47 protein-coding genes, 2 tRNA genes and 3 pseudogenes are annotated in these 54,170 nt (G+C 51.9%); 36 read left to right on the forward strand and 16 right to left on the reverse strand.

What is annotated here, in order from left to right:
- Positions 1-2 precede the first annotated feature (2 nt).
- Positions 3-79 (forward strand) — tRNA-Pro (locus tag AC07U6_RS18520).
- A gap of 76 nt (positions 80-155) precedes the next feature.
- Positions 156-232: transfer RNA gene (locus tag AC07U6_RS18525), tRNA-Pro, on the forward strand.
- Positions 233-1,008: 776 nt separating this feature from the next.
- Here the strand turns inward: AC07U6_RS18525 and hemY are convergent.
- From hemY to hemC, 4 genes are read right to left on the reverse strand one after another with little or no spacing between them, the layout of a single operon-like run.
- Positions 1,009-2,199 carry a protoheme IX biogenesis protein HemY gene (gene hemY / locus AC07U6_RS18530; protein WP_494764226.1) on the reverse strand — a complete coding sequence of 397 codons (1,191 nt, stop codon included), beginning with the start codon at positions 2,197-2,199 and terminating at the stop codon, positions 1,009-1,011.
- 2 nt (positions 2,200-2,201) lie between these two features.
- Entirely contained in the window at positions 2,202-3,341 is a 1,140-nt protein-coding gene (gene hemX, locus AC07U6_RS18535; protein WP_494764225.1) for a uroporphyrinogen-III C-methyltransferase, read from the reverse strand.
- A gap of 56 nt (positions 3,342-3,397) precedes the next feature.
- Complete coding sequence (gene hemD / locus AC07U6_RS18540; RefSeq protein ID WP_494764224.1) at positions 3,398-4,147, reverse strand: uroporphyrinogen-III synthase; 750 nt, start codon at positions 4,145-4,147, stop codon at positions 3,398-3,400.
- Positions 4,144-5,085, reverse strand: a complete 942-nt coding sequence (hemC, locus tag AC07U6_RS18545) for a hydroxymethylbilane synthase (RefSeq protein ID WP_494764223.1) — start codon at positions 5,083-5,085, stop codon at positions 4,144-4,146. The genes hemD and hemC overlap by 4 nt, the downstream gene beginning before the upstream one ends.
- 298 nt (positions 5,086-5,383) lie before the next feature.
- Between hemC and AC07U6_RS18550 the strand changes: the two genes are divergently transcribed.
- The 12 genes and pseudogenes from AC07U6_RS18550 to AC07U6_RS18605 form a co-directional block, all read left to right on the forward strand.
- Complete coding sequence (locus tag AC07U6_RS18550; RefSeq protein WP_494764222.1) at positions 5,384-7,939, forward strand: class I adenylate cyclase; 2,556 nt, start codon at positions 5,384-5,386, stop codon at positions 7,937-7,939.
- A 451-nt stretch (positions 7,940-8,390) separates the two neighbouring features.
- Positions 8,391-8,871: pseudogene (locus AC07U6_RS18555) on the forward strand (Hcp family type VI secretion system effector).
- Between the two features lie 877 nt (positions 8,872-9,748).
- A complete protein-coding gene (locus AC07U6_RS18560; protein ID WP_494764221.1) occupies positions 9,749-10,171 on the forward strand; it encodes a hypothetical protein in 423 nt (140 codons plus the stop codon).
- 477 nt (positions 10,172-10,648) lie between these two features.
- Positions 10,649-10,849 (forward strand): LPS translocon maturation chaperone LptM, encoded by a 201-nt coding sequence (lptM, locus tag AC07U6_RS18565; protein ID WP_494764220.1) that lies wholly within the window; start codon positions 10,649-10,651, stop codon positions 10,847-10,849.
- Positions 10,850-10,876: 27 nt separating this feature from the next.
- Positions 10,877-11,701, forward strand: coding sequence for a diaminopimelate epimerase (gene dapF, locus AC07U6_RS18570; protein WP_494764219.1), 825 nt, complete (start codon positions 10,877-10,879; stop codon positions 11,699-11,701).
- Positions 11,698-12,408: a DUF484 domain-containing protein gene (locus tag AC07U6_RS18575; RefSeq protein WP_494764218.1), complete on the forward strand. Its 711-nt coding sequence runs from the start codon at positions 11,698-11,700 to the stop codon at positions 12,406-12,408. Before dapF ends, AC07U6_RS18575 begins: the two co-directional genes overlap by 4 nt.
- On the forward strand, positions 12,405-13,313 hold the full coding sequence (xerC, locus tag AC07U6_RS18580) for a tyrosine recombinase XerC (protein ID WP_494764217.1): 909 nt from the start codon (positions 12,405-12,407) through the stop codon (positions 13,311-13,313). The genes AC07U6_RS18575 and xerC overlap by 4 nt, the downstream gene beginning before the upstream one ends.
- Complete coding sequence (yigB, locus tag AC07U6_RS18585) at positions 13,313-14,029, forward strand: 5-amino-6-(5-phospho-D-ribitylamino)uracil phosphatase YigB (protein ID WP_494764216.1); 717 nt, start codon at positions 13,313-13,315, stop codon at positions 14,027-14,029. Before xerC ends, yigB begins: the two co-directional genes overlap by 1 nt.
- Before the next feature lie 56 nt (positions 14,030-14,085).
- A complete protein-coding gene (gene uvrD, locus AC07U6_RS18590; protein ID WP_494764581.1) occupies positions 14,086-16,248 on the forward strand; it encodes a DNA helicase II in 2,163 nt (720 codons plus the stop codon).
- 78 nt (positions 16,249-16,326) lie between these two features.
- Complete coding sequence (gene ysgD, locus AC07U6_RS18595) at positions 16,327-16,383, forward strand: YsgD/CorL family protein (RefSeq protein ID WP_370348498.1); 57 nt, start codon at positions 16,327-16,329, stop codon at positions 16,381-16,383.
- Positions 16,384-16,530: 147 nt separating this feature from the next.
- The gene (corA, locus tag AC07U6_RS18600) at positions 16,531-17,484 is read left to right on the forward strand and encodes a magnesium/cobalt transporter CorA (protein ID WP_494764215.1); all 954 of its coding nucleotides are present in this window, start codon (positions 16,531-16,533) and stop codon (positions 17,482-17,484) included.
- Positions 17,485-17,670: 186 nt separating this feature from the next.
- Positions 17,671-18,246: pseudogene (locus AC07U6_RS18605) on the forward strand (AbrB family transcriptional regulator); the annotation flags it as partial.
- On the opposite strand, the gene rarD reads toward AC07U6_RS18605, so the two are convergent.
- Both rarD and AC07U6_RS18615 read right to left on the reverse strand, forming a co-directional pair.
- The gene (gene rarD, locus AC07U6_RS18610) at positions 18,226-19,125 is read right to left on the reverse strand and encodes an EamA family transporter RarD (protein WP_494764214.1); all 900 of its coding nucleotides are present in this window, start codon (positions 19,123-19,125) and stop codon (positions 18,226-18,228) included. The pseudogene AC07U6_RS18605 and the gene rarD overlap by 21 nt on opposite strands.
- A gap of 3 nt (positions 19,126-19,128) precedes the next feature.
- Positions 19,129-19,599: a thioesterase family protein gene (locus AC07U6_RS18615; protein ID WP_494764213.1), complete on the reverse strand. Its 471-nt coding sequence runs from the start codon at positions 19,597-19,599 to the stop codon at positions 19,129-19,131.
- Positions 19,600-19,769: 170 nt separating this feature from the next.
- Here AC07U6_RS18615 and pldA point away from each other — a divergent pair.
- Positions 19,770-20,660: pseudogene (pldA, locus tag AC07U6_RS18620) on the forward strand (phospholipase A).
- 321 nt (positions 20,661-20,981) lie between these two features.
- A complete protein-coding gene (gene recQ, locus AC07U6_RS18625; protein WP_494764212.1) occupies positions 20,982-22,814 on the forward strand; it encodes an ATP-dependent DNA helicase RecQ in 1,833 nt (610 codons plus the stop codon).
- 42 nt (positions 22,815-22,856) lie between these two features.
- Here the strand turns inward: recQ and rhtB are convergent, their stop codons facing one another.
- On the reverse strand, positions 22,857-23,480 hold the full coding sequence (rhtB, locus tag AC07U6_RS18630; protein ID WP_494764211.1) for a homoserine/homoserine lactone efflux protein: 624 nt from the start codon (positions 23,478-23,480) through the stop codon (positions 22,857-22,859).
- A gap of 114 nt (positions 23,481-23,594) precedes the next feature.
- Between rhtB and pldB the strand changes: the two genes are divergently transcribed.
- Positions 23,595-24,587, forward strand: coding sequence for a lysophospholipase L2 (gene pldB, locus AC07U6_RS18635; RefSeq protein ID WP_494764210.1), 993 nt, complete (start codon positions 23,595-23,597; stop codon positions 24,585-24,587).
- A 69-nt stretch (positions 24,588-24,656) separates the two neighbouring features.
- A complete protein-coding gene (gene yigL / locus AC07U6_RS18640; protein ID WP_494764580.1) occupies positions 24,657-25,457 on the forward strand; it encodes a sugar/pyridoxal phosphate phosphatase YigL in 801 nt (266 codons plus the stop codon).
- A gap of 551 nt (positions 25,458-26,008) precedes the next feature.
- Here yigL and AC07U6_RS18645 read toward each other — a convergent pair.
- Positions 26,009-26,404, reverse strand: a complete 396-nt coding sequence (locus AC07U6_RS18645; RefSeq protein WP_494764209.1) for a winged helix-turn-helix domain-containing protein — start codon at positions 26,402-26,404, stop codon at positions 26,009-26,011.
- A 405-nt stretch (positions 26,405-26,809) separates the two neighbouring features.
- Here AC07U6_RS18645 and AC07U6_RS18650 point away from each other — a divergent pair, with 405 nt between their 5' ends.
- Positions 26,810-27,541: a winged helix-turn-helix domain-containing protein gene (locus AC07U6_RS18650; protein ID WP_494764208.1), complete on the forward strand. Its 732-nt coding sequence runs from the start codon at positions 26,810-26,812 to the stop codon at positions 27,539-27,541.
- A gap of 12 nt (positions 27,542-27,553) precedes the next feature.
- Positions 27,554-28,000, forward strand: a complete 447-nt coding sequence (locus tag AC07U6_RS18655) for a hypothetical protein (RefSeq protein ID WP_494764207.1) — start codon at positions 27,554-27,556, stop codon at positions 27,998-28,000.
- A gap of 52 nt (positions 28,001-28,052) precedes the next feature.
- Here the strand turns inward: AC07U6_RS18655 and glpT are convergent, their stop codons facing one another.
- The 4 genes from glpT to metR all read right to left on the reverse strand — a co-directional run bounded on the left by glpT (position 28,053) and on the right by metR (position 31,675).
- Positions 28,053-29,399, reverse strand: a complete 1,347-nt coding sequence (gene glpT, locus AC07U6_RS18660) for a glycerol-3-phosphate transporter (RefSeq protein WP_494764206.1) — start codon at positions 29,397-29,399, stop codon at positions 28,053-28,055.
- Positions 29,400-29,840: 441 nt separating this feature from the next.
- Complete coding sequence (locus AC07U6_RS18665) at positions 29,841-30,029, reverse strand: hypothetical protein (RefSeq protein ID WP_494764205.1); 189 nt, start codon at positions 30,027-30,029, stop codon at positions 29,841-29,843.
- A 136-nt stretch (positions 30,030-30,165) separates the two neighbouring features.
- Positions 30,166-30,636 carry a YehS family protein gene (locus AC07U6_RS18670; RefSeq protein ID WP_105595166.1) on the reverse strand — a complete coding sequence of 157 codons (471 nt, stop codon included), beginning with the start codon at positions 30,634-30,636 and terminating at the stop codon, positions 30,166-30,168.
- Positions 30,637-30,733: 97 nt separating this feature from the next.
- Positions 30,734-31,675 carry an HTH-type transcriptional regulator MetR gene (gene metR, locus AC07U6_RS18675; RefSeq protein WP_494764204.1) on the reverse strand — a complete coding sequence of 314 codons (942 nt, stop codon included), beginning with the start codon at positions 31,673-31,675 and terminating at the stop codon, positions 30,734-30,736.
- Between the two features lie 122 nt (positions 31,676-31,797).
- Here metR and metE point away from each other — a divergent pair, with 122 nt between their 5' ends.
- Positions 31,798-34,080: a 5-methyltetrahydropteroyltriglutamate--homocysteine S-methyltransferase gene (gene metE / locus AC07U6_RS18680; RefSeq protein WP_494764203.1), complete on the forward strand. Its 2,283-nt coding sequence runs from the start codon at positions 31,798-31,800 to the stop codon at positions 34,078-34,080.
- A 44-nt stretch (positions 34,081-34,124) separates the two neighbouring features.
- Here the strand turns inward: metE and AC07U6_RS18685 are convergent, their stop codons facing one another.
- On the reverse strand, positions 34,125-34,961 hold the full coding sequence (locus AC07U6_RS18685) for a dienelactone hydrolase family protein (RefSeq protein ID WP_494764202.1): 837 nt from the start codon (positions 34,959-34,961) through the stop codon (positions 34,125-34,127).
- Positions 34,962-35,249: 288 nt separating this feature from the next.
- On the opposite strand from AC07U6_RS18685, the gene udp reads away from it, so the two are divergent.
- From udp to tatD, 9 genes are all read left to right on the forward strand, one after another.
- Complete coding sequence (gene udp, locus AC07U6_RS18690) at positions 35,250-36,011, forward strand: uridine phosphorylase (RefSeq protein ID WP_494764201.1); 762 nt, start codon at positions 35,250-35,252, stop codon at positions 36,009-36,011.
- A 190-nt stretch (positions 36,012-36,201) separates the two neighbouring features.
- Entirely contained in the window at positions 36,202-37,749 is a 1,548-nt protein-coding gene (gene rmuC, locus AC07U6_RS18695; RefSeq protein WP_494764200.1) for a DNA recombination protein RmuC, read from the forward strand.
- A 74-nt stretch (positions 37,750-37,823) separates the two neighbouring features.
- On the forward strand, positions 37,824-38,579 hold the full coding sequence (gene ubiE, locus AC07U6_RS18700) for a bifunctional demethylmenaquinone methyltransferase/2-methoxy-6-polyprenyl-1,4-benzoquinol methylase UbiE (protein ID WP_105595172.1): 756 nt from the start codon (positions 37,824-37,826) through the stop codon (positions 38,577-38,579).
- Positions 38,580-38,591: 12 nt separating this feature from the next.
- Positions 38,592-39,197 (forward strand): ubiquinone biosynthesis protein UbiJ, encoded by a 606-nt coding sequence (gene ubiJ, locus AC07U6_RS18705; RefSeq protein WP_494764199.1) that lies wholly within the window; start codon positions 38,592-38,594, stop codon positions 39,195-39,197.
- Positions 39,194-40,831, forward strand: coding sequence for a ubiquinone biosynthesis regulatory protein kinase UbiB (ubiB, locus tag AC07U6_RS18710; protein WP_494764198.1), 1,638 nt, complete (start codon positions 39,194-39,196; stop codon positions 40,829-40,831). Before ubiJ ends, ubiB begins: the two co-directional genes overlap by 4 nt.
- Positions 40,832-40,952: 121 nt before the next feature.
- A complete protein-coding gene (tatA, locus tag AC07U6_RS18715; RefSeq protein WP_105595175.1) occupies positions 40,953-41,204 on the forward strand; it encodes a twin-arginine translocase TatA/TatE family subunit in 252 nt (83 codons plus the stop codon).
- 3 nt (positions 41,205-41,207) lie between these two features.
- A complete protein-coding gene (tatB, locus tag AC07U6_RS18720) occupies positions 41,208-41,792 on the forward strand; it encodes a Sec-independent protein translocase protein TatB (protein WP_494764197.1) in 585 nt (194 codons plus the stop codon).
- A gap of 2 nt (positions 41,793-41,794) precedes the next feature.
- Positions 41,795-42,556, forward strand: a complete 762-nt coding sequence (tatC, locus tag AC07U6_RS18725; protein WP_105595177.1) for a Sec-independent protein translocase subunit TatC — start codon at positions 41,795-41,797, stop codon at positions 42,554-42,556.
- An 80-nt stretch (positions 42,557-42,636) separates the two neighbouring features.
- The gene (gene tatD / locus AC07U6_RS18730) at positions 42,637-43,416 is read left to right on the forward strand and encodes a 3'-5' ssDNA/RNA exonuclease TatD (RefSeq protein ID WP_494764196.1); all 780 of its coding nucleotides are present in this window, start codon (positions 42,637-42,639) and stop codon (positions 43,414-43,416) included.
- Positions 43,417-43,483: 67 nt separating this feature from the next.
- Here the strand turns inward: tatD and rfaH are convergent, their stop codons facing one another.
- On the reverse strand, positions 43,484-43,972 hold the full coding sequence (gene rfaH, locus AC07U6_RS18735; protein ID WP_494764195.1) for a transcription/translation regulatory transformer protein RfaH: 489 nt from the start codon (positions 43,970-43,972) through the stop codon (positions 43,484-43,486).
- A 170-nt stretch (positions 43,973-44,142) separates the two neighbouring features.
- Here rfaH and ubiD point away from each other — a divergent pair, with 170 nt between their 5' ends.
- On the forward strand, positions 44,143-45,627 hold the full coding sequence (ubiD, locus tag AC07U6_RS18740; protein WP_494764194.1) for a 4-hydroxy-3-polyprenylbenzoate decarboxylase: 1,485 nt from the start codon (positions 44,143-44,145) through the stop codon (positions 45,625-45,627).
- Between the two features lie 45 nt (positions 45,628-45,672).
- Positions 45,673-46,374 carry an NAD(P)H-flavin reductase gene (gene fre / locus AC07U6_RS18745; protein WP_494764193.1) on the forward strand — a complete coding sequence of 234 codons (702 nt, stop codon included), beginning with the start codon at positions 45,673-45,675 and terminating at the stop codon, positions 46,372-46,374.
- A gap of 97 nt (positions 46,375-46,471) precedes the next feature.
- Here the strand turns inward: fre and fadA are convergent, their stop codons facing one another.
- Positions 46,472-47,635, reverse strand: a complete 1,164-nt coding sequence (gene fadA / locus AC07U6_RS18750) for an acetyl-CoA C-acyltransferase FadA (RefSeq protein WP_494764192.1) — start codon at positions 47,633-47,635, stop codon at positions 46,472-46,474.
- A 10-nt stretch (positions 47,636-47,645) separates the two neighbouring features.
- Entirely contained in the window at positions 47,646-49,832 is a 2,187-nt protein-coding gene (gene fadB / locus AC07U6_RS18755; protein WP_494764191.1) for a fatty acid oxidation complex subunit alpha FadB, read from the reverse strand.
- A gap of 186 nt (positions 49,833-50,018) precedes the next feature.
- Here fadB and pepQ point away from each other — a divergent pair, with 186 nt between their 5' ends.
- From pepQ to hemG, 4 genes are read left to right on the forward strand one after another with little or no spacing between them, the layout of a single operon-like run.
- Positions 50,019-51,350 carry a Xaa-Pro dipeptidase gene (pepQ, locus tag AC07U6_RS18760; protein ID WP_494764190.1) on the forward strand — a complete coding sequence of 444 codons (1,332 nt, stop codon included), beginning with the start codon at positions 50,019-50,021 and terminating at the stop codon, positions 51,348-51,350.
- A complete protein-coding gene (locus AC07U6_RS18765) occupies positions 51,350-51,961 on the forward strand; it encodes an IMPACT family protein (protein WP_494764189.1) in 612 nt (203 codons plus the stop codon). Before pepQ ends, AC07U6_RS18765 begins: the two co-directional genes overlap by 1 nt.
- Before the next feature lie 27 nt (positions 51,962-51,988).
- Positions 51,989-53,440 (forward strand): Trk system potassium transporter TrkH, encoded by a 1,452-nt coding sequence (gene trkH / locus AC07U6_RS18770; protein ID WP_200547571.1) that lies wholly within the window; start codon positions 51,989-51,991, stop codon positions 53,438-53,440.
- Between the two features lie 14 nt (positions 53,441-53,454).
- Positions 53,455-53,991 (forward strand): menaquinone-dependent protoporphyrinogen IX dehydrogenase, encoded by a 537-nt coding sequence (hemG, locus tag AC07U6_RS18775; protein ID WP_494764188.1) that lies wholly within the window; start codon positions 53,455-53,457, stop codon positions 53,989-53,991.
- The last annotated feature ends 179 nt before the right edge of the window (positions 53,992-54,170 follow it).

The raw sequence follows: 54,170 nt of genomic DNA on the forward strand, positions 1-54,170 counted from the left end.
TTCGGCGAGTAGCGCAGCTTGGTAGCGCAACTGGTTTGGGACCAGTGGGTCGGAGGTTCGAATCCTCTCTCGCCGACCAATTTTAAAATCCTGCAGTAGTGGGGTTTTTGCTTAAAGCCTGAGGGTTTTAAGTGATGCAGTAAGATAGTACAGTTCGGCGAGTAGCGCAGCTTGGTAGCGCAACTGGTTTGGGACCAGTGGGTCGGAGGTTCGAATCCTCTCTCGCCGACCACTTAAGAAACCTGCTTGAAAAAGCAGGTTTTTTTTCGCCGTGAGTTAGCCATTTTTATCCGACGGTTTCCCCCCTTCTTAATATTACCTGCCATTTTCGTTCACACCACTATTTATCGAATACCCGGGCGATAAACATCCGTATATCACCTACACCTGATTGAGCCAGCAGTTTGCACACTCTCTTCCTCACAAATACTCCCCTATCCAATGATGTTGGCCGTTCTCCATAATTTTGCTTTTTGTCTCCATTTTGAGACATGTAATGCATTGTTTTTAAAATAGTTTACTCAAATATGTATTGATCGTCTCCATTTAGAGACGCCTGGCAAGGTCGCTGTCTACTTTTGACGACGTCCGGTCAGGCGTTTGTGATGGTCGAAATGAATTTAAAGATGATTAAAATCAAATGCATAGAATATTAGGAATTATGGAAGTGCCATTCTGGCACAGGCTGTGCAAAACTATATATGTAGATGCTCATTCCACCTCTTATGTTTGCTTAGGCTTCATAAACCTGGGAATGACGCAGAGCCACTTTACGGTACCCGTTGTCCAGCCAGCCAATATCGCTAACGCCTTATTGGAATCCAGGGCACAACGTTGAGTCGGGTACCAATCGGTTGTCTTAACCGACCTGATCGTTACACCTGTCTTCGGGCAGGTGTTTTTTTTGCCTGAAGCGAAAAAAAACCGCTATCTCAGAAAGATAGCGGTTTGATCAACTCTCTAACACCAGCGCCAGAATGATGAGTCAGTGGTGCTTTCAACGGTCGCTCAGGGATTATTTTTCAGCGTTAGCAGCAAACCATCACGCCGCATTTCCGCAGCTTCTGCCGGCTTGTGCTGGCGGTCCAGCGTGTCTGCTAACCAGGCATAGTCAAACGCGTCAGGCCGCTGCTGTAACGCGGCGCGGAAGGCTTCACTGGCCTGCTCCCACTCGCCGTGCTGCCTCAGCAATTGTCCCAGCGTGCTGTAGAGCAGCGGCGTGGCACCATGCTGCTTGATCTGCTGGCGAAGCGCCTTTTCAAGCTGTTCCGGATTGCCGGATTTCAGGCGCGGCATCAGCAGAACCAGGCGTTCATCATACTGGCGTTTGAGGCCATCCAGCACGATTTGCTGCGCGGTTTCATGGTCATCACAGACGATAAGATGATCCGCCATTGCCACTTGTAGTGCGGTTTCATGGCGCGTTTTGCGGCTCTGATTCTGCCACCAGCGCTTCAGACCATCGCTGCCCTGATCGGCCATTGCCTGATTCATCAGACCCAGCCAGGCCTGCTGCTGCAGAGCAAGGCGGTGATTGTCATCGCCCAGCTTCACTTTCTCCATCGCGGGCAGAATATCCAACAGGGCGCTCCAGGCTCCGGTACGAATATAAGCCTGTTCTGCCAGACGCAGAACTTCCGGATGACGCGGGGCGATTTCCAGCAGACGATCGATTCCGTGACGCGCGGCATGATCTTCATTGCGCGCCAGCTGAATACGTACGCGGGTAATCTCCACCGGTAGCGGATCGCCATCGTTTAGCTCGGTAGCGCGTTCCAGGTGCTGATTGGCGCGGGCTTCATCACCGCGCTGCTGTGCCGCTTCGGCAGCCAGCAGATAGTTGATCATCGGCTGTTCTGCATGATCGGCATTGCGCGAAAGAAGCTTCTCAACCTGCTGATGGTCGCCTTCCGCCAGTTTCACCAGCGCCGCCTGGGTCTGTCGGCGCGCGCTACGGCGTTTCCTGCCGGTAAACCAACCATGAGTGCGAGCTCCGGTACGGAAAATGCGACGCAGTAGCCACTCAATGCCGAGGATCACCAGCAGTGACAGGATCAAAATAATCACAAGGCCGGTCACGCTGGTTTCAATATTCCAGTTATCGGTCTGAATCAGCACGTAGCCCTGATGACCCGCGATCATTGGACCGAGAACAACACCAGCAATCAACAGCAGAAACAGTAGAAGAACTTTTAACATCGTTATTCTCCCTGCGGCTGTGGAGTGGCCGGAGTCGCAGCGGGCTGCGTGAGCAGATTACGCACACGTGTCTGCATCAGCTTATCGAGCAGCGGCTGGCTCTCCAGTGAGTCAGGAACATCCATCGAGATACTTTGCTGGCTGAGTTCATCCAACTGATCGAGGAAGGTTTTGGTATTCGCATCGTTAGTGTCATACCAGGCACGAACCCAGCCGGACACAGTATCAATCGACTGCTTATAGATTTCATCCTGGTGGCGCGGAACGGCCTGTGCGGCGATCAGCAGGCGTGAACGGATATTCTCACGCAGATAAACATCCTGGTTTGGTGCCAGCAGCGGTTCGGCAGTGGTATCGCGGCGGCGGATGGTAATAAAGTCATCCATAAAGTTATGCCAGCTTTTCACCAGATTTTGCCGCCATTCACGTAGAGATGATGACAGTTCGCTGCTGTTCGCATCCATCGGAGCATCGTCGTTATCATTATCGGCAAGGCGCAGGTTATCAATGCCGTTAGACAGCTGGTTTAGCTTGAGAATGATGCCGTCGTAATCAACCTGACTGAGTGCAGAAAGGGTGCTGATGTCATGAGTTAGCGCACGGCGTGCGTCAAGCAGGCTTGGATCGTTCATATCGGCCAGACTGGCATCGGCACTTTTCAGCAGCGCTGCAGCCGTTGTTACATCCCGATCGCTCCACAGCTTGCGGCCGGCCAGTTTGACCAGATAATCCGCCTGCGACAGCATCCAGGTGTGAACATCATTACCGGAGATAGTGGCTACTTTTTGTTTCAGTTCGTCCAACTGCTGGCTAAGGGCTGCCTGCTGTTGCTGAGCCGTATCCAGTGCCCTGGTTTGCGTTGAAAGCTGCTCGACCAGCGACTGTTTATCGCGGGTAGATTGCTGTTGTAAATCAGCAATCTGGACTGCCAGCGCCTGGCGCGCTTCTTCCTGTTGAGCTGTCTGATGTTTGCCATTCACCCACAGGCCGGCACCCAGCGCTAATGCAATGGCAATGGCCACCGCGCCTAAAACGGTGCCGTGATTTTTTGATTTATCCGAAGGCGGCTGTCCGGAGGTTGAGTCTTTAACCGCAGGGGTAACGTCTTCAACCATGGCGGAGGAATCTTTTTGTTCCGTCATAATGGCTCATCCCATATTTAAGTTTGATATACCTTAATCTTCCCGCTCGCGAAATCTTAAGAGTATAAGTCCAGTGCGCGCAGCAGCGCGTCATTATCGGCACCCCCGGCGACACTGACGTTCGCCCAGCCCAGGTCCCTGGCCAGAGTGGCTAAACGTTCACTGACGACCACCAGCCGACAGTGCAATAACCATGCCTCCCGGTCTATAGCGGGAAACAGGGCGTAAAGCTGTTGCAGCATTTCTCCGCTGGTCACCACCAGCGTATCTATCCCGCGATCGCGCCATCTGCGGCCTTCTTCAGCACCGTGATAATGCTTTGCACAGCGTTGATAGCATTCAATAAACTCTACCTGAGCACCACGGTTATGCAAAGTTTCCCCCAGCAATTCACGGCCACCGTTACCGCGCAGAATCAACGCTTTCCTGCCGGCGACCTGCTGAAGCTCGGGTAATTGGATCAAAACTTCACTGATTTCCTGCTCGTGCGGCCAGGTGATTGGGAGCCCGCTTACTGCATGCATCGCCAACGCTGTACTACGGCCTATAGCATAATAGTTCAGACTGGCGGGCCAGGTCTTGCCAACCTGCGTTATCGCCGGATTAGCGTAATTAACGGCATGCTGTGAAAGGATAAAAACCAGATCGCCTGCCCGAAGTGCATCAAGCCGGGCGGGAAGGAGGTTGAGCTGCCTCCCCGGAGTGAATTCGATCAAAGGGAATGCCCAGGCTGCCTGCCCGTAGCTGCGCAGCCGGCTAACCAGTTGGTCAGCGGCCGGTAACGGGCGGGTGACCAGGATATTCATGCTGGCGGGTGTCCCTGGTAGACCTCGGTCAGAATTTCACGGGCACCCTTATCCAGCAGCTCTTCTGCTAATGAGATCCCCATTTGCTCGGCGTTACCACGCGGGCCTCGACGTTCGCCGCAAATCATCCGGCTACCGTCCGGTGAACCGACCAGGCCACGCAGCCATAATTGATCCTCTTCCAGCACCGCATAGCTGCCAATCGGCACCTGGCAGCCGCCTTCCAGCCGGGTATTCATCGCGCGCTCGGCACGGACCCGGCAGGCGGTATCTGCATCATTCAGTGCAGCCAGCAGGTTAATGGTTTCTGCGTCGTCAAGGCGGCACTCAATGCCCACTGCACCCTGGCCGACGGCGGGCAGCGATTCTTCAGCGGGCATAACCTGGCGGATTCGATCGCCCAGCCCAAGGCGTTTCAGACCGGCCACAGCAAGGATGATGGCATCATATTCACCCGCATCCAGCTTGCCCAGGCGGGTGCCGACATTGCCGCGCAGCGAGCGGATCACCAGATCCGGACGGCGCGCGCTAATCTGGCACTGACGGCGCAGGCTTGAGGTGCCAACAATCGCTCCGTGTGGCAGTGCATTAACGGAAGCATAATGATGAGAGACAAAAGCATCATGCGGGTCTTCACGCTCGCAGATAGTCACCAGACCCAGTCCTTCCGGGAATTCAACCGGCACATCTTTCATCGAATGCACGGCGATATCGGCGCGATCGGTGAGCATTGCCTGCTCAAGTTCTTTGACGAACAGCCCTTTACCGCCCACTTTAGCCAGTGGGGTATCAAGGATCACATCGCCACGCGTCACCATAGGCACCAGCTCAACGCGCAGCCCCGGATGGCAGGCGATCAGGCGCTGCTGTACATATTCTGCCTGCCATAAGGCAAGAGGGCTTTGTCTGGTTGCTATTCTTAAAATTTTGTCTGACATGCTTAATACCGTTTTGATCGTTCATTGATTATCCTATCATTTAACCGCGGAGGCTGTCAGTGAATCGCATTTAAACGGTCGTCTGGAGAAGCATCGCGATGGTTTGGCGGAAAAATGTGCTAAACTGTTAACTAGCGCAACTTTCTTTACGGTCAATCTGTCTGATGTTAGATTGATCACGTTTCCAGCAATAATCTGCACGACTATTTTTAAAGCAAATGGCAGATTTTGGAAAAAAGAGTTCTTGTATACCCTTCTCTCTAAGGGTGTAAGCACTGGGATAATCAGGCGAGACGTCTTGTACCTCTACATTGAGACACTGAAACAGAGACTGGATGCCATTAACCAGCTGCGCGTCGATCGCGCACTGGCTGCGATGGGACCTGCGTTCCAACAGGTTTACAGTCTGCTGCCGACCTTACTACATTATCATCATCCGCTGATGCCGGGTTACCTTGAGGGTAACGTTCCACATGGCATCAGCTTCTATACGCCTGATGAAAATCAGCTTGTCTATCTTAATGATTTACAAGTGAAGTCAGGCAGCTCCGTGACTGCCCCCCCATGCGGTGAAATGCCGATTACCGGGGTGTATTCCATGGGGAGCACCTCTTCCGTCGGGCAAAATGCTACCTCCGATCTTGATATCTGGGTCTGCCACCAGTCTTGGCTGGACAATCAAGAGCGTCTGGCCCTGCAGAAAAAATGCACGCAGTTACAGAACTGGTGCGCGGCGATGGGCGTTGAGGTCAGCTTCTTCCTGATTGATGAGAACCGCTTCCGCCACAATGAAAGTGGCAGCCTCGGCGGTGAGGACTGCGGTTCTACCCAACATATCCTGCTGCTGGATGAGTTTTACCGCACGGCGGTACGGATGGCGGGGAAACGTATTCTGTGGAATATGGTGCCGCGTGAGGAAGAAGAGCACTACGACGACTATGTGATGTCGCTGTATCAGCAGGGCGTGCTGACGCCGAATGAATGGCTGGATCTCGGTGGTCTGGGTACGCTGTCGGCGGAAGAGTACTTTGGTGCCAGTCTGTGGCAGCTGTATAAAAGCATTGATTCGCCTTATAAGGCCGTACTGAAAACGCTGCTGCTGGAAGCGTATTCGTGGGAATACCCGGATACACGCCTGCTGGCGATGGACATTAAACAGCGCCTGCACGATGGCGAGATCGTTTCCTACGGTCTGGACCCGTACTGCATGATGCTGGAGCGAGTGACGCGCTATTTGATCAGCATTGACGATCATGCTCGTCTCGATCTGGTACGTCGATGTTTCTATCTCAAAGTGTGTGAGAAGCTGTCTCAGGAGACGGAGCACTCCGGCTGGCGTCGGGAAATTCTCAGCCAGCTGGTGACGGAATGGGGTTGGGATACGCAGCGTCTTGAGGTACTGGACAGCCGGGCCGACTGGAAGATTGGCCGGGTGCGCGAGGCCCACAATGAATTGCTGGATGCGATGATGCAGAGCTATCGCAACCTTATCCGCTTCGCGCGCCGTAATAATCTCAGCGTCAGCGCCAGTCCGCAGGATATTGGCGTATTAACGCGTAAGCTTTACGCCGCTTTCGAAGCGTTACCGGGTAAGGTCACGCTGATAAATCCACAGATCTCCCCCGATCTGTCCGAGCAGCATCTGACCTTTATCCATGTACCAAACGGTCGCGCCAACCGCGCGGGCTGGTATCTGTACAATCAGTCGCCGGACATGAGTTCAATCATCAGCCATCAGCCGCTGGAATATAACCGCTATCTGAACAAACTGGTGGCCTGGGCGTGGTTTAACGGTCTGCTGACCAGCAAAACGCGGCTGCATATGAAGGGCAATGAGGTTTGTGATCTCGCCCGCCTGCAGGAGCTGGTTGCTGATGTGTCGCACCATTTTCCGTTACGTCTGCCAGCACCCACGCCAAAAGCGCTCTACAGCCCCTGCGAGATCCGCCACCTGGCGATCATCGTTAACCTGGAATACGACCCGACTTCGGCCTTCCGTAATCAGGTGGTTCACTTTGATTTCCGCAAGCTGGATGTGTTCAGCTTTGGCGCTGAGCAACAGTGTCTGGTCGGCAGCGTCGATCTGCTGTACCGCAACTCGTGGAATGAAGTGCGTACGCTGCACTTCAACGGCGAGCAGGCAATGATCGAAGCGCTGAAGACCATTTTGGGCAAGATGCATCAGGACGCTTCGCCGCCGGATGCGGTAGAGGTCTTTTGCTACAGTCAGCACCTGCGTGGCCTGATCCGTACCCGCGTTCAGCAGCTGGTCTCAGAGTGTATTGAGCTGCGCCTTTCCAGCACCCGCCAGGAGCCCGGCCGCTTCAAAGCGCTGCGCGTGGCGGGGCAGACATGGGGACTGTTCTTTGAGCGCCTCAGCGTTTCGGTACAGAAGCTGGAAAATGCCGTTGAATTTTACGGTGCGATCTCCAACAACAAGCTTCACGGCCTGTCGTTGAAGGTTGAAACTAATCAGACCCGGTTACCGGCTGTCGTTAATGGTTATGCCAGTGAAGGCATTATCCAGTTCTTCTTCGAAGATACGCACGACGATCACGGGTTTAATATCTATATCCTGGACGAAACCAACCGGGTTGAGGTTTATCACCACTGTGAAGGCAGCAAGGAAGAGCTGGTGCGCGACGTCAGCCGTTTCTACTCGTCGTCGCACGATCGTTTCACCTACGGCTCCAGCTTTATTAACTTTAACCTGCCGCAGTTCTATCAAATTGTGCAGGTTGAAGAGCGCTTCCAGGTGATTCCCTTCCGCAGCCAGACACTGACTCAGCTTTGCGCTGCCGTGCCGAACAGTGAAATCAGTGGCGATTATCCCCAGCGCTATCAGATGCATTAAGAGCCTGTCAATCCTCACGTACTGCGTGTACGTTGCGGTTTTTCCGCGCTGCCTGTGTCCAAACTGGCTGCAACAATGTACGCCTGGTCTGTTGGGCCAGGCTCCAGGTTTTTAGTATTCTAGTCGTGTACGTGTACGTGTACGTGTACGTGTACGTGTACGTGTACGTGTACGTGTATTTATAACAGGTTCCATCGAGCACGTCAGATTTGGAGTATTCAGGTGCGAAAGGGTACGCCGCAATATTTCTTTGTCTGTAATGTCTGCCGTTTTTTGGATAAAACATTATACATATTATATTTCGCAATTATTAAGATCTATTAAATTAATATTGTTGAAAAGGTTCCAGAAGATAAAATTTCATAAGTGATAAAAAGATGAACTTGATACTGGATTATAAAATACACACTATGTATTATAGGGTTTTATGCACTAAATGTAAGAGAGTTACATGGCTAATATTATATATGCAACGATTAATGGTGATAAGCAAGGGCTTATTTCTGCCGGATGTTCAACTCTTGACTCCATAGGAAATAAATATCAGAAGGGGCATGAAGATTAAATCCTTATCCTTGAACTACTAAATCTTATGACACGTGAAAGCAATGTTCAACTCCACCCTATCCAAATCAAGAAGCCGATAGACAAAGCATCACCACTCTTAGCCCTGGCAATGAATCAAAATGAACGTCTAACGTGTGAATTTGTTTTTTTACAGAATGAATCCATCTGGCGGTCTGGAGATTTTCTTTAAGATAAAACTAACGGGTTCTACGTTAAGTGAAATTAGAATGTTTAGCCCTAACTCAATGACACATAATGAAGTTCAATCTGATGAAAGCGTTTCATTTAAATATGAGTCTATCACTTGGGAACATGTAATGGTAGGAACAAGTACCTATAGTCTCTGGGAAGATAGGGTGTATTGATAGATATATTTACCGACTTATACAATATTTTCAATAGTTCTTTATATGAAAAACAATTTTTTAGTATTAACTCTCTTGCATTATTTTTTCGGCTTCCGTTTTAGTGGGAATAAAATTCACATTATTCTCTATCATTTTTTATATAAAAAATAACATCAATAACACCCGCGATTACTATCGTAAAAATACTACATAAAAACCAATAATCAGGAATGAAAAAATAGTAAAGGATAAACAAAAAAATAACAAAGACACATGCAAATAAATATGACAATGTATCTTTAAAAAAATAGCGAAACCAATCTTTCACTTTTTGGCCTTATCCCTGGAAAAAGCAGAAATGATATAATACAAAAAAACAGACAGAACGAGTGATAGAATAAGTAAAAACTCAACCAATAAATCAAACGAAGGGGTTAACCCTATAAATGTAAGGTAGTTCAGCTTAGATATAATAGAATCCGAAGAGAAGCATCTAAAAACAACTACAGACACAACTATAAACAAAGCCAAAAAAAAATAATTTTAATTTTTTTCCCTTCAACACACTCATCTCCATGATATTATTAATGCTGGACCTTTTTATCATAAAAAAGGAGTTCCATCAATGTATATATCATCAATAATAAAACACAGAACGACAAATGAGAGAGATGCTGCAATCGCCCTTGATCGAGCAATAAACGGGGTAGACAAAGACAGCGAAAGCGTGCTGGATGATGTAAATGCGGGGATTGAGAGGGCATCATGGTATAGCTCTTGCCTTTTTGATAAATAAGAGGGTATATGCTCGGAGTTAAAAGTCGAAGATATCCGATTTATTAAATCAATATTCGAAATATATAAAAGAAGGGATGTTATTGCAGATATCATTCAAATGTATATCGAAGATGAGCTAAAAAGGGAAAGCAACGCAGGAATCCGTTCTATCGACATGAAGCTAACAAAAGTACTGATGGGATATAGTGGAGGTAAATTAACAAAAACAACGATGTCCTATAGTTTATCCGTTTTAGTGGTTAACTCATTTGGTTTTAAAAATGAAATTTTAACACACATTAATAAATATTCTCTTGCAATAGTTACTGCTGCATCCTTCTACGGAAAAGTTCAAACAGCAGCACTCGCAGCCAGGGAATTACGCCAGTTATCTCCCGGACTATATCAGATTTTGTATTCAAATAATATGGAAATGCTTTATTTCCTGATTGGTGAGAAAATAGATAAGGCCATTATACGCTCCATTGGATTACGTGGCGAAGATAGATTTATAGCTATAATTAAGAGTCTGGTAAACTGATATTGATTTATCGTAATCAGTTATCGCTCTTGCAGTATCGCATTCAGGTTACCCTGTTAAGGCCAAACCTCCTGATCAATTCTCTACGTTTAGCAAGTAGAGAATTATTTGAAAGCCGGTGGCTGTAGGCTATTTAGACATATTAAGCAAGCTCATAACTGAGTTGTTAGTATGAATGATATTGAGCGATAACGGACCTTCCAATATTCAATCCTGATGCAATAAATGCAGCTATTGCTGGATAAGCTCGAACAGCACAGACTACAGCCTCTCCGGGGAGAAAAAAGCGGTTAGTACCCACGCTTAGAACCATTCTGCCGAAAATCATTAAAGCAGGTAACAGCAGTGGCGTGCTGGCGTTTGATATCGTCACAAAAAGTTAAGGTTGCAGGCCACTGCTGTCGCTTTTCCTGTTGCTTTTAGCACTTCACCTGCGATGATAGACAGCAACGGGTATCTTTTACGAGCAGAATGAGAATGAAAAAAGCTATTTTCCAGCTGGCAATGTTACTTGCCGTTGTCAGCCTGGCGGGATGCGGACTCAAAGGGCCGCTCTATTTCCCGGCAGACGAAACGAGCAAACCGCAGGCCACTCAGACCTCTTCGCCGACGCAGTCCGGCAGCAGCGTGTCATCTCCTGCCACGACCTCCGGGCAGGATGTTAAACCGGTCCAGTAAACTATGACACACTCGGCGGAGCAGAAAATGCAGTTCTCGAAAATGCACGGTCTCGGCAATGACTTTATGGTGGTCGATGCCGTTACGCAAAACGTTTACTTCTCACCTGAGCTGATCCGTCGGCTGGCGGATCGCAATCTGGGGATCGGCTTCGATCAGTTGCTGATCGTTGAACCGCCTTACGATCCCGATCTTGATTTCCATTACCGCATTTTCAACGCTGACGGTAGCGAAGTCGCTCAGTGCGGTAACGGTGCGCGCTGTTTCGCCCGCTTCGTTCGCTTAAAAGGTCTGACCAATAAAAGCGATATTCGTGTTAGTACACAAACGGGTCGTATGGTGCTGAGCGTGAATCAGGATGAACTGGTTTGCGTGAATATGGGCGAGCCTAACTTCGAGCCGCAGCAGGTACCTTTCCGCGCGAACAAAGCCGAAAACATTTATCTGATGCGGGCCGCAGAACAGACCGTGATGTGTGGCGTGGTGTCGATGGGTAACCCGCACTGCGTACTGCAGGTAGATAGCGTGAAAACCGCCGCAGTTGAAACGCTGGGGCCGGTGCTGGAAAGCCATGAGCGCTTCCCGGAACGCGTTAACGTCGGCTTTATGGAAGTGGCCAACCGTGAGCACATTCGTCTGCGGGTTTATGAGCGCGGTGCGGGCGAAACCCAGGCCTGCGGAAGTGGAGCCTGTGCAGCGGTCGCGGTGGGTATTCAGCAGGGTCTACTGTCAGAAAAAGTGCGGGTTGACCTGCCGGGCGGCACGTTAAACATCGCCTGGAAAGGGCCGGGGCATCCGCTGTTTATGACCGGGCCTGCCACTCACGTTTATGACGGGTTTATTCATCTATGAAAACTGTCGGGGAGCCACAACAGGACAGCAGTGAAGTACTGCTGGACGATCGCGCAGTCGGCGATTACCTGCTCCAAAATCCAGACTTCTTTATTCGCAATGCCCGCCAGGTTGAGCAGATGACAGTACCGCATCCGATCCGCGGTACGGTCTCGCTGGTTGAGTGGCAGCTGGCGCGTCAGCGAAATCATATTCACCAGCTGGAAGAAGAAATCACCCTGCTGATGGAACAGGCCAGCGCCAACCAGCAGCTGTTCGAACGCCTGTTCACTCTACAGGGACGACTTGCTTCGGCTTCAAGCCTGCAGGACATGCTGAATCGCCTGCATCTGTGGGCGCGCGAGCTGGGTCTGGCGGGGGCCAATATTCGTCTGTTTAGTGAAGAATGGCGCATTGGCGCACCGTCTGATTTCACCCAGCTGGCACTTCCACGGCAGTCTTTTGAGTCGGTGCGCATTCAGCGCCTGGGCAAAGAAAATCACTATCTCGGCAATCTGAACGGCCCTGAACTGCTGCTGTTGCTCCCGCAGGCAAAAGCCGTGGGATCGGTCGCGATGTCGCTGCTTGGCGAGCGCGGCGATCTCGGTGTGCTTATCTTCAGCAGCCGCGATAAGCAGCATTATCAGTCCGGCATGGGAACGGCTCTGCTCCAGCATCTGTCGCTGATGCTTCCCGATCTGCTGTCGCGCTGGATTGAGCGCGCGTGAGCAGTGAATCGCCCCTGCTCCCTGCCGTAGAGGGCTTTCTGCGTTACCTGAAAGTTGAACGCCAGCTCAGCCCCTTGACCCTGATTAACTATCGTCGCCAACTGACGGTGGTGGTTGAGCTGCTGGGGGAGCTAAAGGTCACTGAATGGCCGCGGCTGGACGCTGCGCTGGTTCGTACGCTGGCCGCCCGCAGCAGCCGCAGCGGACTGAAGCCTGCCAGCCTGGCTCTGCGGCTCTCCGCACTGCGCAGTTTCCTCGACTGGCTGATTAGCCAGGGAACGATTCAGGCCAATCCGGCGAAAGGCGTTGCCACGCCGCGTGCGCCACGGCACCTGCCAAAGAACATTGATGTCGATGAAGTTAACCAACTGCTGGAAATCGATCTGAACGATCCGCTGGCGGTGCGCGATCGCGCAATGCTGGAAGTGATGTACGGTGCCGGTTTGCGTCTTTCTGAACTGACCGGCATTGACGTAAACCATCTTGAGCTGGCGTCCGGCGAAGTCTGGGTAACCGGTAAGGGCAGTAAAGAACGCCGCCTGCCGATGGGAAAAACGGCGGTATTGTGGCTGGAAAACTGGCTGGCGCTGCGCGAACTCTTCTCGCCGCAGGACAACGCGCTGTTTCTGTCTAAGCTGGGCAAACGTATCTCCGCGCGTAACGTGCAGAAGCGCTTTGCCGAATGGGGCATCAAACAGGGGCTTTCCAGCCATGTTCACCCCCATAAACTGCGCCACTCGTTTGCCACGCACATGCTGGAATCCAGCGGCGATCTGCGCGCGGTGCAGGAACTGCTTGGTCATGCCAACCTGGCGACCACTCAGATTTATACCCATCTTGATTTCCAACACCTGGCGTCCGTGTACGACGCTGCACATCCCCGTGCGAAACGAGGAAAGACCTGATGCATTTTTACCGACCACCGCGTCCGATTGCGGCGATGACCTTCGATCTTGATGATACCCTGTACGACAATTATCCGGTGATTGCGCGAACCACAAAAGAATCCCACGCCGCATTACAGGCCCATCATCCGGCGCTAAAAGATTATAGCGTGGAGCAGTACCAGCAGGTGCGTCAGCGTCTGCTGCTTGCCGAGCCGGAAATTTATCATGATGTCAGCGAGTGGCGGCGTCGCGCCGTTGAGCAGTCGATGCTGGATGTAGGGCTGGCACCCGCGCAGGCAGCCGACGGTTCGCGTGAAGTGATGACGGTGTTCGCAGAATGGCGCAGCAAAATAACTATCTCTGATGAAAACCATGCCACGCTGGCGGCACTGGCAGAGCGTATTCCTCTGGTGGCGATCACCAACGGTAACGCTGAACCGCATCTGTTTGGCCTTGATAAATACTTCCAGTTTATCCTGCGTGCGGGCCCTGATGGCCGTGCCAAACCGTATCAGGATATGTACCACACTGCCGCAGAACGGTTGAATCTGGCACCGGAAAGCATTTTACACGTGGGTGACGATCTCACCACCGACGTTGCCGGCGCAGTGCGCTGCGGGATGCAGGCGTGTTGGATCAATCTGTGCGGTGGTAATCTGATGCATATCGATGATGCGCGTCTGCTCCCAACGCTGGAGATTTCTCAGTTGGCATCGCTGACTGCGTTGTTATAATAAACTGGTTAAATAACCAGTAGGGCGGCGTGCCGCCCTCTACCCCGATGGTGCTTATGGACGTTTCCGATCTGCTCGACAGCCTGAATGACAAACAACGCGAAGCCGTCGCCGCGCCGCGCAGCAACCTGCTGGTGCTGGCGGGTGCCGGCAGTGGTAAAACCCGCGTCCTGGTTCACCGTATTGCCTGGCTGATGGCGGTTGAAAACTGTTCCCCTTACTCCATCATGGCGGTGACCTTTACCAATAAAGCGGCCGCTGAGATGCGCCACCGCATCGAACAGCTTATTGGAACCAGCCAGGGGGGAATGTGGATTGGTACCTTCCATGGGCTCGCTCATCGCCTGCTGCGCGCTCACCATCTGGATGCCAACCTGCCGCAGGATTTTCAAATCCTCGACAGTGAAGACCAGCTTCGGCTATTGAAGCGTCTGATCAAGGCGATGAATCTTGATGAGAAGCAGTGGCCCGCTCGCCAGGGCATGTGGTACATCAACGGCAAAAAAGATGAAGGGCTGCGTCCGAAAAACATTGAGAGCTACGGCAACCCGATTGAACAGACCTGGTTACGCATCTATCAGGCCTATCAGGAAGCCTGCGATCGTGCCGGCCTGGTGGACTTTGCCGAACTGCTGCTGCGCGCGCACGAACTGTGGTTAAACAAGCCGCATATTCTTAATCACTACCGCGAACGTTTTACCAATATCCTGGTGGACGAATTCCAGGATACCAATAACATTCAGTATGCGTGGATTCGCATGCTGGCCGGCGACAGCGGCAAGGTGATTATCGTCGGCGATGACGATCAGTCCATCTACGGCTGGCGCGGCGCGCAGGTCGAGAACATCCAGCGCTTCCTGAACGATTTTCCGGGTGCGGAAACCATTCGCCTCGAGCAGAACTACCGCTCTACCAACAATATTCTGAAAGCGGCCAATGCCCTGATCGCCAATAACAATGGCCGTCTGGGCAAAGAGCTGTGGACCGACGGCAGCGACGGTGAACCGATTGCCCTCTATTGTGCCTTTAACGAGCTGGATGAAGCCCGCTTTGTGGTTAATCGCATCAAAGTGTGGATGGAAAACGGCGGGGCGCTGAATGACTGCGCGATCCTCTATCGCAGCAACGCCCAGTCGCGCGTACTGGAAGAGGCGCTGCTGCAAACCAGCATGCCTTACCGCATTTATGGCGGCATGCGCTTCTTCGAACGTCAGGAAATCAAGGATGCGCTGGCCTACCTGCGTCTGATTGCGAACCGTAATGACGATGCCGCCTTTGAGCGCGTCATCAATACGCCAACCCGCGGTATTGGCGATCGCACCCTCGACGTAGTGCGCCAGACTGCACGTGAGCGTCAGCTGACCATGTGGCAGAGCTCACGCACGCTGCTGCAGGAGAAAGCGCTGGCCGGGCGTGCTGCCTCGGCGCTGCAACGATTTATTGAGCTGGTGGACTCGCTGGCGCAGGAAACCACCGAGCTGCCGCTGCATGTGCAGACCGACCGGGTGATCAAAGATTCCGGTCTGTGGCTGATGTACGAGCAGGAAAAAGGCGAAAAGGGCCAGGCACGCGTTGAGAACCTTGAAGAGCTGGTTAACGCCACCCGTCAGTACAGCTATCAGGATGAAGATGAAGACCTGATGCCGCTGCAGGCTTTCCTGTCCCATGCTGCGCTTGAGGCGGGCGAAGGGCAGGCGGACAAGTGGCAGGACGCTGTTCAACTGATGACTATGCACGCAGCCAAAGGGCTGGAGTTTATGCAGGTGTTTATCGTCGGCATGGAAGAGGGGATGTTCCCCAGTCAGATGTCGCTGGATGAAGGCGGCCGCCTGGAGGAAGAGCGCCGTCTGGCCTACGTTGGCGTCACTCGCGCGATGCAAAAGCTGACCCTGACCTACGCGGAAACCCGCCGGTTGTATGGCAAAGAAGTCTATCACCGCCCTTCACGCTTTGTCGGCGAACTGCCGGAAGAGTGCGTTGAAGAGGTACGCCTGCGTGCCAGCGTCAGCCGCCCGGTCAGCCATCAGCGTATGGGTACGCCGGTAGCGAAAAACGACAGCGGCTTTACCCTGGGGCAGCGCGTTCTTCACGCCAAGTTCGGTGAGGGTACGATTGTGAATCTGGAAGGCAGCGGTGAACACAGCCGCCTGCAGGTGGCGTTCCAGGGGCAAGGCATCAAATGGCTGGTTGCCGCGTACGCGAAGCTGGAAGCGCTGTGATGAAAAGGTGGACCCGCTTGACGCCTTTTTCGTCTCAGCGTAACATGCGCCCACCATTACCCTAAGAGGACATTCGCCTTGGACACACCCAGTAGATACTGGCTCACTGACCTGCACACCAGGTACAACTCCTAAGGCTATCCTCTTTTGCCGATAGCCTTCGTGGTTGTTGGCGACCGTATTTCCCGTCGCTCTGAGTCAGTACTGTTCGCTGACTGAAACGCATGTTTCCCGTGTTCAAGCGCTCTGTCCCACTAGTCACTGCGAATTGGGAGTATTGCTATGCTGAGCGCATTTAAACTGGACCAGAGCCGTCTGACCCGTCTTGATCTGGATGATGCCAGTGAAGAGCTGACCGGCTCCGTCTGGGTCGATCTGATCGAGCCAGAAGAAGCTGAGCGAGACCGCGTCCAGACCGAGCTGGGCCAGAGCCTGGCCACCCGTCCTGAACTGGAAGACATTGAAGCATCGGCACGCTTCTTCGAAGACGAAGACGGCCTGCACATCCACTCCTTCTTTTTCTTTGAAGATGCTGAAGATCACGCCGGTAACTCAACGGTGGCGTTTACCATTCGCGAAGGGCGTTTATACACCCTGCGCGAGCGCGAGCTGCCCGCCTTCCGTCTTTACCGCATGCGTGCGCGCAATCAGGTTCTGACCGACGGTAATGCCTACGAGCTATTGCTGGACCTGTTTGAAACCAAAATTGAACAGCTGGCCGACGAGATTGAAAATATCTACAGCGATCTGGAAAAGCTCAGCCGGGTGATCATGGAAGGGCAGCAGGGCGATGAGTTTGACTCCGCGCTGTCTACGCTGGCAGAGCTGGAAGATATTGGCTGGAAGGTGCGTTTGTGCCTGATGGATACCCAGCGCGCCCTTAATTTCCTGGTGCGTAAAGCGCGTTTGCCGGCTAATCAGCTGGAACAGGCGCGCGAAATCCTGCGGGATATCGAATCCCTGCTGCCGCACAACGAATCGCTGTTCCAGAAGGTTAACTTCCTGATGCAGGCGGCGATGGGCTTTATCAACATCGAACAGAACCGCATTATCAAAATCTTCTCGGTAGTCTCGGTAGTCTTCCTGCCGCCGACGCTGGTGGCCTCCAGTTACGGGATGAACTTTGAATTTATGCCGGAACTGCGGTGGAGCTTTGGTTATCCGGGAGCCATTACCCTGATGATCCTCGCCGGGCTGGCGCCGTACGCCTACTTTAAGCGAAAAAACTGGCTCTGATTGCCGCAGGCTCAGCCTGATTTATCGGGCTGGGTCGATCTTAACTCTCTCTCAAAATGTTTCACGATCTGGTACTCCGCCCGTGCGGCGGGTAATCTGTAAATTCTTATTTCAGCTGAGATCGCTTCACTCTATGGAACGGTTATCCCTGCGAGATCAGTGGGTGCTGCTGCTCATTACATCGCTGCCGCCGCGATCGTGGCGCGTATCAGTCTTGGGGATAGCGTGCAGGCCAACGGGCTGGAGTGGTTCCCGCATCTGGGATTGGGATTTGCCGCGACGCTGGTCGTTATCGTGCTGGGGGCCGTGCTCGGTCAGAAATTCCGCATCCCCTCGGGTGCATTGCTGCTACCCACACTGATTGGGGCCACTCTGCATTCCAGCGGTACGGTGACGCTACAGGTACCTGAATGGCTGTTGGCGCCGGCCTATGCGCTGATTGGCTGGACGGTGGGCCTGCGTTTCACTCGCCCGGTATTCCTGCTGGCGCTGCGCACTTTACCGCAAATGGTGGCATCGATTATCGGACTGATATTGCTGTGTGGCGCGATGGCATGGATGCTGACTCGGTTACTTCATGTCGATATGCTGACCGCATATCTGGCGACCAGCCCTGGCGGGCTGGACACCGTAGCGATTATTGCCGCCGGTAGCCGGGTCGATCTGGCCTTTGTGATGGCAAGGCAGACGCTACGCCTTTTCTCAATTCTGCTGACCGGCCCGGCAATGGCAAGATTTCTCTCACGCTATGCGCGACGATGAGCGGCGCAGCGTCCAGAGTGCGTCTGCGATAAACAAGGCAAGTGCCGCCCAGATAAAGCCAAAGGTGACAGCTTTATCTGCCGTCATCTGTTCACCGTAGAACAGTACGGCCAGCAGGAACATCAGCGTGGGGCCAAGATACTGGAAGAACCCCACGGTTGAGAGACGTAAACGTGTGCACGCGGCGGTAAACAGCATCAGAGGGATAGTCGTGATAATCCCGGCTGCGACCAGCAGAACATTCAGGCTCGCTGCATTGTTGCCGAGGTGGCTGGTGGGGCTGTCTGCAATGCCGAACAGATAGATGGCAGCAGGCACAAGCAGCCAGCTGGTTTCAACCAGCATCCCGGTTTGTGCATCCACCGCAATTTTCTTACGCAGCAGACCATACAGCGAGAACGTCGTCGCCAGCCCAAGTGCGATAACGGGCACAGAGCCAAACTTCCACAGTTGTACCAGCACGCCGCAGGCGGCCAGCGCCACTGCCAGCCATTGTAAGCGGCGGAAGCGTTCACCAAGAAACAGCATGCCGACCAGCACGTTCAGCAGCGGGTTGATGAAATAACCGAGGCTGGCTTCGAGCATATGGTGATTGTTAACCGCCCAGATATACAACAGCCAGTTGCTACAGATCACCACGGCAGACACGGCCAGCAGCAGCACCTTTCTCGGCTGGGCGGCGATGGCGCGAATATTACGCCAGCTGCGGCTGACGCTGATTAATACCAGCATAAAGAAGAAGGACCAGATAACCCGGTGGGTCATAATTTCCCCGGCGGGCACCTGCTGAATCAGTTTGAAATAGACCGGAGCCACGCCCCAGATAAAGTACGCTCCCAGCGCAAACAGCACGCCCTGACGTGTTTGTTGTGGATTCATCTCTTAACCAATCATATAGGTAGCGGTAGCGCTGGCAATGTGAACACCGGCATCATTATGGAGTTCAACGCGGGCTACGGAGACTTTATTGCCGCCGCGCAGCAGGCTGCTGCTGGCGACAAAGCGCTCGCCGCGCCCTGGGCGCAGGTAATCTACGCGCAGATCGATAGTGCCCATGCGCGACAGGCGCTGGCGAAGCTCCTCTTCGGTGATGCTTTGCTGGCGGGTGAGCGCGCTGCTGACGCAGACCAGACCCGCCGCAACGTCCAGCACCGAAGCAATCACCCCACCGTGCAGAATTTTCTGCGCATAGTTGCCAACCAGCATGGTTTGATTCGCCAGGCTTAGCTGAGCAAAGTCCGGTTCAAGGCGGTCCAGCTCCAGCCCGAGTGAGCGGTTGAAGGGCATATCATAAACAAAAATTTCGCCAATCAGCCGACGTGCTGCCGCCTGATCCAAAAGTAACGCTGACATTATTGTGATCCTGTAAAGCCGGGGAAAAGTAAATCAAAGGTTAAAGAGGTGAGTATTTTATGCTTCGTTGGCAGTGCTTTCCACTTTCAGAAAACAGCACTAAAGCGGGCAGCACTTTATGTGTAGAATGGCGTGCTTTTATCTTCATATCTCCCTACCGGGAGTAAATTATGGCTCTGCTGAAAGGACTGCTGGCAACAGTACTCCTGGTTCCGACAATTGCGCTGGCACAGGAAGCGACGCTAAAAGAAGTTCACGACCGACCTGAAGTTCCCGGTAGCATCATTGCTAACCTGCTGGAAAAACACGATAACCCGTTTGTTCTCTATCCCTACGAGAGCAACTATCTGCTTTATACCTACACCAGTAATATCAATCGGGAAGCAATTGAGTCCTACAACTGGGGTAATGAAGCCAGGCACGATGAGGTGAAGTTTCAGCTGAGTCTGGCCTTCCCGCTGTGGCGGGGCATCCTGGGCGATAATTCCGTGCTGGCGGCCTCCTACACGCAGAAATCCTGGTGGCAACTCTCCAACCGTGGAGCGGGGGCATCATCACCTTTCCGTGAAACCAACTATGAGCCGCAGATTTTCCTTGGCTGGGCAACCGACTACAGCCTTGGCGGCTGGACACTGCGGGATGTAGAAACCGGCCTGAACCATCAGTCGAACGGGCGTTCCGACCCAACTTCACGCAGCTGGAACCGGGTTTATGCCCGACTGATGGCGCAAAACGGCAACTGGCTGGTGGAAGTGAAACCCTGGTACCGCCTACCGGAAAGCGAAAGCAACGACGATAACCCGGATATCACCAAATACATGGGATATTAGCGTTTGACGCTGGGCTATCAGATGGGGGACAGCATCTTCAGCGTGAAAAGTAACTACAACTGGAACAGCGGCTACGGCTACGGCGGCGCGGAGCTGGGCTGGAGTTACCCGATGACTGAGCACGTGCGCTTTTATACCCAGGTCTTTAGCGGCTACGGTGAATCGCTGATCGATTATAACCATCGGCAGACTCGCGTTGGCGTGGGCGTGACGCTTAACGACCTTTTCTGATTTTATCTTCGCCGGGTACGCTTGCCCGGCGAATTAAACCCTCTGGCAGGCAACGCTCGCCCGCTAAACCGGGCGGCTAAACACGGCAGTATTCCATTTACAGCCCGTTTCACAGATCGAGCCATCGATTAAAATTCACACAGCAAAACAGCGCGAATCGCTTCGCAAATCAGCAAAATGCTCGCGATAATCCAGATCTTGCTCCGGACATGAGTTATCATTCTTCGCTGTGGTTGAGTCTCGTTCAACCGTCGGTTCCGGCATCACCATCGGGCAGTCAGTGCCCGGTAGCGCTTCACACCACTTCAGATTGGGGACAATGTGTCTACGGCAGCAGTAATCAATAATGAGACGCTGGCAGAGCAGGTACTTCGCGATACCTTCGGCTATCAGCAGTTTCGTCCGGGACAGCAAACGATTATCCAGGCATCGCTCGACGGACGTGATTGTCTGGTGGTTATGCCGACCGGTGGCGGTAAATCGCTGTGTTATCAGATCCCTGCGCTGGTTCGCGATGGGTTAACGCTGGTTGTGTCGCCGCTGATTTCACTGATGAAAGACCAGGTTGATCAGCTGTTGGCAAACGGCGTGTCTGCGGCCTGCCTGAATTCCACGCAAAGCCGTGAGCAGCAGCAGGACGTGATGGTGGGTTGCCGTACTGGCAAAGTACGCATGCTGTATATCGCCCCTGAGCGCCTGATGATGGATAACTTCCTCGACCAGCTGATGCACTGGAATCCGGCGATGCTGGCGGTGGACGAAGCACACTGTATTTCACAGTGGGGCCATGACTTCCGCCCAGAATACGGTGCGCTCGGGCAGTTAAGACAAAGGCTCCCCAATGTACCTGTGATGGCGCTGACCGCCACCGCGGATGAAACCACGCGTAACGATATCGTTCGCCTGTTGCAGTTAGACGATCCTCTGATTCAGATCAGCAGCTTCGATCGCCCGAATATTCGCTATACGCTGGTGGAAAAATTTAAACCTACCGAGCAGCTTCTGCGCTATGTGCAGGATCAGCGAGGTGCGTGCGGTATTATTTACTGCAACAGCCGCGCTAAAGTGGAAGATACCGCCGCGCGTCTGCAAAGCCGCGGATTAAGCGTGGGGGCTTATCATGCCGGAATGGACAACGCGCATCGCGCGCATGTGCAGGAAGCCTTCCAGCGTGACGATTTGCAGATCGTCGTGGCCACCGTGGCGTTTGGCATGGGGATCAATAAACCCAACGTGCGTTTTGTGGTGCATTTCGATATCCCGCGCAATATTGAATCCTACTATCAGGAAACCGGCCGCGCCGGTCGAGATGGCCTGCCGGCGGAAGCGCTGCTGCTTTACGATCCGGCGGATATGGCCTGGCTGCGCCGCTGCCTGGAAGAAAAAGCGCCGGGGCAGCTACAGGATATTGAGCGCCATAAACTCAATGCCATGGGCGCATTTGCTGAAGCGCAAACCTGCCGCCGTCTGGTGCTGCTGAATTACTTCGGCGAAGGGCGGCAGCAGGACTGTGGAAACTGCGATGTCTGCCTCGATCCGCCGCGCCGCTATGACGGGCTGGTGGAGGCGCAGAAGGCGCTTTCCTGTATTTATCGCGTAGGACAGCGTTTCGGCATGGGCTATATTGTCGAAATCCTGCGCGGGGCGAATAACCAACGCATCCGCGATATGCAGCACGACAAGCTGCCGGTCTACGGCATTGGCCGTGAGCACAGTAACGAACACTGGACCAGCGTGCTGCGTCAGCTGATTCATCTTGGTCTGGTTACCCAGAATATCGCGATGTATTCGGCGCTACAGCTGACAGAAGCAGCCAGGCCGATATTGCGTGGAGAGGCGCCGCTGATGCTGGCAGTACCAAGGCTGGTGACGGCAAAACCGCGCAGCAGCAGCCAGAAATCATGGGGCGGCAATTACGATCGCAAGCTGTTTGGCAAACTGCGTAAGCTGCGTAAAGCGATTGCCGATGAGGACAACATTCCGCCTTATGTGGTGTTCAGCGATGCGTCACTGATTGAAATGTCTGAGCAGATGCCGCTGACGGCTTCAGAAATGCTGAGCATCAACGGGGTTGGCCATAAGAAGCTGGAACGATTTGGCAGGCCGTTCCTGTTGATGATTAAGGATCATGTGGACGGCGTAGACGACGAGTAACAGTAATAGCAAACGGGCCGAAACTGGCCCGTTCGCATTCGTTCAGGCGATACGTCGCGCCGATGCCAGCAGAGCACCCACCGCCATAAACAAGCCACCGAAAATTCGATTTAGCAGCTTCATTTGCTGCGGACCTTTGATCCACAAGGCAATACGTGTGGCCAGCGTGGCATAGCCAATCATCACAATAATATCGACTACCACCGTCGTTACGCCCAGTATCAGGTACTGCATCGCCTGCGGCTGATGCGGGATGATAAACTGGGGGAACAGTGCAGCAAGAAACACGATGCTTTTCGGGTTGGTCAGGTTGACCAAAACCGCCCGCTGGAACAGTTTGCGTCGCGGCATCGCCTTCGCCACGGCGTTGAGATCGATTGCTCCGGCAGAGCGCCACTGCTGAATACCCAGCCACACCAGATAACCCGCACCTGCCCATTTTAGAATCTCAAATGCCAGCAGCGACTGTGAGAACAGCGCACCCAGCCCGATACCCACCAGTACAATATGCAGCGACAGCCCGACCTGTAGCCCGGTGATGGAAGCGGCGGCGCCGCGATAGCCGTGGCTGATGCCGGTACTCATGGTATTAATTGCGCCAGAGCCTGGCGAAAGACTCAAAATGCAGGTTGTGAGAAGGTAAGTCAGCCACCATTCGATGGTCATGGGTAAAGCTCCCGAAAAACGCTCAATTGTGACACAATACGTGATTGTTGAACGTTGTGCTATGGGTAACAATGGCCTCGCCTAATGGTAAAACACCTTCCTGGGAAAAGTCTGATGGAGCATCGTAAACCAAGCTGGTTGACGCGTGAGCAGTCCTTTGCGGCCTTTGCTACCGGTCCGCTGCTGAGATTTTGGCAGCAGCGTGAAGAGGATGAATTCGCCGGTGTCGGCAACGTGCCCATTCGTTATGCCCGCTTCATCTCTCCGCAACATGATAGCGTTATTTTGCTCTGTCCCGGCCGTATTGAAAGCTATGTGAAATATCCGGAGCTGGCTTACGATCTGTTTCACTGCGGCTATGATGTGATCGTGGTCGATCATCGAGGGCAGGGGCGATCGGGGCGTCTGTTACAGGATTCGCATCGTGGGCACGTGGCTTCCTTTGAGGATTATGTTGACGATTTAGAAACGCTCTATTTAAAAGAGATCGTTGCACGTCATTATCGTCACCGTTATGCGCTGGCCCACTCCATGGGAGGCGCAATCCTTGCACTCATGCTGGCGCGTCAACCTGCGGCATTTGATGCGGCGGCATTAATTGCACCGATGTTCGGCATCACATTGCCTATGCCGCAGTGGATGGCCCACCGCATTCTGGACTGGACGGAAAAACGTCCGTCGGTCAGCGAAGGTTATGCAATTGGCACCGGAAAATGGCGTCCGCGTCCGTTTGCTTTAAATCATCTGACCCACAGTCGCGAGCGCTATCGCCGTAATCTGCGCTTTTATGCCGACGATCCCGGGCTTCGCGTTGGCGGGCCAACCTACCATTGGGTGAGGGAGGGCGTGCTGGCGGGACAGATGATCCTGCAGCAGGCTTCACGTATTTCAACGCCGTTGCTGTTGCTTCAGGCGTCCGAGGATCGGGTAGTTGATAACAAAGCGCAGGATCTGTTTTGCCAGGCGATGACCGCTGCCGGGCAGCCCTGTGAAGGCGGGGCTCCACAAATTATCGCGGGTGCCCGCCATGAAATATTGTTTGAGAAAGACAGTATGCGGGCAGAGGCATTGGAGACAATTATAGCATTTTTCTCTCGCCATCCCTGATTGCCCGCTACGCGAGGTTTGCGTTACCTGATGGGCACTGCCCGCCAAATGATATTAACCAGAGGTTTTATGTATCGTATTGTTGCTTCAGATCTGGATGGCACACTGTTATCTTCCGATCATACGCTTTCTCCTTATGCCCGCGAAACTCTGCAGCTGCTGGTCCGCAAGGGGATACATTTTATTTTTGCTACCGGCCGGCACTACATTGACGTTGCGCAGATGCGTGACAGCCTGGGCATCGATGCCTTTATGATCACTTCTAATGGCGCACGTGTGCATAATACCGCCGGTGAACTGGTATTCAGCCATAATCTCGATGAAGACATCGCTCGTGAACTGTTTGCCATGAAGCACAGCAACCCTGACATCTATACCAATATTTATCGCGATGAAGAGTGGTTTTTGAACCGTCATCGTCCCGATGAAATGGACTTTTTCAAGGAATCCGATTTCAACTATCAGATTTACCATCCCGGCGAGCTACCAACAGACGGCATCAGTAAAGTCTTTTTCACCTGTACTGATCCTGAGTTATTAGTACCCTTAGAGGTGGCGCTGATTGCGCGATGGGGCGACAGAGTTAATGTTAGCTTCTCGCTGCCAACCTGCCTTGAGGTGATGGCCGGCGGTGTCTCTAAGGGCCATGCGCTGGATGCGGTATCTCAGTCTCTCGGTTTATCTCTAAAAGAGTGCATCGCGTTTGGCGATGGGATGAATGATAAAGAGATGCTGAGTATGGCGGGTAAAGGTTACATCATGGATAACGCTCATCAGCGCCTGAAAAATTTGTTGCCGGAGGTGGAAGTCATTGGTTCTAATGCTGAACAGGCAGTATCGAAGACACTGCGTACCTTATTTGGTGTGTAATCACTCTGAGTTTTAATCTTTATCTATTCGAGCTTCATTGCGTTCTCATAACCAGGAAAATATTTTTATTCCTGGTTTTTTTATATCTGAATTTTATATTTTTTTTAAAATTAAACTGATCTAATGAATGAACGATCTGCTCTCAAAGTTAATTTAATTTAGTTGAAATATATCATTTTATTTTTAATTGGTATGATGGTTTTTTTGTTATTTCATTATAAGTTGAACGTGAAATACATACGCTAAAAACAATCATTTGTAGTGTGTCGAATTTTGAAGGGATATAATTCTGTTCCCATCTTTTTTTTAGGTTATAGTTTTACATTTATTATTTTTTCTTTTATTACCTGGAGTTTTTATGTGAATTTTATAGGTGGTGTTTTTTAGTCTTTTCAACGACTACCCTTGCTGTAATAATTACCGTGCTAAAACCATTATGGATGATTTAATGTGGGGTCACTAAGTTGCGATCTCAACGCCTGGTTTTTGAAATTATTATTGTGACCCGGTTAATTATATGTTTTTTATCTGGTTTTTTATTAATTATTAGTTTAGAACTGCATGTCTGAAGTTATTATATATTTACTTTCCAGACTATGAGAGTCTGGTGTTTCATTTGAATTCAAAAAAAATTTGTTCAAGCATAGTCCGTATCTATGGATTGTCATGATCAGGTCACTGGGGAATCCTTGTTTAGTCAGAAGAGCTCTGGTTTGGAAAACCAGTTGATTATAATTCTTCTCTTTTGACATTGATGTGTTTCGTCCCCAAACATTTTGAATGATTTTTTCTTTTTCGATAATTTCATTCATCAGGCACAGGATAAGAATTCTTTGGTTTTTGCTAACCTTGGCAATAATATTACTGTCTTTAATCATTAAGTACTTGTCCTTTAGCAGGAGTTTTTCGTTTTCATATTTTACTGACTTGGGTTCTAAGCTGTTCATTTTATAGATTTCTCTTTTTGTAAGTCGAAATAGCACCTAAAGTTTTTTTCTTCAGGATTTTCCTTTGTTAATACATCATGCTGTTAGGAGTTATTTTATTATTTGGAAAAACCTATTAACAACATATATTGTCTTTTACTTGTTTTATAGGTTTTCATGTTGTTGTTAATTTGTTTATTAGTTTTATATTCTGATTTTTGTTGGTTATGTATGGAGGTGTTTGAAAAAAAATTAAGGGAGTGTTTATGGTGAAAATTGTGTTTTTTCTTAAAGTTTAAGATGATGAAGAGGTTGTTAGCCTGCAGCTTTTAGGGTGATAATTATTCTGGATAATTAGGTAACGTTGTGAATTACTTAATAAATGGAACTTTAAAATACAATTCCTATGACGGAACTTTGTATTTAATGGACGGTAATATTGATATGCTAACGCTTAGCAGGATTGCTAATGAATTACTTTATCTTATGGTGAAGGATAATAATATTCCATTAAGTAGAGAAAGTATTTTAAATGAGCTTTGGACTAAAAAGGGTTTGTCGTCTTCTGGTAATAATCTAAATAACTATATGTCAATGCTGAGGAGGACGCTGTCAAATCTTGGATTCTCTGATGTGATCATTACTATACCCAGACATGGCTTTATGTTTAGTGCAGATGTCGAGATTATTTTAGATGAGAATGATAAAGCTGAGGTTTTTTCAGGAGGGAATAAGGCATTCACGATTCACAGATTATATTGTAGTAATTTATATAAAAAAATAAGATTTATTAATTTCTTTATAAGAAAAAGAAGCGTCGGTTTTTTAACCGTCCTGTTACTTGCTTTTTTTATTTTTTCTCTTTTGTTTTTTCAAAGTTTTAAAATGGATAATGATCATTATGAAATAAATAATTGTAACGTGTACTTGTTGAAAAACTCCAGGGATAAAAGAAAGATGGAAAATGATTATTCAATGGTAAAAAACTATGTTGTTAAATACAAAATAAACTGTGAGCGTAAAACAGATATTTTTTATTGGTCGGAGAGAGGAGGTAGCGGAGAGGGGGTAAATGAAAATTCCACAGGTAAAGAAATTTTAGCGTACTGCGATGATAGTCGTAGAGGAGAATGCGTTAATTACGGCCTACTCAAATGAGAGAATAGATTAATGTCTTTGATCAGGCAGCGTTATCCAGGCTGGGCGGTGGCGGTGATACTCTCGCTGTGTATTCTCTGGTTTGGCAACAAGGATAAGAGGCAAGACTTTAGCTGTAGGGCACAGCTGGGTATGGAACCTATTATTAATCAGTGTGGTAGCCGCAACCTGCTTGACCTTTTTATGGCAATAAATGGTAATGGAGAAGGATATTTTTTGCTTTCAGGGAAGTTGAGATGCGAGGGGAAAGATCAAACCGTCAATGACATTCTTGATTTCGATTATGAAAAAGAAGGACGATATTATGATTTACATTTGTGGAAAAAAGACACGGTGATAAATAAATTTCTACCGCAGCTCAAGGATGAAAAAATCATGATAAAAATAAGAAGGTTAGATCGCCAAAGATATCTTCTTTCCTCTAATAAGCATGCATTACTGGTGTGTACGTCGGAGTGACGGGGAAATGAGTAGCGGTTTTATAAAAAATATCCCGCTACTCATATTTTAATTATTTAGCATTCATTTGTTGCTTATGCTTCTTTTCGCTCATCATGGTCATGGCAAGAAGGATTACGGCCAGAATACATCCGCCGATCATAACAATAAAGCCACCGTCCCAACCAAAGTAGTCAACGGTGTAGCCAACTATCGCGCTGGCGGCAACAGAACCACCGAGATAACCAAATAAACCAGTAAAGCCAGCGGCAGTACCCGCAGCCTTTTTCGGTGCCAGTTCCAAAGCGTGCAGGCCGATCAGCATGACCGGGCCATAAATCAGGAAGCCAATTACCATCATACAGGCCATATCGACGCCAGGATTACCCGCCGGGTTCATCCAGTAAACAATGGTCGCAATGGTCACAAGAGTCATAAAGAAGACGCCGGTAGCTCCACGGTTGCCTTTGAACACCTTATCTGACATCCAGCCGCACAGCAGAGTGCCCGGAATACCTGCATATTCATAGAAGAAGTAAGCCCACGAAGATTTATCCAGCGTGAAGTGCTTAACCTCTTTCAGATAGGTTGGTGACCAGTCGAGCACACCGTAACGCAGCAGATAAACAAACACGTTCGCCAGTGCGATGTACCACAGCAGTTTGTTCGGCAGAATATACTGGGTGAAAATCTGTTTCGCAGTCAGCTCTGCTTCATGTTTTTCATTATAGTCAGGTGGATAGTCGTTTTTATACTCTTCAATCGGAGGCAGGCCGCAGGACTGTGGCGTATCGCGCATCAGCGTAAAGGCGATAATCGCGATCAGAATGGCACCAAAAGCAGGCATATACAGTGCGGCTTTCCAGTCGTTAAACCAGGCCATACCTAACAAGAACAGCAGCGGAGGGATACCACCGCCAACGTTATGTGCGCAGTTCCATACGGAAACGATGCCACCGCGCTCTTTCTGCGACCACCAGTGAACCATGGTACGGCCACACGGTGGCCATCCCATACCCTGGAACCAGCCGCACAGGAACAGCAGAACGAACATCACCATGATGCTGGATGTTGCCCAGGGTACGAAACCCATAAACAGCATTACCGCTGCGGCAAGAATCAGTCCGGCAGGCAGGAATACACGAGGGTTTGAGCGGTCTGAAACGGAGCCCATTATGAACTTTGAAAAACCGTAGGCGATAGAGATGCCTGACAGTGCAAACCCTAAATCTCCACGTGAGAAGCCCTGCTCAACGAGATAAGGCATCGCAAGTGCGAAGTTTTTGCGCACCAGATAATAGGCGGCGTAGCCGAAGAAGATCCCCAGAAAGATCTGCCAGCGCAGCTTGCGGTAAAGCGGATCGACGCGGCTGGCATCAACGCGTGGCTGATGTGCTGCAGGTTTAAAAATACTTAACATTACGGCCCCCATGGCTCAGGTAACGATATCCCCGCCTGGCTGAGATGAAATACAAACAGTTTCCCTGGTAACGGTAAATGTTCCATTTCGAAAGCAGCATGGCGACATTCGAAGGTTACAGCTGTGAATAAGTGCGCGAATGTTACATTTTTATGACGAAATGGCTATATCTGCACCATTAAATGAGGTGATATTTTCGTATGCGAACTATAATTTGTGATTGAGGTCACACTAATGGAGCCGTTTAACGCTCTGAAGTCTGCATTTTGGATGTTTACGTTCTAATTGGAAAAATTTTTTATCTAAGGAATGTTATATCCATGGAAAAAAGCGGGATTTAAGGAGGCGATAAGATGAGCAGTGATACTGGTGTAGATAGGGAGAACATCTGCTGTTATTTAAATCTTTAATAAACGAGGTGTAACTCCCTGAATTTATTGTTTAAGTATGACTGATGGTAAATTCATCATTTATAATGGTCATACCGCTATCACCAAAATTGATAACTAAACCATCATCACCAATATTAATTACGTTGATGGGTTTGTCATTGTTAATAATGGTGGTGATATTCATATTTGCCCGGCCACCGCTAACCTGATCTAACTCTATTTCTGACAATACCTGCATGATATAAACTCCCTTTTTGATTAAATAACTCAACGGATGTTAGAGTTTCAAGTAAAGGGACAGGTATCGTAATTTAATGATTTTCATAAACTAACGCCTGGCTAAGGTGTTAATTATTTGAATTAGATATGAATGTTTATTTTTTCGCCGGGCGAATCTTCATTGCCAGGCCTTTGAGGAAATTGCGAAGAATTTGATCGCCACACTCACGATAATTTTTATGCCCCGGCTTGCGGAAAATAGCACCAATTTCTGATTGTCCCACCGCAAAATCGGCACTTTTCAGTAGCTCAATAATATCAGTGGTTTTTAAATCGAAGGCGACGCGAAGCTTTTTCATGATGATGTTGTTCGTCATCTTACGCTCAATCGAGGGCACTGGCGCATCTTCGCTTTTTCCGCGGCGTTCGAAAATCAGACCGTTAAGGAAGTAGCCCATAACGACATCCGGACAGAGGCGATAGCCAGGCTCATCTTCTTTTTTCAGGAAGCTGTGCACTTCGGCTTCAGCCACTTCGCTCTCTGCCAGTGCCAGAATGCTCACTACTTTTGCATCGCTTAAATCCAGCATGTAACGCACGCTGCGCAGGACATCATTATTCGTCATAAACACTCTCTTCATTGAAACTATTACAGTGAGCGCATTATAGAGCCAATTGAGCGGTTAGACAGGAAAAACCGCCTGCCTTTACCGGTGAGTGGGGTCAGGGATGAGTCAGCGATGCCGGCAACGGCGTGCCCGGGAGAGAGGCATCCCGCACCCGTGGCAGATGATCGCAGGCGTGCTGTCGGGCTGAGCGAATAAAAGCTTCAACAACCGGTTGACGCTGTTCCCCATCGCGCACTGCCGCGTAAAGCCTGCTCCAAAGACCTTCGCCCAGCGCCCTGGTAGTCACCAGTCCCTGTTGCTCAAAGCTTTCCACCACCCAGTGTGGCAGAGCCGCAATGCCCATCTGCGCGGAGACCATCTGAATTAACAGTAATGTGTTATCCACGCTTTTCAGAGCCGGGCTGACGCCAGCGGGCTGTAGAAAATGACGCCAGATATCAAGACGCTGACGCTGTACCGGGTAAATCAACAGCACTTCACTGGCTAAGTCTTCCGGAGAAATACGGTTCACTTTGGCCAGAGGATGGTCAGGTGCCATAACCAGCCTGACCTCGAAATCGAACATTGGCGTATAGAACAAGCCGCTGCGCGGCAGAATATCTGAAGTGAGTACGATATCCAGTTCGCCCTGCTGAAGTGCAGGCTGTGGGTCAAACGTCACGCCCGATTTAAAATCCATCACCACCTGCGGCCAGCTTTTGCGGAAATTGTTCAGTGCCGGCGTCAGCCACTGAATACAGCTGTGGCACTCAATAGCGATACGCAACGTAGCCTGGTGTGGTTCATGGCAGGCCTGTAATGCTTGTTGAATCTGTGGCAACACCTGCTCGGCCAGCTGCAGTAAAACCTCTCCCTGTGGCGTAAAGCGAAGCGGCTGACTTTTCCGCACGAACAGACGGAAGCCCAGCCGCTGTTCCAGATCGCTGAATTGATGGGATAACGCTGACTGCGTTTGATGTAGCTGGGCGGCAGCGGCGGCCAGCGAACCTGAATTTCGCAGAGCCTGCAGCGTTCGCAGGTGTTTAAGTTCGATCATGAGAGTCCTTCACATCGACAGTGAACATATTGCGCTTGTGGATAATACAGTACCTGCGGATTATAGCGGTGTAAACATCTGGACGTCCAAATGATAACACCTAAATTAACAGGAAGCGCATCATGACTATTCAGAACCATACTCTTGGATTTCCCCGCGTCGGCCTGCGCCGCGAACTAAAAAAAGCACAGGAAAGTTACTGGGCGGGCAATAGTACGCAAGAAGAGCTGCTGGCAACCGGCCGCGAATTACGCGCCCGTCACTGGCAACAGCAGAAAGATGCCGGTGTGGACCTGTTGCCGGTCGGTGACTTCGCCTGGTACGATCACGTACTGACGACCAGCCTGATGCTGGGCAACGTGCCTGCTCGCCACCAGAACAAAGAGGGCTCTGTCGATCTTGATACGCTGTTCCGCCTCGGCCGGGGCCGCGCGCCCACTGGTGAACCCGCCGCTGCAGCTGAAATGACTAAATGGTTTAACACCAATTATCACTATATGGTGCCGGAGTTTGTACAGGGTCAGCAGTTCAAGCTCACCTGGACCCAACTGCTGGATGAGGTTGATGAGGCACGGAGTCTTGGGCATAAGGTCAAACCCGTACTGCTTGGCCCGGTAACCTACCTGTGGCTGGGGAAAGTGAAAGGTCAACCGTTCGACCGCCTGACGTTGCTGAAAGACATTCTTCCTGTATATCAGCAGGTCCTTGCCGAGCTGGCAAAACGTGATATTGAGTGGGTACAGATTGATGAGCCTGCACTGGCTCTTGAGCTGCCGACTGAATGGCTGGCGGCGTTCAAACCGGCTTATGATGCACTGCAGGGACACGCTAAGCTGCTGCTAACCACCTATTTCGACAGTATTGGCCAGAACCTGGAGACCATTACCGCACTGCCTGTTCAGGGGCTGCACGTGGATCTGGTTCATGGCAAAGATAACATCAACCTGTTGAATGACAACGTATCGGCGAACTGGCTGCTGTCGGTCGGGGTGATTAACGGACGTAACGTCTGGCGAGCCGATCTCAGCAGCTGGTTTGAGCAACTGCAGCCGCTGGTCGCTCAACGTAAACAGCTGTGGATCGGCACTTCCTGCTCGCTGCTGCACAGCCCAATCGATTTGAGCGTGGAAACGCGTCTGGATGAAGAGGTGAAAAGCTGGTTCGCTTTCGCACTGCAGAAATGTACCGAACTGTCACTACTGAGCCATGCGCTGAACAACAATGATGCCGCCTCACTGAAGGACTGGAGCGCCCCTGTCCGTGCTCGAAAAACATCCACCCGAGTGCACAATGCTGCGGTGGCTCAACGCCTGGCGGCTATTACTGCGAAAGATAGCCAGCGTCAGAATCGCTATCAGGTTCGTGCCGAGGCTCAGCGCCAGCGTTTCCAGCTGCCGGCATGGCCAACCACCACCATTGGCTCATTCCCACAGACCACTGAAATTCGCGGTCTGCGTCTGGACTTTAAGCAGGGGCGTCTGGACGGTTCCCACTATCGCACCGGCATTGCCGAACACATTAAGCAGGCTATCGTCGAACAGGAGCGGCTGGGCCTTGATGTGCTGGTTCATGGGGAGGCAGAACGTAACGACATGGTGGAATACTTTGGTGAAAACCTGGACGGTTTTGTCTTCACGCAGAACGGCTGGGTGCAGAGTTACGGCTCACGCTGCGTAAAACCGCCGGTTATCATCGGTGACGTCAGCCGCCCGCAGGCGATCACCGTTGAGTGGGCGAAATACGCCCAGTCGCTGACCGAAAAGCCAGTTAAAGGCATGCTAACCGGCCCGGTGACGATCCTCTGCTGGTCATTCCCGCGTGAAGATGTTTCTCGTGAAACCATTGCTAAGCAAATTGCGCTGGCACTGCGTGATGAAGTGGTCGATCTGGAAAAAGCGGGTATCGGGATTATTCAGATTGATGAGCCGGCCCTGCGTGAAGGCCTGCCGTTGCATAAGACGGACTGGGCAGCCTATCTGGAATGGGCGGTGGATGCGTTCCGCCTGAATGCCGCCGTGGCGCAGGATGAAACACAGATCCACACCCATATGTGTTACTGCGAGTTCAATGACATTATGGATTCGATTGCGGCGCTGGATGCTGATGTGATTACCATCGAGACCTCACGTTCCGATATGGAACTGCTGGAGTCTTTTGAAGAGTTTGACTATCCCAATGAGATCGGCCCGGGCGTTTACGACATCCACTCACCAAACGTACCGAGCGTGGAATGGATGGAAGCCCTGCTGCTGAAAGCCGCACAGCGTATTCCAACCGAACGTCTGTGGGTAAACCCGGACTGTGGCCTGAAAACCCGCGGCTGGACTGAAACCCGCCAGGCATTGGCCAACATGGTGACAGCGGCGCAGAACCTGCGTGCGGCAAAAACGTCATTATCTGTGTGAATTAAGCGGTGTTGTAATCAACAGGGGCGCTGAGCGCCCCTTTTTTATACTTTTGCCACTACGCCATGCTGTTTGAACCACGTCAGCATGCGCTGCCAGCCGTCGGTGGCGGACTCTGCGTGATAGCTGGGGCGATAGTCAGCATTAAATGCGTGACCGGCATCCGGGTAGACGATAATTTCTGCGTGCGCATTCGCCGCCCGGAGCGCCTGGCGCATGGTATCGACCGTATCTAACGGGATACCGTCATCTTTCGCGCCATAAAGTCCTAATACCGGAGCGTTAAGATCGATCGCAACGTCCACCGGCTGTTTCTGCTGCTTCATGGTCTTTTCACCGACCAGTTTGCCATACCATGCAACGGCCGCTTTCAGTTGGGGATTATGCGCGGCGTAAAGCCAGGTGATGCGGCCGCCCCAGCAAAAACCAGTAATCGCCATATTACGCATATCGCCCTCATGGCGCGAGGCCCAGTTCGCCACGTGGTCAAGATCGGCAAGAACCTGACTGTCCGGCACTTTACTAACCAGCTCCTTCAATAGTGTCGGGATGTCGTTATAGTCAGCGGCATCCCCCTGACGGAAGTAGAGTTCGGGTGCGACGGCCAGATAGCCTTCACGGGCCAGACGGCGGCAAATATCGCGAATATGTTCATGAACGCCGAAGATCTCCTGCACCACCAGTACGACGGGTAAAGGTCCTGCCACATTGCGAGGCCTGGCGTGGAAAGCGGGCATATTCTCACCCTGAGTGGGGATCGAGGTTTCACCAGAAAGAATCTCTGTGTCATCGGTAATAATGGTGGTGGCTGCGACAGGCTGGACTACAGGTGCGAAGCTATTATTGCTCAATTTTTGAGTCGTGTTATCTTCGGTTTTCATTGTCCTCTCCATGCATGAACTAAGGCGATGGGCTAACTATAGCCAGGAAATGCTGGCACCCTCGCTGGGTACGGTCTATCTCTTTATCACCAGATAAACCCGATCTACGGGGTGGGTTGTAGCAAAAAAAGGCAACAGAGCATTTAGGTGTGATTTTTATCACACTTTTTATTTTGATTGATGTAAGTTTCATTTAGATAAGCGATTTTTATCACATAAATGTGCGCCGCGTTTGCTTACAGTAGCACTCAGTTAACTATCCCCCGATTTTCGTGACAGGAGTTTGAAATGGCACAATCTGATGTTTTCCACCTTGGCTTAACGAAGGCCGATCTTCAGGGTGCCACGATGGCGATCGTGCCCGGTGACCCTGAGCGCGTGAAGAAAATTGCGGCTCTGATGGATAACCCGGTCCATCTGGCTTCACACCGTGAATTTACCAGCTGGCGTGCAGAGCTCTCCGGCAAGCCGGTTATCGTCTGCTCAACGGGCATTGGTGGACCATCCACCTCCATTGCCGTGGAAGAACTGGCGCAGTTAGGCGTTCGCACCTTCCTTCGTGTGGGAACCACCGGTGCGATTCAGCCGAATATCAACGTGGGGGATGTGCTGGTGACGACCGGGTCCGTACGCCTTGATGGTGCCAGCCTGCATTTTGCTCCGCTGGAATATCCGGCCGTCGCTGACTTTGCCTGCACCACTGCACTGGTTGCCGCAGCGGAAGCCGCCGGAGCCACCACTCATATCGGCGTAACCGCCTCTTCAGACACCTTCTACCCGGGCCAGGAGCGTTACGATACTTATTCCGGTCGTGTTGTCAGCCGCTTCCAGGGCTCAATGAAAGAGTGGCAGCAGATGGGCGTGCTGAACTATGAAATGGAATCGGCTACGCTGCTGACCATGTGTGCCAGCCAGGGACTGCGGGCCGGTATGGTTGCAGGTGTGATCGTCAACCGCACCCAGCAGGAAATCCCTGACGCGGAAACCATGAAGCGTACCGAAAGCGATGCGGTGAAAATCGTTGTTGAGGCTGCTCGCCGCCTGCTGTAATCGTAAAATAGTTGGGCTGCGGCATCCGCCGCAGCCATGAAATTCCTGCAACAAAACCCCCGCTTTTTCGAGCCGTTATCCAGTTCGCATTTAAATCGCCACACATCCTTCTTCCTCGCGCTTTTTATCTGGACATTCATACAGTGTGCCTCTATTTTTCCCCTGTTGTCGTTGATGAGAGGGGTGCAGAGTGGATGCAACAATCAGTTACGCCGCCGTCATTGGTCTGGCGGGAATGCTGGCAGGGTGGATATTTGCCTGGTTTCTCGGTCAGCAGCGATTTGCTAAGCAGGAAACCGAGCGGCGACTGCTCGAGCAGGCCGCTGAGCAGAGCGATACCGAGCGGCAGCGCCTGCAGCAGCAGCTGGAGCAGCAGGCTGTGATGCAAAGACAAAATGAGCAGGAGCTGCGCCAGCTGCACGGTAGCCTTGCCGCCGCACACGAGAAACTGCATCAGTTCGATCACTGGCGGGGAGAAGCGGAACAGCTATCACGTGAATTGCGCACGCAGCTGGAGATTAACAGCGCGCAGGAAGCCGAACTACGTGAAGTGACCATCCGGCTGGAAGAAACGCGGATGGCGGCAGAAGAAAAACAGCGGCTCCTGGTGAACAGCGAGCAGCGGCTGAATTCGCAGTTTGAAAACCTTGCCAATCGCATCTTTGAGAATAGCGGACGCCGCGTGGATGAGCAGAATCGTCAGAGCCTGCATGGCCTGATAACCCCGCTGCGTGAACAGCTGGAAGGATTTCGTCGTCAGGTGCAGGAAGGTTTTGGCCAGGAAGCGCGTGAGCGCCATACGCTTTCCCATGAGATACGTAACCTACAGCAGCTCAATGCCCGTATGGCGCAGGAGGCGCTCAACCTGACGAAGGCGCTCAAGGGAGACAATAAAACTCAGGGTAACTGGGGAGAGGTCGTGCTGAGCCGCGTGTTGGAGGCATCAGGATTGCGTGAAGGGTATGAGTATGAAACGCAGGTCAACATCAAGCTGGAACAGAATGGTCGCATGCAGCCGGATGTCATTGTGCGTCTGCCTCAGGGTAAAGACGTAGTGATTGACGCCAAAATGACGCTGGTGGCCTACGAGCGTTACTTTAACAGTGAAGATGAGCTACAGCGTGAAGCGGCTATCAGCGAGCATATTGCCGCGATCCGCGGTCATCTTCGCTTACTTAGCAGAAAAGATTATCAACAATTGCCAGGTTTACGCTCGCTGGATTATGTGTTGATGTTTATTCCGATTGAACCGGCCTTTTTACTGGCAATCGACCGCCAGCCAGAGTTGATTAGTGAAGCTCTGAACCAGAACATTATGCTGGTCAGTCCGACCACGCTGCTGGTTGCGCTGCGGACGATTAACAATCTGTGGCGCTATGAACATCAAAGCCGACACGCCCAGCGTATCGCCGATCGTGCCGGGCGGCTGTATGACAAAATGCGGCTCTTTGTTGATGATATGACCAGTATCGGGCAGAACCTTGAGAAGGCTCAGGACAGTTACCGTCAGGCGATGAAAAAACTGTCAGAAGGGCGGGGCAATCTGATTGCGCAAACGGAAGGATTCCGTCAGATGGGAGTGGAGGTGAAGCGTCCCATTAACCCTCTCCTGGCCGGGCAGGCGGTATCAGGGGGCGATGATGAAACTGCGGAGCAAGACGACAATCAGCAACCGCGGGGTGAAGCTGGCGATCCAGATGTTTACGCTACGCGCGGGCAGCGTCAAATCAATGAATAAGCGAGCGGCATGTGCCTGGCCTGCCTGACTCTGGTACACTTGGCAAATACTTGATTGTAGAGCAGGCAAAACAAATGGCAGATGAATCAAAGGACACTACCCACTTCGGTTACCGTACCGTTGCGAAAAGCGACAAAGCCGACATGGTTGCTGATGTTTTCCACTCCGTTGCGGCCAAATACGATCTGATGAATGATCTGATGTCATTCGGTATTCACCGCATCTGGAAGCGTTTTACCATTGACAGCAGCGGCGTGCGCCGCGGGCAGCGCGTGCTGGATTTAGCCGGCGGTACAGGCGATCTGACGGCGAAGTTTTCTCGTCTGGTTGGCGAAACTGGCGAGGTCGTGCTGGCTGATATCAACAGCTCAATGCTGAAAGTCGGTCGCGAAAAGCTGCGCAATAAAGGCATTATCGGTAACGTTAATTATGTTCAGGCCAACGCAGAAGCCCTGCCGTTCCCGGACAACTATTTTGACTGTATTACCATCGCTTTTGGCCTGCGTAACGTAACGGAAAAAGAGAAGGCACTGGCATCGATGTTCCGCGTCCTTAAGCCGGGCGGACGCCTGTTGGTCCTGGAGTTTTCCAAGCCGGTGCTGGAGCCGCTAAGCAAAGCTTATGATGCCTACTCTTTCCACATTTTGCCGCGCATCGGTGAAATGGTGGCGAAAGATGCCGGCAGCTATCGCTATCTGGCAGAGTCCATCCGCATGCATCCAGACCAGGAAACGCTTAAGCAGATGATGATGGATGTCGGTTTCGAAAACACCACGTATCACAATCTCACGGGCGGCATCGTTGCCTTGCACCGCGGATTTAAGTTCTGATCGGGAAAGCGAATGACTTTAACGCCGTTGTTAACTGCCAGTCTGGAGACCGCGCTTAACCAGATTCTGTATCGCGATCGTGGCCTGAAAGCGGCGCGTCAACGCCTGAGTGGTAAAAGCCTTGCTATAGAACTGGCTGAACTGAAGCAGTCCGTGACCTTTATCTTCAGCGATCGTCAGGTCGATGTGATAGGTGACTGGGCTGATAAGCCCGATTGCACGGTGAAAACTCGCCTGACTACGCTACCAAAGCTTCGCGATCGTCAGCAGCTGACCGCGCTCATCCGCAGCGGAGAACTGGAAGTTGAAGGCGATCTGCAGCTGGTTCAGCAGTTTTCTGCGCTGATGGATCTGGCTGAGCTGGACCCGGCAGAGTACCTCGCCCCGTGGATTGGCGATATCGCCGCGCAGGGTATTTCGCAGTTTGCCCGTCGTGGTTTTCAGGCCGTTCGCCGTGATATACAGCGTAAACAAAGCTATCTGGCCCAAACGCTGACTGAAGAGTGGCGTGTTGCCCCGGGAGCACTGGAGCTGGCATGGTTTGCTGAAGAGGTTGACGCGCTATCGGCTTCTCTCGATGCGCTGGAAGCGCGCCTGAGCAAACGGGAGGCTAAATGAGTTTCGGAGAATTACGCCGCCTGTATTTGATCATTCGCGTGTTCCTTACCTATGGCTTAGATGAACTGATCCCGAAGATGCGCATTACCCTGCCGCTGCGTCTGTGGCGAAAATGCCTGTTCTGGCTTCCGAATCGCCATAAGAATTTGCCGCTGGGTGAACGTCTTCGCCTGGCGCTGGAGCAGCTCGGCCCGGTATGGATTAAGTTCGGGCAGATGATGTCCACGCGACGCGATCTGTTTCCCCGCCAGATCGCCGATCAGTTAGCGATGTTGCAGGATCGCGTTGCGCCGTTTGACGGAGCTAAAGCTCTGAAGTTGATCGAGCAGTCATTAGACGCGCCGATTTCCAGTCAGTTTGATGATTTTGATATCACTCCGCTGGCATCAGCATCTGTTGCTCAGGTACATACGGCGACGCTTAAAGAGAATGGTAAAGCGATCGTTATCAAGGTGATTCGCCCCGATATCCTGCCGGTGATCAAAGCGGATATGAAGCTGATTAAGCGTATGGCGCGCTGGGTTCCACGTTTGCTGCCGGATGGCCGTCGTTTACGACCGCAGGAAGTGGTCGCCGACTATGAGAAAACGCTGCTTGATGAGCTAAACCTGCTGCGCGAAGCGGCGAATGCCATTCAGCTGCGTCGTAACTTCGACGGCAGCAATATGCTGTATGTTCCTGAGATCTATTCAGACTATTGCAGTGAAACGATGCTGGTCATGGAGCGTATCTACGGTATTCCTATTTCGGATGTAGCGTCGCTTGAGCAGCACGGTGTCAATATGAAGCTGCTGGCTGAGCGCGGTGTGCAGGTGTTCTTCACCCAGGTATTCCGCGACAGTTTTTTCCATGCGGATATGCACCCGGGGAATATTTTTGTCAGCTACGAGCATCCTGAGGACCCACAGTATATCGGCATCGACTGCGGCATTGTGGGCTCACTCAACAAGGAAGATAAACGCTATCTGGCGGAAAACTTTATTGCCTTCTTCAACCGCGATTATCGCAAGGTGGCGGAACTGCACGTTGATTCTGGTTGGGTACCACCTGATACCAATGTGGAAGACTTCGAGTTTGCCATCCGCACGGTGTGTGAGCCGATTTTTGAGAAACCTCTTGCGGAAATCTCATTTGGCCATGTGTTGATGAACCTGTTTAATACCGCGCGCCGTTTTAATATGGAAGTTCAGCCTCAGCTGGTGTTACTGCAGAAAACGTTGCTGTATGTTGAAGGCGTGGGCAGGCAGCTTTATCCACAGCTGGATCTGTGGAAAACGGCGAAGCCGTTCCTGGAAGACTGGATCAAAGATCAAATCGGTATTCCAGCTATTATCCGGGCGCTAAAAGAAAAAGCGCCGTTCTGGGCAGAAAAACTGCCGGAGCTGCCCGAACTGTTTTACGACAGTCTGCGCCAGCATAAGCATTTGCAGCACAGCGTCGATCGTCTGGTCAGTGAACTTAAGGATGAAAAAGCGAAGCAGCACCAGTCGCGCTATCTGTTCGGTGTCGGTGCTACTCTGCTGCTGAGCGGTACGGCGATTCTGCTATTTCGCCCAGACTGGGATCTGCTTTCAGCCGGATCGATTGTGGGCGGCATCGTCGCCTGGCTTCTTGGCTGGCGCAGAACGAAATGATTGTCATGAATGGTAAATAGGCAGTTTATTGCGCCGCTGCGTCAGTTTGCGCATCGTCAGCGGCAGATAAGCTGTTATATACTGCTTAACCGGCTTCAACTATTGATATCTAGAGGTAACCATGGGCATTACTCTTCCACACTTACTGATCATCGCTGTGCTGGTGGTCCTGCTGTTCGGCACGAAAAAACTGCGTTCGCTGGGCTCCGATCTCGGTTCGTCCATCAAGGGCTTTAAAAAGGCCATGAGCGATGAAGACGATAAAGCAAAATCCACGACGCACACTGAAGATGCTGATTTTAGCGCCAAACTGGCCAATCAGCAGCAGCATAGCGAAGTGAAGAAAGAAGACGTCAAAAACGACAAGGTATAAACCGTGTTCGACATAGGCTTTAGTGAACTGGTACTGGTATTCATTATTGGTCTGGTAGTACTCGGACCGCAACGTTTACCCGTAGCGGTTAAAACCGTTGTTGGCTGGATACGGGCATTACGTTCGCTGGCGACCAGCGTGCAGAACGAACTGGCGCAGGAGTTGAAGCTTCAGGAATTGCAGGACGGCCTGAAGAAAATCGAAAAGGCCAGTATGGATAGCCTTTCTCCCGAGCTGAAGGCCTCTGTAGAGGAACTGAAGCAGACGGCAGAGTCGTTCAAGCGTTCCTACCTGGGCGACAATGAGAAGGCTGCGGATGAAGAAGCGCACACTATTCACAATCCGTTGGTGAAAAACGAGACTCCTCATGACGGTGCGACACCATCGCAAGCCGATCATCAGGCGTCTGCGCCTGCCCAGGCACCGGAGCCGGCTGACGTTCCGACTGAACCGTCCGTGGTCGCTGTCGCTGAACCAAAAGCGCCAAAGATCCCAGAGACTGAGAGCGTGGTTTCCCTGCAGAAACCAGTGGCTCCCACGGCTTCTCCTGTAGCCGCAAAATCCACACAACCGAGTGATGAACGATAAATATGGCCGTTGAAGATACCCAGCCCCTTATCAGTCATCTGATTGAGTTACGTAAGCGTCTGTTAAACTGCATTATCGCCGTTCTGGTGATTTTCCTCTGTCTGATCTATTTCTCTAATGACATTTATCAGATGGTTGCTGCGCCGCTGATCGAGAAGATGCCTTCAGGTGCCAGCATGATTGCGACGGATGTGGCTTCGCCATTCCTGACGCCAATTAAGCTGACCGTAATCGTGTCCATTTTCCTCGCCGTGCCGATTATTCTTTATCAGATCTGGGCGTTTGTTGCCCCGGCCCTGTACCGTCACGAGCGTCGGCTGGTCATGCCGCTGCTGTTTTCCAGTTCATTCCTATTCTACCTTGGAATGGCTTTCGCCTATTTTATCGTCTTCCCGTTGGCGTTTGGCTTCTTCGCAAAAACCGCGCCGCAGGGCGTACAGATTGCGACGGATATCAATAACTATCTCGACTTTGTCATGACGCTGTTTATGGCGTTTGGCGTGTCGTTTGAAGTGCCGATTGCCATCATTCTGCTCTGCTGGACAGGGGTGACCACCCCGGAAGATTTGAAGGCCAAGCGCCCTTATGTACTGGTAGGCGCGTTTGTGGTGGGAATGTTACTGACACCGCCGGATATTTTCTCCCAGACGTTGTTAGCCGTTCCGATGTACTGCCTGTTCGAAGTGGGCGTGCTGGTTTCTCGTTTCTACGTCGGGCAAAAACGTGGTGACGATGATGAAGAGCAGGATACTGAATCGCAATAAGCTTCTGCTACCGGCTGCTCAGGCAGGACAAACACTATTTTCTAACCGCCCGTCAGGGCGGTTACCGTTTGGAAGAGACTATGTTTGATATTGGTGTAAATCTGACCAGCACCCAGTTCGCTAAAGACCGTAAGCAGGTGGTGAAACGCGCGCGTGACGCTGGCGTTAACGGCATTTTGATCACCGGAACCAACGCGCTGGAGAGCCAGCAGGCGCAAAGCCTTGCGCTTCAGCATCCGGATTACTGCTGGTCAACGGCGGGTGTTCATCCCCATCATGCCAGCGAATGGTCAGGTGAAACAGAGACGACCCTGCGCAGGCTGGCTGAAATGCCGCAGGTTGTTGCCATTGGCGAATGTGGTCTTGATTTTAATCGCAATTTCTCTGAGCCTGAGCAACAGGCCTATGCCTTCAATGCCCAGCTGGAGCTGGCCGCCGAACTGTCATTGCCCGTTTTTCTCCACTGTCGGGAAGCCCACAGCCGTTTTATCTCTATCCTTGAGCCCTGGTTACCCATGCTGCCCGCAGCGGTTCTGCACTGCTTTACCGGCAATTGTCAAGAGTTAGAGGATTGCCTTGCGCTGGGCTTATCAATTGGTATCACGGGATGGGTTTGCGACGAGCGAAGAGGGCTGGAGCTGCGTGAGCTGGTGCCGCTGATCCCGGCAGACCGACTGCTGCTTGAAACCGATGCGCCCTGGCTGCTGCCAAGAGATATGCGCCCGCGTCCTGCCTCGCGTCGTAATGAACCCTGCTTCCTGCCGCATATTGTTGAGCAGGTTGCGTTGCTGCGCGGTGACGATGCTCATCTGCTGGCAGAGAAGACGGCGGAAAATGCGCGTCGGATATTTCGGCTGTAAATAAGCGACATTAAGCGGGAGGCACCGATCGTCGGATATCGAGCGGCGCTTAACGGCTGGGTAACTGCTACAGTTTCTCGAACTGACAGTTGCCTACGCTGCGGATAACCTGCTTGTTGAGCAAATTCAGCAATAGAATTGAGCGTGTTTCCCCATCGGGTTCAGTATAGATAGCCTGTAGCCCTTCAAATGCCCCTTCCGTAATAATCACCGTATCACCCGGCTGAGCAATACCCCCATCAAAGCTGTTCAGCGCAGGCTCATTCTGCAACGCATCGATCACTTTCAGTGGCACGATTGCAGGCTGATTCCCAAAGCGAACAAAATGGCTGACGCCACGCGTAGCACTGATGGTGGTGGTATGAATCGACTCAGGATTAAACTCGATAAACATATAGTTGGGGAACAGCGGCTCGTTGACCTGAGTTCGTTTTCCACGCACGATCTTTTCCAGCGTAATCATTGGGCTGAAGCAATGCACGTCCTGGCGCTCAAGGTGCTCTTTCGCGCGCAGTAACTGACCTCTTTTGCAGTAAAGTAAGTACCAGGATTCCATAACGTCACTTTTAAATTATCCGGCCGATAAGAATAGCAAAGTCATCTTCAGAGATATAGAGAGATTGGCGTAGGAGGAGTGCCGCTGGCGTAAAGTTGCCAACAAAACTAACCCTCAGCGCCGAATCGGCACTATAATGGCCGACTCACTGACCGTATTGATGGAAAGTCATGAAATACCACGACTTACGCGACTTCCTTTCTCTGCTTGAACAGCGTGGGGAATTAAAACGCATCAAACATGAGATCGACCCCGATCTGGAAATGACCGAAATTGCCGATCGCACGCTGCGCGCCGGCGGTCCGGCATTATTGTTCGAAAACCCGAAAGGCTACAGTATGCCGGTACTGTGCAACCTGTTTGGCACGCCGGATCGCGTTGCGATGGGGATGGGGCAGGAAGATGTTAAAGCACTGCGCGATGTTGGTCGCCTGCTGGCTTTCCTGAAAGAGCCGGAACCGCCGCGTGGTTTTCGTGATTTCTTCGATAAAATGCCGCAGTGGAAGCAGGTACTGAACATGCCGACCAAACGGCTGCGTAATGCTCCCTGCCAGCAGCAGATTTGGCAGGGAGATGAGGTCGATTTAAGTCGGATTCCGGTAATGAAATGCTGGCCGGATGATGCAGCACCGCTGGTGACCTGGGGGCTGACCGTTACGCGTGGCCCACTAAAAGAGCGGCAGAACCTGGGCATCTACCGCCAGCAGGTTATCGGCAAGAACAAGCTGATTATGCGCTGGCTCTCCCACCGCGGCGGTGCGCTTGATTTTCAGGAATGGTGCCAGCAGCATCCCGGTGAGCGCTTTCCGGTATCCGTCGCGCTGGGTGCCGATCCGGCGACCATTCTTGGTGCCGTCACTCCGGTGCCGGATACGCTATCCGAATACGCCTTTGCCGGCCTGCTGCGCGGAACGAAAACCGAAGTTGTGAAGTGCATTTCTAACGACTTAGAAGTGCCTGCCAGTGCTGAAATCGTGTTGGAAGGGTATATTGAACCGGGTGAAATGGCGCCAGAAGGGCCATATGGCGATCACACTGGTTACTATAATGAAGTGGATAGCTTCCCGGTGTTTACCATCACCCACATAACCCAGCGGCAGGATGCGATTTATCATTCAACCTATACCGGACGGCCGCCGGATGAGCCTGCCGTGCTGGGTGTGGCGTTGAATGAAGTCTTTGTGCCGATTCTGCAAAAGCAGTTCCCGGAAATCGTTGACTTCTATTTACCGCCGGAAGGATGCTCGTATCGCCTGGCCGTGGTGACCATCAAAAAACAGTACGCCGGGCACGCTAAACGCGTGATGATGGGCGTATGGTCATTCCTGCGGCAGTTCATGTACACCAAATTTGTTATTGTGTGCGATGACGATGTTAACGCACGTGACTGGAATGACGTTATCTGGGCGATCACTACACGTATGGATCCTGCCCGTGATACCGTACTGGTAGAAAATACGCCGATCGATTACCTTGATTTCGCATCACCGGTTTCCGGGCTGGGCTCCAAAATGGGTCTTGATGCCACGAATAAATGGTCCGGTGAAACGCAGCGTGAATGGGGAACGCCGATCCGCAAAGATCCTGCCGTTACCGCCCGCATTGATGCAATTTGGGATGAGTTAGGCATCTTGAGTGATACACCGGCGCGTTGATGCACCGGTGGTCAAATGATAATGACGACCCGACAGAGGGAACGCATGACAACCTTAAGCTGTAAAGTGACCTCGGTAGAGGCGATTACTGATACCGTGTACCGCGTCCGTATGATCCCGGAAGCTGATTTCAGCTTCCGCGCAGGGCAATATTTGATGGTGGTGATGGACGAGCGTGATAAGCGTCCGTTCTCTCTGGCTTCCACGCCGATGGAAAAAGATATCATTGAGCTGCATATCGGTGCATCAGAGCTGAACCTCTATGCGATGGCGGTGATGGAACGTATCCAGCAGCAGCGTCAGATTACCGTTGATATTCCGCACGGTGAGGCATGGCTGCGTGAAGAGGGCGATCGTCCGCTGGTGCTGATTGCCGGTGGCACTGGTTTTTCCTACGCACGATCTATCCTTCTGACGGCGCTATCCCAACAGCCCGACCGTCATATCGCTATCTACTGGGGTGGACGTGAGCTGAAGCATCTGTACGATCTCGATGAGCTGAACGCACTGGCGGTTAAGCACCCGAATCTGAAAGTTGTACCGGTAGTTGAGCAGACGGAAGAGGGCTTCACCGGCCGTACGGGTACGGTGCTGACCGCCGTGATGCAGGATTACGGCAGCCTGGCCGATCACGATATCTATATTGCTGGCCGCTTTGAGATGGCGAAGATTGCCCGTGAGCGTTTCTGTGCTGAGCGTGGCGCTCAGGAAGCGCGCATGTTTGGCGATGCGTTTGCCTTCTTCTGATGCAAGAGGGCAGTGAACCTGCCCCGTTCACTCTTAGCGTAAAAAACCCGCCCCTGACAGGCGGGAAATTGAACAGTGAAACTTCCAGACTAACGTATCAGACCCTTTCAAGTACCGTAGCGATTCCCTGACCCAGCCCAATACACATGGTCGCCAGGCCAAACTGCTTATCGTGGCGCTCCAGCAGATTTAGCAGTGTTGTACTGATTCTCGCACCCGAGCAGCCCAGTGGGTGACCCAGCGCAATAGCTCCGCCGTTGAGATTCACCTTGTCATCCAGCTTATCCAGCAGCCCCAGATCTTTAATGCACGGCAGCGTTTGTGCGGCAAAGGCTTCATTTAGCTCAAAGATATCAATGTCATCGATGTTTAGTCCGGCACGTTTTAATGCCAGCTGTGATGCCGGTACTGGGCCATAGCCCATGATAGATGGATCGCAGCCGACCACGGCCATGGCGCGAATGCGCGCCCGAGGTTTCAGACCCAGTTCTGCACTGCGTGATTCGCTCATCACCAGCATCGCGGCGGCGCCGTCGGACAGCGCAGATGAACTGCCTGCTGTGACGGTGCCGTTGATCGGATCGAACGCCGGGCGTAAGGCTGCCAGACTGTCTACCGTGGTATCCGGGCGGATGACCTCATCGTAGTCATAACGTTTGAGGACGCCATCGGCATCGTGGCCGGAGACGGAGACAATCTCATTATTGAAATGCCCGGCCTGAGTTGCGGCCCAGGCCCGTTGATGGGAGCGCGCGGCAAACTGATCCTGCATTTCCCGTCCGATTCCGTGAAGGCGAGCCAGCATCTCGGCCGTCAGGCCCATCATGCCGGCGGCTTTTGCCACACTCCGGCTCAGACCCGGATGGAAGTCCACGCCATGGCTCATTGGCACATGGCCCATATGCTCCACGCCGCCAATCAAGCAGGATGCCGCATCGCCGACCATAATGGCTCGTGCCGCATCGTGCAGAGCCTGCATGGACGAGCCGCACAGGCGATTTACGGTTGTTGCAGGAACGCGATGCGGGATTTCCGCCAGTAACGCTGCGTTGCGGGCGATATTAAATCCCTGTTCCAGCGTTTGTTGCACGCAGCCCCAGTAGATATCATCCAGTGAGGCGGCATCCAGCGCCGGATTACGGCTTAACACACTGCGCATCAGATGCGCGGAGAGATCTTCTGCACGTACATGACGAAAGGCACCACCTTTTGAACGGCCCATTGGCGTGCGGATGGCATCAACAATAACAACTTTTTCCATTTTCTTTTCCTCACGCCGTTTTCAGAGTTGCGTCACTTAGCGGTGCTGCCAGGGGATACCAGGTTTCCGCGCTATTGGCTTTCTCGCGCAGCGTGTCCGGGATTTCATACAACGCCCCCAGCGTAATAAACGGTTCGGCCTGTGCGACAAAACGGTCGCTGCCCAGTGTATCCAGGTAGCGGAAAACACCGCCGTGGAAAGGAGGGAAGCCCAGCCCGTAGACCAGCGCCATATCTGCCTCAGCTGGTGAGGCGATAACGCCTTCTTCCAGGCAGCGCACAACTTCGTTGATCATCGGGATCATCATGCGGGCGACGATTTCGCCGTCGCTGAATTCGCGCTTCGGCTGGCAAACTTCCTGCAGCAGAGCGTCGGTCACGGTATCGCTGACTTTTTTCGCCTTGCCTTTGCTGTCCGTTTCCCAGCGCCAGAAACCTGACTGGTTTTTCTGCCCGTAACGCCCGGTATCAAACAGGACGTCAATCGCATCGCGATAGTTTTTACTCATGCGCTGCGGGAAGCCCGCCGCCATCACGCTTTGCGCGTGGTGAGCGGTATCAATGCCCACGACGTCCAGCAGCCATGATGGACCCATCGGCCAGCCAAACTGTTTTTCCATCACTTTATCGATCTGGCGGAAATCAGCGCCGTCGCGCAGCAGCAGACTAAAACCGGCAAAGTAGGGGAAGAGCACGCGGTTAACGAAGAAGCCCGGGCAGTCATTCACCACGATGGGCGTTTTACCCATTTTACTGGCCCATGCGACTACGCTGGCAATTGTGCTGTCGGCGGTTTTTTCTCCGCGAATGACCTCAACCAGTGGCATACGAGGTACCGGGTTGAAGAAGTGCATACCGCAGAAATTTTCCGGGCGCGTTAGCGATTTCGCCAGCTGGCTGATGGGGATGGTGGAGGTATTCGATGCCAGTATTGCATCGTGACGAATTTGTCCTTCCGTTTCAGCCAGCACGGCGGCTTTAACTTTGGGATTTTCGACAACGGCTTCAACGACGATATCAACGCGATCGAAGCCCGCGTAATGCAGTGTTGGCTGGATGGTACCGATAACGCCGGCCAGTTTCAGACCATCAATTTTTCCTCGCGCCAGCTGTTTATTCAGTAGCTTCGCGGCTTCGTTCATTCCGGTGTGCAGGGATTTCTCGCTGATATCTTTCATGATAATCGGCACGCCCTTCCACGCTGACTGGTAAGCAATACCGCCCCCCATGATTCCTGCACCCAGAACGGCAGCCTGCTTAGGCGTTTCGGTTTCACGGGTGAGTTTTTTGGCTTTGGCTTTTATTGCCTGGTCATTGAGGAAGATCCCCACCAGGGCGCGGGCTTCGTTGGAACGCGCTAACGGCACAAATGCTGCGGTTTCCAGCTTCAATGCGTCATCGCGGCCCATTCTAGCAGCGGCTTCAATAGTTTTAACCGCCGTTATCGGTGCAGGATAGTGTTTGCCGGCGGTTTGCATCACCATGGCTTTGGCGGTGGTAAAGCTCATGGCGGCTTCAATTTTACTCAGTTTCAGCGGGTCAAGCTTCGGCTGGCGACGTTCGCGCCACGGCTGTTTACCAGAGATGGCTTCTTTCAATACCGCCAGCGCGGCGGCAGACAGTTTTTCTTCCGCAACAACGGCATCAACCAGGCCCACTTTGAGCGCCTGGCCCGCGTCGATATCTTTTCCGGCAGCAATGATTTCCAGGGCGCTATCGGCACCCAGCAGACGCGGCAGGCGTACTGAGCCACCGAAGCCTGGCATGATTCCTAACTTGGTTTCCGGCAGGCCAATGCGGGTGTTTTCGGTAGCGATGCGAAAATCAGTTGCCAGCACGCACTCGCAGCCGCCGCCCAACGCGTAGCCATTAATAGCGGAGACGGTGGGAACCGGTAAATCTTCCAGACGGTTGAAAATACGGTTGGCAAAGGCCAGCCATTCCGCCAGCTGTTCAGCCGGTGCGGTAAACAGCGAGAGAAATTCCGTAATATCGGCCCCAACGATAAAGGCGGGTTTTGCAGAGCTGAGCAATACGCCACGCAGCGTCGGCTGCTGTTCCAGCACTGCAATCGCCTCTCCCAGACTGGCCACGGTCCGGGTATCCAGTTTATTGACTGAGCCTGGGGCATTAAAAACCAGTTCGGCTATGCCATCTTCCAGCCAGTCGAGGGAAAGCGTTTCGCCTTGGTAGAGCATGTCTGTCTCCTGAGCTGCGATAAAGGGATCTGGTCATACCAGATGATCGTGAGTGTGGGAGCTATGTTAATTATTTGCAAACGAGAGTTTGCCGATTTGCAAACAAGATCACAGCTGAGGCAAAACGGCACGGCCTGGCAGGCTGTGGTAAGATGCGGACAATTTGATCATCACGGAGACAGGGCAATGGAATCACTGGTAACGCTTTATCAGGATCATGTGAAAACGCTGCAGCAGCGTGCGCAGCAGGCACTGGCGCGCCATAATCTTGATGCAATGCTGATTCATTCAGGGGAACTTCTTACGGTGTTTCTCGACGATCACAGCTATCCGTTTAAGGTTAACCCTCAGTTTAAAGCCTGGGTGCCGGTTACGCAGGTTCCCAACTGCTGGCTGTGGGTTGATGGCGTCAATAAGCCGAAACTGTGGTTCTACTCTCCGGTGGACTACTGGCATAACGTAGAGCCGTTGCCACAGAGTTTCTGGACCGATGAAATCGAGATCGTTGCCCTTAAAAATGCTAATGATATCGCGCAGCTGCTGCCTTCAGGGCGCGAAAATGTTGCCTATATTGGCCCGGTAGCCTCGCGCGCTACACAACTGGGGTTTAGCTCAGAGTCGATTAATCCGGCGGGGGTGCTTAACTACCTGCATTACCATCGATCCTATAAGACCAGCTATGAGCTGTACTGTATGCGTCAGGCGCAGAAGATTGCCGTCAGCGGCCATCGTGCGGCGAAAGAAGCCTTCCTGTCCGGCATGAGCGAATTCGATATTAATATCGCCTATCTCAGCGCCACGGGGCATCGCGATACGGATGTTCCCTATGACAACATCATTGCGCTCAATGAGCATGCTGCGGTGCTGCACTACACTAAACTTGAGCATCGCGTACCTGAACATCGACGGAGTTTCCTGATCGATGCCGGCGCTGAATATAACGGCTATGCCGCAGATCTGACCCGAACTTATGCCGCCAGCGAGAGCAGCGAATATGCGCAGCTGATTAAAGATATGAATGCGGAGGAACTGGCGCTCATCGCCACGATGAAGGCCGGTGTGCGCTATACCGAATATCATCAGCAGATGCATTTCCGCCTTGCCAGTCTGTTGCTTGAACACCAACTGGTAAAAGGGATCAGCGCCGAGGCAATGGTTAAAGAGGATATTACCGGGCCGTTTATGCCGCACGGCGTAGGCCACCCTCTGGGATTACAGGTTCATGATGTCGCAGGATTTATGCAGGATGACAGTGGTACCTATCAGGCTGCACCTGCGCAGTATCCTTACCTGCGCTGCACGCGCATGCTGGAACCGGGGATGGTGCTCACTATCGAGCCGGGGATTTATTTCATTGATTCCCTAATGGAGCCGTGGCGCAGCGGCAAGTTCAGCCAGCACTTCGACTGGGATAAAATTGATGCGTTGAAGCCTTATGGCGGCATCCGTATTGAGGATAACGTCGTGATTCATGCGAATCGGGTGGAAAATATGACCCGCGATCTGCATCTTTCCTGATGGAGGCATGGGAAATCCCCGCTGAGTCTTGTAGCTTCAGCGAGGAAATTAAAAAAAGCCGCTTTATCACCCTGCTGGCGCATACGGATGGGGTAGAGGCGGCTCGGGCTTTCGTCCAGCAGATTAAGCAGGGGCATCCTACGGCCCGGCATCACTGCTGGGCATGGGTGGCCGGTGCGCCGGATGATTCGCAAAAGCTGGGGTTTTCCGATGATGGTGAACCCTCTGGCACTGCCGGAAAACCGATGCTGGCACAGCTAATGGGTAACAATATTGGTGAGATTACCGCTGTTGTAGTGCGCTATTATGGCGGTATTCAGCTTGGGATGGGCGGCCTGGTCAAAGCCTATGGAGGCGGTGTGCAGCAGGCATTGCGTCTGTTAACGCGCCAGATCAAAGTCCCGATGCTGAACTTCCTGCTGGTCTGCGACTATGCGCAGTTGGGGGATTTAGAACGTATGATTGCTCGCTTTGATGGGCAACTGCTGAATAGCGAGTTTCTGCAAAACATTACGCTTACTCTGGCGTTACCTCATGCACAGGTCGCGGGTTTTTCTCAGAATCTGTCGGACTTCAGCCGGGGTTTGTTACAGCTGGCTCCGCTTAAATAACTATTACGTCAGGAAAGGAACGGCAGAATGCATTTTCGTGCCATTACCCGCATAGTGGGTGTACTGGTCATTTTGTTCTCAGGCACGATGATTGTGCCCGGGCTGGTGGCTTTAATTTACCGCGATGGGGCCGGGCGTGCATTTACGCAGACGTTCTTTATGGCGCTGATGATTGGCACCCTGCTGTGGTGGCCAAACCGCAAGCAGAAAAGCGAGCTTAAACCACGAGAAGGATTCCTCATCGTTGTGCTGTTCTGGACCGTACTGGGCAGTGTAGGTGCAATGCCGTTTATTTTTGCAGAACAGCCAAACCTTTCAATTACCGATGCGTTCTTCGAATCCTTCTCCGGCCTGACAACAACGGGCGCGACGACGCTGGTGGGGCTGGACTCATTGCCCAAGGCCATCCTGTTTTATCGGCAGATGTTGCAATGGCTCGGCGGTATGGGGATCATCGTCCTGGCCGTTGCTATTTTGCCTATCCTTGGCGTGGGGGGGATGCAGCTTTATCGCGCAGAAATGCCCGGTCCGTTAAAAGATAATAAAATGCGCCCGCGTATTGCGGAGACGGCCAAAACGCTGTGGTTAATCTACGTATTGCTTACCGTGGCCTGTGCCGTTTCGTTATGGGTAGCCGGTATGCCGCTGTTTGACGCGATAGGTCACAGCTTTGCTACTATCGCAATTGGGGGATTTTCCACGCACGATGCCAGCGTTGGCTATTTTAACAGCCCAACTATCAATACGATTATTGCTATCTTTCTGCTGATCTCAGGCTGTAATTACGGTCTGCATTTCTCTTTATTGAGTGGACGTAGTTTGCGGGTTTACTGGCGCGATCCCGAATTTCGCATGTTTATTGGCGTACAGTTAACGCTCGTCATTATCTGCACGATCGTTTTGTGGTTCCATGGCGTTTATAAAAGCGGGATGCAGACGCTGAATCAGGCATTCTTTCAGGTGGTATCCATGGCGACAACTGCCGGGTTTACAACAGACAGTATTGCCCACTGGCCACTATTCCTGCCCGTACTGCTTCTTTGTTCTGCTTTTATTGGCGGCTGTGCCGGTTCAACGGGCGGCGGGCTGAAAGTTATTCGTATTCTTCTGTTGTTTAAGCAGGGGTCGCGTGAACTGAAAAGACTGGTGCACCCAAATGCGGTTTACACCATCAAGCTTGGGAACCGCGCGCTACCGGAGCGTATCCTGGAGGCCGTCTGGGGGTTTTTCTCAGCCTATGCGCTGGTGTTTATTCTCAGCATGCTGGCGATCATCGCAACCGGGGTTGATGATTTCTCCGCCTTTGCAGCCGTAACCGCAACACTGAACAACCTTGGTCCGGGGCTGGGCGTTGTGGCTGATAATTTCACTTCAATGAATGATACCGCCAAATGGATACTGATTTTGACGATGCTGTTTGGGCGTCTTGAAGTCTTTACGTTGTTAGTTCTTTTTACGCCGACCTTCTGGCGTGAGTAAGTGAGAGTGTAATCATGAAAGCGCTAGTTCTATTTTCCAGCCGTGATGGTCAGACCCGCGAAATCGCCTTCTATATAGCAAACTTACTCAATAAGGAGAGGGAGTGCGATGTTTTCAATATTCATCACGTTGGCGAGATTGATTGGGCACAGTACGATCGGGTGTTGATTGGTGCATCCATTCGCTATGGACATTTCCATCCGCAGGTGGCGAAGTTTGTGAAAAAACACCTTAATTCACTGCAGCAGCTGCAGAGTGGTTTTTTCTCGGTAAATCTTACGGCAAGAAAAGCAGAGAAGCGTACGCCGCAGACCAACGCTTATACGCGTAAGTTCCTTTTGCATTCCCCGTGGGAGCCTGATTGCTGTGCGGTTTTCGCAGGTGCGTTGCGATATCCACGCTATGGGCTGTTCGATCGCATCATGATTCAGCTGATTATGCGAATGACCGGTGGTGAAACGGATGCAAGTAAAGAGGTGGAATACACAGACTGGCAGCAGGTAGCCCGTTTTGCCCATGAATTTGCTGTATTACCAGGCAAATTGCAGTAAAAATACGCGGTTCGTTGAAAAAAAGCTCGCTCGGTAATTTATTTGCAATAAACACTTGTCAGCCGTCGAGAACTCCCTATAATGCGCAACCACTGAGACGGCACAACGGCTTACAGGCCAGCGTGTTGGAGGTTCAGGAAGTTGTCTGAACCGCCGGAAAAAACCTCTCAAAAAGAGGT

It is taken from the genome of Erwinia sp. GW821-FHT03D09, assembly GCF_059420805.1.

What these genes read in the sequence shown, in the direction of transcription:
- hemY (WP_494764226.1), bottom strand. Translation starts at nt 2,199, where the DNA reads ATGTTAAAAGTTCTTCTACTGTTTCTGCTGTTGATTGCTGGTGTTGTT.
- hemX (WP_494764225.1), bottom strand. Translation starts at nt 3,341, where the DNA reads ATGACGGAACAAAAAGATTCCTCCGCCATGGTTGAAGACGTTACCCCT.
- hemD (WP_494764224.1), bottom strand. Translation starts at nt 4,147, where the DNA reads ATGAATATCCTGGTCACCCGCCCGTTACCGGCCGCTGACCAACTGGTT.
- hemC (WP_494764223.1), bottom strand. Translation starts at nt 5,085, where the DNA reads ATGTCAGACAAAATTTTAAGAATAGCAACCAGACAAAGCCCTCTTGCC.
- AC07U6_RS18560 (WP_494764221.1), top strand. Translation starts at nt 9,749, where the DNA reads ATGTATATCGAAGATGAGCTAAAAAGGGAAAGCAACGCAGGAATCCGT.
- lptM (WP_494764220.1), top strand. Translation starts at nt 10,649, where the DNA reads ATGAAAAAAGCTATTTTCCAGCTGGCAATGTTACTTGCCGTTGTCAGC.
- dapF (WP_494764219.1), top strand. Translation starts at nt 10,877, where the DNA reads ATGCAGTTCTCGAAAATGCACGGTCTCGGCAATGACTTTATGGTGGTC.
- AC07U6_RS18575 (WP_494764218.1), top strand. Translation starts at nt 11,698, where the DNA reads ATGAAAACTGTCGGGGAGCCACAACAGGACAGCAGTGAAGTACTGCTG.
- yigB (WP_494764216.1), top strand. Translation starts at nt 13,313, where the DNA reads ATGCATTTTTACCGACCACCGCGTCCGATTGCGGCGATGACCTTCGAT.
- uvrD (WP_494764581.1), top strand. Translation starts at nt 14,086, where the DNA reads ATGGACGTTTCCGATCTGCTCGACAGCCTGAATGACAAACAACGCGAA.
- corA (WP_494764215.1), top strand. Translation starts at nt 16,531, where the DNA reads ATGCTGAGCGCATTTAAACTGGACCAGAGCCGTCTGACCCGTCTTGAT.
- rarD (WP_494764214.1), bottom strand. Translation starts at nt 19,125, where the DNA reads ATGAATCCACAACAAACACGTCAGGGCGTGCTGTTTGCGCTGGGAGCG.
- AC07U6_RS18615 (WP_494764213.1), bottom strand. Translation starts at nt 19,599, where the DNA reads ATGTCAGCGTTACTTTTGGATCAGGCGGCAGCACGTCGGCTGATTGGC.
- rhtB (WP_494764211.1), bottom strand. Translation starts at nt 23,480, where the DNA reads ATGACCATCGAATGGTGGCTGACTTACCTTCTCACAACCTGCATTTTG.
- pldB (WP_494764210.1), top strand. Translation starts at nt 23,595, where the DNA reads ATGGAGCATCGTAAACCAAGCTGGTTGACGCGTGAGCAGTCCTTTGCG.
- yigL (WP_494764580.1), top strand. Translation starts at nt 24,657, where the DNA reads ATGTATCGTATTGTTGCTTCAGATCTGGATGGCACACTGTTATCTTCC.
- AC07U6_RS18645 (WP_494764209.1), bottom strand. Translation starts at nt 26,404, where the DNA reads ATGAACAGCTTAGAACCCAAGTCAGTAAAATATGAAAACGAAAAACTC.
- AC07U6_RS18650 (WP_494764208.1), top strand. Translation starts at nt 26,810, where the DNA reads ATGGACGGTAATATTGATATGCTAACGCTTAGCAGGATTGCTAATGAA.
- AC07U6_RS18655 (WP_494764207.1), top strand. Translation starts at nt 27,554, where the DNA reads ATGTCTTTGATCAGGCAGCGTTATCCAGGCTGGGCGGTGGCGGTGATA.
- glpT (WP_494764206.1), bottom strand. Translation starts at nt 29,399, where the DNA reads ATGTTAAGTATTTTTAAACCTGCAGCACATCAGCCACGCGTTGATGCC.
- AC07U6_RS18665 (WP_494764205.1), bottom strand. Translation starts at nt 30,029, where the DNA reads ATGCAGGTATTGTCAGAAATAGAGTTAGATCAGGTTAGCGGTGGCCGG.
- AC07U6_RS18670 (WP_105595166.1), bottom strand. Translation starts at nt 30,636, where the DNA reads ATGACGAATAATGATGTCCTGCGCAGCGTGCGTTACATGCTGGATTTA.
- metR (WP_494764204.1), bottom strand. Translation starts at nt 31,675, where the DNA reads ATGATCGAACTTAAACACCTGCGAACGCTGCAGGCTCTGCGAAATTCA.
- metE (WP_494764203.1), top strand. Translation starts at nt 31,798, where the DNA reads ATGACTATTCAGAACCATACTCTTGGATTTCCCCGCGTCGGCCTGCGC.
- AC07U6_RS18685 (WP_494764202.1), bottom strand. Translation starts at nt 34,961, where the DNA reads ATGAAAACCGAAGATAACACGACTCAAAAATTGAGCAATAATAGCTTC.
- udp (WP_494764201.1), top strand. Translation starts at nt 35,250, where the DNA reads ATGGCACAATCTGATGTTTTCCACCTTGGCTTAACGAAGGCCGATCTT.
- ubiE (WP_105595172.1), top strand. Translation starts at nt 37,824, where the DNA reads ATGGCAGATGAATCAAAGGACACTACCCACTTCGGTTACCGTACCGTT.
- ubiJ (WP_494764199.1), top strand. Translation starts at nt 38,592, where the DNA reads ATGACTTTAACGCCGTTGTTAACTGCCAGTCTGGAGACCGCGCTTAAC.
- ubiB (WP_494764198.1), top strand. Translation starts at nt 39,194, where the DNA reads ATGAGTTTCGGAGAATTACGCCGCCTGTATTTGATCATTCGCGTGTTC.
- tatA (WP_105595175.1), top strand. Translation starts at nt 40,953, where the DNA reads ATGGGCATTACTCTTCCACACTTACTGATCATCGCTGTGCTGGTGGTC.
- tatC (WP_105595177.1), top strand. Translation starts at nt 41,795, where the DNA reads ATGGCCGTTGAAGATACCCAGCCCCTTATCAGTCATCTGATTGAGTTA.
- tatD (WP_494764196.1), top strand. Translation starts at nt 42,637, where the DNA reads ATGTTTGATATTGGTGTAAATCTGACCAGCACCCAGTTCGCTAAAGAC.
- rfaH (WP_494764195.1), bottom strand. Translation starts at nt 43,972, where the DNA reads ATGGAATCCTGGTACTTACTTTACTGCAAAAGAGGTCAGTTACTGCGC.
- ubiD (WP_494764194.1), top strand. Translation starts at nt 44,143, where the DNA reads ATGAAATACCACGACTTACGCGACTTCCTTTCTCTGCTTGAACAGCGT.
- fre (WP_494764193.1), top strand. Translation starts at nt 45,673, where the DNA reads ATGACAACCTTAAGCTGTAAAGTGACCTCGGTAGAGGCGATTACTGAT.
- fadA (WP_494764192.1), bottom strand. Translation starts at nt 47,635, where the DNA reads ATGGAAAAAGTTGTTATTGTTGATGCCATCCGCACGCCAATGGGCCGT.
- fadB (WP_494764191.1), bottom strand. Translation starts at nt 49,832, where the DNA reads ATGCTCTACCAAGGCGAAACGCTTTCCCTCGACTGGCTGGAAGATGGC.
- pepQ (WP_494764190.1), top strand. Translation starts at nt 50,019, where the DNA reads ATGGAATCACTGGTAACGCTTTATCAGGATCATGTGAAAACGCTGCAG.
- AC07U6_RS18765 (WP_494764189.1), top strand. Translation starts at nt 51,350, where the DNA reads ATGGAGGCATGGGAAATCCCCGCTGAGTCTTGTAGCTTCAGCGAGGAA.
- trkH (WP_200547571.1), top strand. Translation starts at nt 51,989, where the DNA reads ATGCATTTTCGTGCCATTACCCGCATAGTGGGTGTACTGGTCATTTTG.
- hemG (WP_494764188.1), top strand. Translation starts at nt 53,455, where the DNA reads ATGAAAGCGCTAGTTCTATTTTCCAGCCGTGATGGTCAGACCCGCGAA.